General features: G+C 71.2%; 44 protein-coding genes (2 of these 44 only partly in view). 22 read left to right on the top strand and 22 right to left on the bottom strand.

Annotated elements, in window-relative coordinates; genetic code table 11:
- The 5 genes from OO69_RS15110 to OO69_RS15090 form a co-directional block, all read right to left on the bottom strand.
- Positions 1-6,847, bottom strand: partial view of a hypothetical protein gene (locus tag OO69_RS15110; RefSeq protein WP_033281104.1) — the 5' portion only. The gene continues 4,823 nt to the left of window position 1, outside the view; the window shows 6,847 of its 11,670 coding nt (coding positions 1-6,847); the start codon lies at positions 6,845-6,847; its stop codon lies off the left edge, out of view.
- Between the two features lies 1 nt (position 6,848).
- Complete coding sequence (locus tag OO69_RS15105; protein ID WP_033281103.1) at positions 6,849-7,184, bottom strand: hypothetical protein; 336 nt, start codon at positions 7,182-7,184, stop codon at positions 6,849-6,851.
- On the bottom strand, positions 7,181-7,672 hold the full coding sequence (locus OO69_RS51945) for a YbaB/EbfC family nucleoid-associated protein (protein WP_051801024.1): 492 nt from the start codon (positions 7,670-7,672) through the stop codon (positions 7,181-7,183). The genes OO69_RS15105 and OO69_RS51945 overlap by 4 nt, the downstream gene beginning before the upstream one ends.
- A gap of 415 nt (positions 7,673-8,087) precedes the next feature.
- Positions 8,088-9,044, bottom strand: a complete 957-nt coding sequence (locus OO69_RS15095; RefSeq protein WP_033281102.1) for an ornithine cyclodeaminase family protein — start codon at positions 9,042-9,044, stop codon at positions 8,088-8,090.
- A complete protein-coding gene (locus OO69_RS15090; protein ID WP_051801023.1) occupies positions 9,041-9,802 on the bottom strand; it encodes an IclR family transcriptional regulator in 762 nt (253 codons plus the stop codon). Before OO69_RS15090 ends, OO69_RS15095 begins: the two co-directional genes overlap by 4 nt.
- 148 nt (positions 9,803-9,950) lie before the next feature.
- On the opposite strand from OO69_RS15090, the gene OO69_RS15085 reads away from it, so the two are divergent.
- The 3 genes from OO69_RS15085 to OO69_RS15075 all read left to right on the top strand — a co-directional run bounded on the left by OO69_RS15085 (position 9,951) and on the right by OO69_RS15075 (position 13,546).
- Positions 9,951-11,264, top strand: a complete 1,314-nt coding sequence (locus tag OO69_RS15085) for an amidohydrolase family protein (RefSeq protein WP_033281101.1) — start codon at positions 9,951-9,953, stop codon at positions 11,262-11,264.
- Positions 11,261-12,346, top strand: a complete 1,086-nt coding sequence (locus OO69_RS15080; protein WP_033281100.1) for a dipeptidase — start codon at positions 11,261-11,263, stop codon at positions 12,344-12,346. The genes OO69_RS15085 and OO69_RS15080 overlap by 4 nt, the downstream gene beginning before the upstream one ends.
- A 69-nt stretch (positions 12,347-12,415) precedes the next feature.
- A complete protein-coding gene (locus OO69_RS15075; RefSeq protein WP_033281099.1) occupies positions 12,416-13,546 on the top strand; it encodes a carboxylate-amine ligase in 1,131 nt (376 codons plus the stop codon).
- Between the two features lie 177 nt (positions 13,547-13,723).
- Here the strand turns inward: OO69_RS15075 and OO69_RS15070 are convergent, their stop codons facing one another.
- Both OO69_RS15070 and OO69_RS15065 read right to left on the bottom strand, forming a co-directional pair.
- Positions 13,724-14,959, bottom strand: coding sequence for an MFS transporter (locus OO69_RS15070; protein ID WP_033281098.1), 1,236 nt, complete (start codon positions 14,957-14,959; stop codon positions 13,724-13,726).
- Between the two features lie 280 nt (positions 14,960-15,239).
- Positions 15,240-16,121 carry an AraC family transcriptional regulator gene (locus OO69_RS15065; RefSeq protein WP_033281097.1) on the bottom strand — a complete coding sequence of 294 codons (882 nt, stop codon included), beginning with the start codon at positions 16,119-16,121 and terminating at the stop codon, positions 15,240-15,242.
- Positions 16,122-16,240: 119 nt separating this feature from the next.
- Here OO69_RS15065 and OO69_RS15060 point away from each other — a divergent pair, with 119 nt between their 5' ends.
- Positions 16,241-17,356: an EstA family serine hydrolase gene (locus OO69_RS15060; RefSeq protein ID WP_033281096.1), complete on the top strand. Its 1,116-nt coding sequence runs from the start codon at positions 16,241-16,243 to the stop codon at positions 17,354-17,356.
- A gap of 60 nt (positions 17,357-17,416) precedes the next feature.
- On the opposite strand, the gene OO69_RS15055 is transcribed toward OO69_RS15060, so the two are convergent.
- Together OO69_RS15055 and OO69_RS15050 are read right to left on the bottom strand one after the other, a co-directional pair.
- Positions 17,417-18,304 carry a TetR/AcrR family transcriptional regulator gene (locus tag OO69_RS15055; protein WP_051801022.1) on the bottom strand — a complete coding sequence of 296 codons (888 nt, stop codon included), beginning with the start codon at positions 18,302-18,304 and terminating at the stop codon, positions 17,417-17,419.
- 29 nt (positions 18,305-18,333) lie between these two features.
- Positions 18,334-19,728, bottom strand: a complete 1,395-nt coding sequence (locus tag OO69_RS15050; protein WP_033281095.1) for a flavin monoamine oxidase family protein — start codon at positions 19,726-19,728, stop codon at positions 18,334-18,336.
- A gap of 158 nt (positions 19,729-19,886) precedes the next feature.
- Here OO69_RS15050 and OO69_RS15045 point away from each other — a divergent pair, with 158 nt between their 5' ends.
- The 5 genes from OO69_RS15045 (at position 19,887) to OO69_RS15025 (ending at position 27,678) form a co-directional block, all read left to right on the top strand.
- A complete protein-coding gene (locus tag OO69_RS15045) occupies positions 19,887-21,425 on the top strand; it encodes an APC family permease (RefSeq protein ID WP_051801021.1) in 1,539 nt (512 codons plus the stop codon).
- Positions 21,426-21,501: 76 nt separating this feature from the next.
- On the top strand, positions 21,502-23,625 hold the full coding sequence (locus OO69_RS15040) for an acetate--CoA ligase family protein (protein WP_033281094.1): 2,124 nt from the start codon (positions 21,502-21,504) through the stop codon (positions 23,623-23,625).
- Positions 23,609-24,763, top strand: coding sequence for an acyl-CoA dehydrogenase family protein (locus tag OO69_RS15035; protein ID WP_033281093.1), 1,155 nt, complete (start codon positions 23,609-23,611; stop codon positions 24,761-24,763). Before OO69_RS15040 ends, OO69_RS15035 begins: the two co-directional genes overlap by 17 nt.
- Positions 24,764-24,796: 33 nt before the next feature.
- Positions 24,797-25,798 carry an NAD(P)H-dependent flavin oxidoreductase gene (locus OO69_RS15030; protein ID WP_033281092.1) on the top strand — a complete coding sequence of 334 codons (1,002 nt, stop codon included), beginning with the start codon at positions 24,797-24,799 and terminating at the stop codon, positions 25,796-25,798.
- Positions 25,799-26,055: 257 nt separating this feature from the next.
- Positions 26,056-27,678 carry a cellulose binding domain-containing protein gene (locus OO69_RS15025; protein ID WP_033281091.1) on the top strand — a complete coding sequence of 541 codons (1,623 nt, stop codon included), beginning with the start codon at positions 26,056-26,058 and terminating at the stop codon, positions 27,676-27,678.
- A gap of 45 nt (positions 27,679-27,723) precedes the next feature.
- On the opposite strand, the gene OO69_RS15020 is transcribed toward OO69_RS15025, so the two are convergent.
- On the bottom strand, positions 27,724-28,647 hold the full coding sequence (locus OO69_RS15020; RefSeq protein ID WP_033281090.1) for a LysR family transcriptional regulator: 924 nt from the start codon (positions 28,645-28,647) through the stop codon (positions 27,724-27,726).
- A gap of 146 nt (positions 28,648-28,793) precedes the next feature.
- Here OO69_RS15020 and OO69_RS15015 point away from each other — a divergent pair, with 146 nt between their 5' ends.
- A complete protein-coding gene (locus tag OO69_RS15015; protein WP_033281152.1) occupies positions 28,794-29,621 on the top strand; it encodes a 3'(2'),5'-bisphosphate nucleotidase CysQ in 828 nt (275 codons plus the stop codon).
- Between the two features lie 41 nt (positions 29,622-29,662).
- Entirely contained in the window at positions 29,663-30,259 is a 597-nt protein-coding gene (locus OO69_RS15010; RefSeq protein WP_033281089.1) for an NADPH-dependent F420 reductase, read from the top strand.
- A gap of 26 nt (positions 30,260-30,285) precedes the next feature.
- On the opposite strand, the gene OO69_RS15005 is transcribed toward OO69_RS15010, so the two are convergent.
- Positions 30,286-30,783 carry a pyridoxamine 5'-phosphate oxidase family protein gene (locus tag OO69_RS15005; RefSeq protein WP_033281088.1) on the bottom strand — a complete coding sequence of 166 codons (498 nt, stop codon included), beginning with the start codon at positions 30,781-30,783 and terminating at the stop codon, positions 30,286-30,288.
- Positions 30,784-30,878: 95 nt separating this feature from the next.
- Between OO69_RS15005 and OO69_RS15000 the strand changes: the two genes are divergently transcribed.
- Positions 30,879-31,646: a Stf0 family sulfotransferase gene (locus OO69_RS15000; RefSeq protein WP_033281087.1), complete on the top strand. Its 768-nt coding sequence runs from the start codon at positions 30,879-30,881 to the stop codon at positions 31,644-31,646.
- Here the strand turns inward: OO69_RS15000 and OO69_RS14995 are convergent.
- From OO69_RS14995 to OO69_RS51940, 6 genes are all read right to left on the bottom strand, one after another.
- Positions 31,611-32,258 carry a DUF5825 family protein gene (locus OO69_RS14995; protein ID WP_033281086.1) on the bottom strand — a complete coding sequence of 216 codons (648 nt, stop codon included), beginning with the start codon at positions 32,256-32,258 and terminating at the stop codon, positions 31,611-31,613. The two genes, OO69_RS15000 and OO69_RS14995, sit on opposite strands and share 36 nt — an antisense overlap.
- Complete coding sequence (locus OO69_RS14990) at positions 32,255-34,207, bottom strand: RiPP maturation radical SAM C-methyltransferase (RefSeq protein WP_033281085.1); 1,953 nt, start codon at positions 34,205-34,207, stop codon at positions 32,255-32,257. The genes OO69_RS14995 and OO69_RS14990 overlap by 4 nt, the downstream gene beginning before the upstream one ends.
- A 17-nt stretch (positions 34,208-34,224) precedes the next feature.
- Positions 34,225-34,986 (bottom strand): hypothetical protein, encoded by a 762-nt coding sequence (locus OO69_RS14985; RefSeq protein WP_033281084.1) that lies wholly within the window; start codon positions 34,984-34,986, stop codon positions 34,225-34,227.
- Positions 34,983-35,993 (bottom strand): DUF692 family multinuclear iron-containing protein, encoded by a 1,011-nt coding sequence (locus tag OO69_RS14980; RefSeq protein ID WP_033281083.1) that lies wholly within the window; start codon positions 35,991-35,993, stop codon positions 34,983-34,985. The genes OO69_RS14985 and OO69_RS14980 overlap by 4 nt, the downstream gene beginning before the upstream one ends.
- Positions 35,990-37,978, bottom strand: a complete 1,989-nt coding sequence (locus OO69_RS14975) for a B12-binding domain-containing radical SAM protein (protein ID WP_033281082.1) — start codon at positions 37,976-37,978, stop codon at positions 35,990-35,992. Before OO69_RS14975 ends, OO69_RS14980 begins: the two co-directional genes overlap by 4 nt.
- A gap of 61 nt (positions 37,979-38,039) precedes the next feature.
- Positions 38,040-38,192, bottom strand: a complete 153-nt coding sequence (locus OO69_RS51940; RefSeq protein ID WP_158713393.1) for a hypothetical protein — start codon at positions 38,190-38,192, stop codon at positions 38,040-38,042.
- 322 nt (positions 38,193-38,514) lie between these two features.
- On the opposite strand from OO69_RS51940, the gene OO69_RS14970 reads away from it, so the two are divergent.
- Both OO69_RS14970 and OO69_RS14965 read left to right on the top strand, forming a co-directional pair.
- A complete protein-coding gene (locus OO69_RS14970) occupies positions 38,515-41,493 on the top strand; it encodes a lantibiotic dehydratase (RefSeq protein WP_234444444.1) in 2,979 nt (992 codons plus the stop codon).
- A gap of 215 nt (positions 41,494-41,708) precedes the next feature.
- Complete coding sequence (locus OO69_RS14965; protein ID WP_033281080.1) at positions 41,709-43,505, top strand: RecQ family ATP-dependent DNA helicase; 1,797 nt, start codon at positions 41,709-41,711, stop codon at positions 43,503-43,505.
- A 100-nt stretch (positions 43,506-43,605) separates the two neighbouring features.
- On the opposite strand, the gene OO69_RS14960 is transcribed toward OO69_RS14965, so the two are convergent.
- Positions 43,606-44,166 carry an ArsR/SmtB family transcription factor gene (locus OO69_RS14960; RefSeq protein ID WP_051801020.1) on the bottom strand — a complete coding sequence of 187 codons (561 nt, stop codon included), beginning with the start codon at positions 44,164-44,166 and terminating at the stop codon, positions 43,606-43,608.
- 57 nt (positions 44,167-44,223) lie between these two features.
- Between OO69_RS14960 and OO69_RS14955 the strand changes: the two genes are divergently transcribed.
- Complete coding sequence (locus tag OO69_RS14955; protein ID WP_033281079.1) at positions 44,224-45,129, top strand: S41 family peptidase; 906 nt, start codon at positions 44,224-44,226, stop codon at positions 45,127-45,129.
- 20 nt (positions 45,130-45,149) lie between these two features.
- Here OO69_RS14955 and OO69_RS51305 read toward each other — a convergent pair whose 3' ends face one another.
- A complete protein-coding gene (locus OO69_RS51305; RefSeq protein WP_234444443.1) occupies positions 45,150-46,142 on the bottom strand; it encodes a helix-turn-helix domain-containing protein in 993 nt (330 codons plus the stop codon).
- A gap of 243 nt (positions 46,143-46,385) precedes the next feature.
- On the opposite strand from OO69_RS51305, the gene OO69_RS14945 reads away from it, so the two are divergent.
- The 7 genes from OO69_RS14945 (at position 46,386) to OO69_RS14915 (ending at position 54,810) form a co-directional block, all read left to right on the top strand.
- On the top strand, positions 46,386-46,847 hold the full coding sequence (locus OO69_RS14945) for an ester cyclase (RefSeq protein WP_078652433.1): 462 nt from the start codon (positions 46,386-46,388) through the stop codon (positions 46,845-46,847).
- Between the two features lie 57 nt (positions 46,848-46,904).
- Positions 46,905-47,681 carry an SDR family NAD(P)-dependent oxidoreductase gene (locus tag OO69_RS14940; protein ID WP_033281076.1) on the top strand — a complete coding sequence of 259 codons (777 nt, stop codon included), beginning with the start codon at positions 46,905-46,907 and terminating at the stop codon, positions 47,679-47,681.
- A gap of 140 nt (positions 47,682-47,821) precedes the next feature.
- The gene (locus OO69_RS14935) at positions 47,822-48,280 is read left to right on the top strand and encodes a cupin domain-containing protein (protein ID WP_033281075.1); all 459 of its coding nucleotides are present in this window, start codon (positions 47,822-47,824) and stop codon (positions 48,278-48,280) included.
- 65 nt (positions 48,281-48,345) lie between these two features.
- Positions 48,346-49,158 carry an alpha/beta fold hydrolase gene (locus OO69_RS14930; RefSeq protein ID WP_033281074.1) on the top strand — a complete coding sequence of 271 codons (813 nt, stop codon included), beginning with the start codon at positions 48,346-48,348 and terminating at the stop codon, positions 49,156-49,158.
- 25 nt (positions 49,159-49,183) lie between these two features.
- On the top strand, positions 49,184-49,450 hold the full coding sequence (locus tag OO69_RS53855; RefSeq protein ID WP_420707875.1) for a putative quinol monooxygenase: 267 nt from the start codon (positions 49,184-49,186) through the stop codon (positions 49,448-49,450).
- A gap of 287 nt (positions 49,451-49,737) precedes the next feature.
- Entirely contained in the window at positions 49,738-51,225 is a 1,488-nt protein-coding gene (locus OO69_RS14920) for an MFS transporter (RefSeq protein WP_051801019.1), read from the top strand.
- A 375-nt stretch (positions 51,226-51,600) separates the two neighbouring features.
- Positions 51,601-54,810: a TIM-barrel domain-containing protein gene (locus OO69_RS14915; RefSeq protein WP_033281149.1), complete on the top strand. Its 3,210-nt coding sequence runs from the start codon at positions 51,601-51,603 to the stop codon at positions 54,808-54,810.
- A 6-nt stretch (positions 54,811-54,816) separates the two neighbouring features.
- Here the strand turns inward: OO69_RS14915 and OO69_RS14910 are convergent, their stop codons facing one another.
- The 3 genes from OO69_RS14910 to OO69_RS14900 all read right to left on the bottom strand — a co-directional run.
- Complete coding sequence (locus OO69_RS14910; protein WP_234444442.1) at positions 54,817-56,385, bottom strand: flavin-containing monooxygenase; 1,569 nt, start codon at positions 56,383-56,385, stop codon at positions 54,817-54,819.
- Positions 56,386-56,387: 2 nt separating this feature from the next.
- Positions 56,388-56,852, bottom strand: coding sequence for a cupin domain-containing protein (locus OO69_RS14905; protein WP_234444441.1), 465 nt, complete (start codon positions 56,850-56,852; stop codon positions 56,388-56,390).
- Between the two features lie 117 nt (positions 56,853-56,969).
- A protein-coding gene (locus tag OO69_RS14900; protein WP_033281148.1) for an IclR family transcriptional regulator crosses the window boundary here: on the bottom strand, positions 56,970-57,671 show its 3' portion. It continues 84 nt past the right edge of the window; 702 of the gene's 786 nt are visible here — the last part of the coding sequence; its start codon lies off the right edge, out of view; the stop codon is at positions 56,970-56,972.

Genomic DNA, 57,671 nt, shown 5'->3' with positions numbered 1-57,671 from the left:
CGGCGTGCCGGTGCTCCTCGAACTCCACGCTGTGGCCGAGGCCGCCGAAGCCGCTGCCGTCCGGTGCGGGCCTGTCGACGGGCACCTTCACCGGGATCAGCTCGGCGCGCGCCCGCACCTTGCGGCTGCCGATCCACAGGTTGGCGGTGGACGAGCCCCAACGGCCCACGCGGGCGGGCACGGAGGAACTGCCGCCGGTCATCTCCTTGCCGAGGGCGCGCACGACGCGTTCGGACATCAGCCGATGCACCGTGTCCCGGTCGCTGGACGTCAGTCCGAGCGGCCTCAACTGCCGGTCGAAATCGTTGAGTACGGCCGCGGTGTCGAGCGCGGTGAGCGGGAAACTGCCGAACGGGTTGTCCAGGAGCCAGGGTTGGGGCGACCACCGGCGCCGGGTGTAGAGCGGTACGTCGCCCCAGCGGTCCCGGAGCAGGCCCATCCGGTAGGCGCTCTTCTCCGGAACGTGCCCGACCCAGCCGTCGTTGACGAGGACCCGCCGCCCGGACGCGCCGGCGAGCCAGCGGGGCAGGCGCCGTACGCCCGTCGCGCGTTCACCGACGAGGGTGGAGGTCGCGGCGATCTCGTGGTCGACGTCGGCGGTGACGAGTACCTGCCGGCCCTGGTCCTTGCGGTTGATCTCGGCGAGCGCGGTCCGGGAGACGGCCCGGAAGCGGGACTTGTCGAGGCGGTAGGGGCTGGCGACGAGACCGTAGTTGCCAGTGGTCCCGGTGCCGGTGTCGTGCGAGTGGAGGTAGACGAGCTGGCCGCCGAAGAACAGCGTGCTGGTGCTGGTGTGGCGTCCCGAGGCCTGGGTGGCACCGCCGACGGTCGTCTCCGCCTCGATCGGGATGGCGCCCGTCACGGCGGTGAGGCTCCCGGGGCGCAGGCGGCTGCGGTGGGCGAGGACCGAGGAGCGGTCCAGGTAGGGGGCCTTCGCCCACAGCCCGGAGGCGCGCCAGCCGGTCGGGGCGGACGACTGGTCGAAGTTCGCGGTCAGGAACTGGCTCTGGAACACGCGCAGCGCCGCGTCGTGGACGGGGGCTCCCTGGTTCGTCAGCATCCAGGAGTTGCCCGACGACTCCTTGAGGACGTCCTCGGCGGCCCGGCCGAGGGCGGGGTCCGCGACGACCGCGAGGGTCAGGTACGGGTGGCGCCGGTACTCCTCGCGACCCCGGCGGCCGGCCCGCTCGAACAGGCCTCGGGTGGCGAGCGCCAGGTCCCGGGCGGCCTGCCCGGTGGTCGCGAGGGGTACACCGTGCAGGGGGTGGTGCGGGCGTGAGGTGTCCCGGGCGGGCGTGTGCTCGACGGGCACGCCGAGCAGCACCCGTCCGACGGAGGGTCCCTTGGCGGCCGGGCCGGGCGCCGGCGCACCGACCGGGCCGATGAGGTTCTTCTCCCGCTCGGTGAAGACGAACGGCCGCGTTCCCAGCAGGTTGAGGAAGAGGACACCCCGCAGCAGGCCGCGGAACCGGCGGAAGCCGCCGCGCCGCGCGGTCAGGGTGACCTCGTAGCTGTACAGATGGGTGCCCTTGGTGCCGATCGACATGGCCTCGTGCGTGACGGCGGCCCCGTAGCCGCTCTCCGAGTCGCTACGGCCGCCCCAGCGCACGCCGAGCGAACCGGTGCCCGCGTGCAGCGGGCCGCCCGCGCTGTCGGTCGCCGCGTCCCGCAGCGACAGCAGCCCCTCCGCGCCGATGTGCGCGCCGCGCGCGCTGTTCTGCCGCCCGCCGAGGTTCTCGCTGCCGGGTGCGCTGAACCGCAGCCGCAGATCCTTCTGCGTGCCCTCGAAACGGCGGTCGGTGAGGGCGGCGTCCACCCACACGTACCGGTGCGCGCGGGTGGCGCGGCGGGAGTCGACCAGGGAGATCCGCAGCCCCGTGGTCATCATCGTCTCCAGGTTCCCCGCCATGCTGTGGAAGGCGAGGGTGTTGAGCACCTCCAGGGTGTTGGAGACCGCCATCTGGAAGTGGTCGGCGTTGCGCCAGCGGGGATTCGCGGGATCGAGTTCGGACAGGGGCGCGACAAGGTCGGGGTAGGCGCGCGCGACCTCGTCGAGGACCTGGTCGCCGAAGTGGTCGAGGAACGTGCGGTCCTCGCCGTCGATGTCCCGTACGTAGGAGCCGTCGGCGAACGTGAACTCCTCGACCCTGCTCATGCCGAGGGTGGGCGGCGCGTCCTGGGTGAGGTACGGCGGCACCCTGGGCGGGGTGCCGGGCGCGGGGCTCGCCTCCCCCGCGAGGCGGCGTGCCTCGGTGCGGGTGAGTCGTTCCACGGCCCAGGTCTGGAACGTACGGGTGCGCGGTGCCTCGCTCCAGATCCGCGGGGGGTTCTTGCGCAGCTTGCCGGGTGTCGAACTCGCGTCGTCGCGCCTGCGGTCGGGCAGCGGTGCCTTGGTGTCGGGGGGTGCGGTGACGGTGACGGTCTTCTGGACCAGGTAGAGGCCCGTGGGATCGCCCTTGGCCTGCCCGGCCGACTTCACGGCGCCGGTTCCGCCCGTGACGGAGGCGCGGTTGCGGGAAGCGCCGTAGCGGAAGTTGAGACCGGCGAGCAGCCGCAGGTCGAACTTGCCCTGGTCGATGCCGAGGAGTTGGAAGGCCGGTCCGAGGGCACCGCCGATGTCGACGCCCGAGGATCTGCCGGTGGTCCGCTCGTTGCGGACCGTCGTCTGGGAGATGTCCCGGAGTTCGGCGGCGGTGGTCTCGCTGATGAGGACGGCCTCGCCGGGCTGCACCCGGACCGAGAAGACACCGAGCGGTTCGCGCCCCGCGTCGTCCTTGAACAACGGCGGCGACGTGACCGTCCCGGCCGCCATGACCCGGCTCATGCGGTGGAACCCGTCGGTGGAGAAGAACGAGTTGATCTGCTTGCCGGCCATGCTGTCCGTGTCCGTGCCGACCTGTTGGAGCGCCCAGTCCCGGATGTGTGCGACGGGGCCGAAGCTCTCCGTGTTCATCATGCGGTAGTTGGAGCCGCGGTCGAGCCGCATCCGCGGCGGGAGCCGGTCGGCGGGGGGCTTGGGCCGGGTGAGGCTGTCGGCGATGCGCACGAACAGCCCGTCCCTGACGGCGAACCCGAAGGCGACCTGACCACGCGTGCCGGACGTGGGCCTGATCGCCTTGCCGGTCCGGTCCACGGGGCGTCCGGCCGGATCGGTGACCCTGAACTCGTACCAGACGTCGTCGAGATGGGCGTGCGAGCCGTCGGTCGTGCGGGTCTCGTTCTGGTTCACGACGAGGTTCTGCATGTTGTACTCGACCCGCTTGGTCCAGGAGAACTGCGCGAAGACCCGTCCCCAGGGCGCGAACAGCGTCTTCACCGGTCCGAGCGGCGCGGTGGGCGCGAGGGACCCCGCCGTGCTGTTCACCGCGACCCGGCCGGTGAGGGCGGTGTTGCGCTGCATCGTGTCGATCTTCACGGGGTTGGCGTAGCCGAAGGTGAACCTCTCCCACTGCCCGTACGGGCGGGCCGTGACCGTCAGAACCCGCGACTTGCCGTCCACCGTGCGGTAGTTGAACTGCTGCCCGTCGCCGAAGAAGCCGCTCGGGTTGTGCACGAGGGAGTGCCGTACGTCGTCGAGGAGCCCGTCACCGGCGCGGTTGCCGCCGGGGCGCGCGGGACGGGGGCGGACGCCGGGCGGCTGGCGGAGGTTGAGGTCGAGCTGCTCGACGACGCGGTCGGCGCCGCGCAGGACGCGGTCCCCCTGGCCGAGGGCGTAGGACCGGCGCAGCAGGTTGCGCGGCAGGCCGCGTAGCAACTCGCCGATGCCGCCCATGTAGACGGGCAGTCTGGCACCGTCGGTGAACGACGCGGGTCCGCCGCCGCTGTACGGCGCGGGCGGCAGGTCGAGGTCGACGCGCGGCGGCCGACGGGAGTCCAGGTCGTGCACCACCCAGGTCGGCCCCGGCGCGGCGGGCTTCTTGACCGGCGGGGCGGTGAACTTGGCCTCGGTGTCCTCGTCGATGGCTTCGAGCAGGGGGGTACGGCGGTTCGGCGGGGCGCTCTTGCGGGGCGGGCGCTGTCGACGGGGCTTCTCCGGGGAGTCGTCCGGACCGCGAGGAGGTTCTGAAGTCGGCCTGTCGCCCGCGGAGTTGAGCAGCCCGTCGAACGGCACCTCCGTGATCGTGGTCGTCGAATCACTCGTGGTGGATGTCGTCGCGACGAGGGGTGTCCCGCCGCTCACGGTGACCACGGGCTGCGGAACGTCGGAGGTCTCCTCGGGCTTGGGGGCACCGCCCCGCAGCCGCTGCGGCAGCCCGAGGCCCCTGCGGAGACCGTCGGCGCGCGCGATCGCCTCCGCACGCGTCCCGCCCGCGGCCAGCACGTCGGCGACCTGACGTACGGCGCTTCGGTACGACTCGATCGCGTGCCGCGAGTCCGCGAGCACGGGGTGCAGTTCCAGGGGCAGCACGAGCACGGTGGCGGTGTCCCACGACTGCCGTGCGGTGTCCGGAGCCACTCCGGGCGTGGCCAGCGCGAAGTCCGAGAACGCGTCGTTCCACAGACGCCTGCTGGCCGTGGCGGCGGCGGTGTCGAGGTGCCCGGACCACGGACCGGGCTGCAGCATCAGCGCCTTGGCCTGCTGCAAGGGCGTGAGTCCGGTCTCCAGCAGCGACAGTCTGCCGCTCCCCATGACCGCCTGGGTCTGCTGCTCGACGGTGAGGACCGTTCCGGTGGAGGACAGGGCGGCTACGTCCACGTCTGCGTCGCCGGCCGGGAGGCCGGCGGCGGAGAAGTCCTGGGGCAGGTCGTCCTCGGTCAACTGCGAGGCGATCCAGTGCCGTTGGGCGTCGGAGCGGTCCACCACGGGGACAATGGCGGAGGGCTGCGCCGACGAGTCGGAGCCGAGGTCCAGGGCGGCGTCGGCGTGGGAACGCGGCACCTCGCCCAGCTCACGCAGCCGCGTCTCGGTCCGCGAGAGGTCCGCCTGGGCCTGCCGCACCGTGTTGTCCGCGTCGTGCAGCGCGGTGATGTCGCGGCTTGCCCCCTCGCCGGTTTCGACCCGCACGCGGAGCCGTTCGGCGGTGTCGACCGCATGCTGCAGCGACCGAACGGCGTCGGCATGGGCGTCGTGGGCCGCGCCTGCGAGCGGAGCGGGGTGGGTGACGGGGGCGGGGACTGGGTCTGGGGCTGGGTCTGTGGCGTCCGGTGTCGGTGGAGCCACGGCCTTTCCCTTGCCGGTGCCGGTGCCCGTTCCCGTGCCGGTGTCCGTGGTCGGGGTGCGGGTCGGAGTCGGGGCTTGGACAGGGTGCGGGGCTGGACTGCCGCCGCCCGTGTCGTTGCTCGAACTCCCCTGTGCAGGAACGTCGTTGTGGGTGACTGCGGGTGGGACGGTGGTCCCGACGGCGGGGGTCACGGGACTCAGGGCCGGCTCCGCCTCCGGAGAGTCCAAGTCGCCGTTCCGCGCTAGGGGTTCGGTGTCATGGCCTGTGTCGGTGCTGCCGTGCGTCACGACGGGCGGCGCGGGCGCCCCGACCACTGGCGGAATGACGGGCGTTGAAGACACCGCCACCGGCGGAATGACCGGGACGGACGTATGGGGCGGCGGGTCGAGGTCGCTGAGCGGGGGCACCTTCGTCGATGTGTCGGCGTCCGTGCCGAAGTGGGTGTCCGAGTCCGGACCCGCGACCACGGGCGTGTGCGGGCCGCTTCCCGCAACGGACTTGGTGCCGCCGCTCCTGCCCGGGCCGGTGTTCGGACCGACGGTGTCGGCGTCTCCGGTGCCGGTGTCGGGGACCGATGTGGAGATCGTCGGCGGGTTGCCGAAGTTCTTGAGCCAGTCGGCGCTGTTGGTGACCGCGTGCTCGGCCCCCGCCTCGAACCGCTCGCTCAGGCCCGACCCGACGAACGTCTGCCAGCTCGGCGTGAAGTCCCCGAAGAACGCGCCCATCACGAGGGACTCGGCCAGCGTCTCCGACGCGCCGTCCGCGATGAACTCACCGCTCTGGTCAAGCGCCTTGGCGGAGAAGCTCTCGTCACCGTGGGGTGTCGGCGTCACATGCGGGGTGACAGTGGGGGTCGTCTTGGGGACGTGGGTCCCGGGTCCCGGCGTCGGACCGGGCTTCGGCCTGTTCTTCAGGTTCAGGTCGGTGGGGTTCGGCTTCGGTGCCTTCGGCCCGACCAGGTTGATGTCGTCGAACTTCTTCCCCAGGTCACCGATGTTCTTGAGGTTGTTCGTGACGTTCTTCATCGTCTTCGCGAAGATCGGCGCGAGGAACCCCGCGACGGCGCCGAACGCGGCGCTGAGACCGATGTCGCCCCAGTCGATCGACTTCGGCCGTTGCCCCTTGGGGGCGCCCGTCATCATGGCCAGCCGGACCGCGAGCGTCATGAAGGCCTCCTCGGCGGCCTCCAGGAAGCTGGGCAACAGGTGCGTGCGGCGCGAGAGTTCGAGCAGCACCTCCAAGATGAACACACGGCTGCGGGCCCGTGCCACCGCCGCCTCACTCGCGCTGGCGCCGCCGGTGAAGAAGGACATCACCGCGAGGATCGCGAGTTCGATGAACAGGCGGATGAGCTCGGCGATGATGTTCCACTTCGCCTCGCGGATCTGCATGGCGATGTTGACCTGGTTCTTGGTCACCTTGTCCAGGTCGGCCTCGAACTGGTCGAGATAGGGCAGGACTTGGTTGATCGCCCCGATGAACTGGTCGGCGGTGCCCTTGGGGAGGCCCTCTCCCACGGCCAGTACCGCTTGTTTCGCCCGTGACTTGAGCGCGCCGACATGCTGGCGGAGCTGGTCGAACGACTGGCTGGTGTCGTAGGCGTGGTCCTCGTTGGCCTCCAGGAACTTCTCCCCGATGAGGATGAAGAACAGCCAGTTGAGCTTGGGAGGGACGACGATGGCCACGTTACGGTCGGCTCCCGGTGCGCCCTTGTTGTTCGTGGATGGCGTCGAGGATCCCGCCCTGGGTGCCGCGGATCGAGCGCAGGTTGTCGAGGGTGCCGTCGCCCACGGCCGAGATGCCCGCGGCGATGGCGTCGATGGTGGCGAGGACGGAGTCGCGGGTCTGCACGAACTCCTTCCTGAGCTGCTGCCCGTAGCTGTCGTTGCCGGTCCAGTCGGTGTCGGCCAGGGCGGCGTGGGCGGATGCGCCGACCTCGTCGGCGTACCTGCCGAGGTCCTCGATGACACGGCTGCCGCCGATGATGGCCGCCGGGTTCGATGTGTAGGACGGGCCGGTCATCGGATGCCTCCGTCTTCCTCGTCGTCGGCGATCTCGTCGTGCAGGCGGGTGCGGGCGGCGGGCCTGGCGGAGCGGCTCCGGGCGGGGGCGGACGGGCCCGTGAACCGGGCCCAGTCGATGTCGAGTCCGGCGAGTTCGGGCACCTGCGGGCCGGGGGTGTCGAGCGGCCGTAAGTGATGGGCCGCCTCGCGTCGTGCCTGATCGCGGCCCGCTTCGACCGCCTCGATGATCGCCGCGCCGAGTTCCGCGCTCGACATCTCACGGAACTTGTCGCCCAGGAACCGCAGGTCGCTCAGTTCGCCCCGGGGTCCGACGGTGACCTCGACGGAGCCGTCCTTGGAGACGGTGGCCGAGGAGAAGTCGGCCATGCCGGCCTCCGCGCGTGCCGCGTCCCGCTCGGCTGCCGCCAGTTCGGCTCTGGCCCGGGCGAGGCGTCGCTCCAGCTGTTCCTCGTAGCCGTCCGGGCCGGACTCGGGCTCCTGGGTCATCCGGTCTCCATCTTCCTCGTACTCCACTCACCGGAGGCGGCCACCCCGCGGACCGACGCCAGCGCCGGGCCGTCCGTACCGGCGGGGCCCGCGTCGACAGCACTGACACGTACCGGCGGCGGTCACCTCAGCGCGCACCGGAGGTCCCGTCCGTACGCGCCCGGGGGCCCGCATCACTCGCCCTGAGACAGGACGCGCGCGGCTCGGGCCCACAGACATCCGATCATGGCGGGGCTGGTTGACGTCCGCCCCAACGGCACATGACGAGCGATGGATGAAGATCCGCATCCGCATTAACTTCGCCTGAAACAGGGCGACTTGAAGTGGCGGCGCGAGCGCGGAGAGAGACCCGGCGACGGCCCGACACCAAGGGAAGGCGACGGCCCTCCTGTCCCTTGAGCGGGGCCGTCGTCCCTCACAGGTCCACGCGGACGCCCCAGCCCCGTTCGAGCGCCACGTCGTAGGCCACCCGGACCGCCGCGACGTCGAGGGCGGCGTGGCCGGTGGACTTGAAGACGGTGAGGGTGTCGGTGTCCCCGCCCCGGCCCGGATGGGATCCGTCGAGGACGGATCCGAGGAGGGTCACCGGCCGGCCGGGGGCGAGGCCCTGGAGTTCATGGGCGCCCGCCGGTGGTGGTGCCGCGGCCGCGCCGGTCCACTCGGTGAACAGGACCGCGTCGCGGACGGTGTCCGGGTCCAGTTCGGGCCCCTGGGAGCCGCCGACCGACGAGACATGGACGCCGGGAGCGAGCCACTCGCGTCGGATGACGGGTGCGGTGGCGCCGGTGCAGCAGAACACCACGTCGGCGTCGCGTACCGCCTCTTCGACACCGGCGGCGACCCGCGCGCCGGGATACAGCGCCGCCGCCGCGCCGGCCCGTACCGGATCGCGGCCGGCGACCGTCACCTCGGCATCCGGCCGTACCGTCGCGAGCAGGGTCAGCTGGGCGCGGGCCTGCGCGCCTGTCCCCACCACCGTCACCCGGCCGAGACCGGGGCGGACGGCCAGGGCCAGCGCGCTGCGGGTGGCGACCGCCGCCGTGCGGGCCTCGGTCAGCGACTCGCCGTCGACGAGCGCCAGCGCCCGCCCGTCGTGTTCGTCGAACAGTGCCACCAGTCCCCGGTGGAAACCGCGTCCGGGGTGCCGTGGATCGGCGGTCACGGTCACCAGCTTCGCGGCCAGTCCGAGCCCGGGGACGTAGCCGGGCATCGCGCCCAGCAGTCCGGTCGGGGTCAGGGCGGCGATCCGCGGCGGGACGGAGACCTCGTCGCGGGCGATGGAGACCAGGGCCCGGCCCACCGCGTCGAGGACGGCGTCGGGCCGCAGCGCGGCGGCCGTCTGCCGACGGTCCAGCACCAGCAGGCCGCTCACCGGCCGGCCTCCGCCGTGCCGGCGGTCAGGGCCGTCCCCAGCTCGTCCGCCGCCGCGCGCAACTCCCGCTCCACGGAGGCCAGTTCCGGCCCGTCGAACTCCGCGTCCGGCCCAACGACCGTCAGTGCGCACACCGGAGCGCCGGGGTCGGGCACCACCGCCCGGCTGACAGAGGCCACCAGCTTGTCGTTACGACCGCGCTCCACGGCGACGCCGGTCCGTTCCACCTCGCTCAACTCCCGTGCCACGTCGGCGGCTTCATCGCCGAGTCCATCCAACCACCGTGTCCTGGCGTCCGGTTCGAGGGCGGCGACCAGGGCCAGCGGACCGGCGAACCGCCGGACCGGCAGCAGCTCGCCCCTCAAGTGACTGATCATGGCCAGCCGTTCGGGCCTGACCACGTCGATCACCCGGGCGCCGCCCTCCTCCAGCACCTGGAGGTTGACCATCATCGAGGTCGCGGCGGACAGCCGTTCCAGCACCGGACGGGCCAGCGCGGTCAGCGAGTTGCCCGCGGCGGAGGCAGACATCCGGAGCACGGCGGCACCGGGCAGATAACGGTCACCGGCCCGCAGCACCCAGCCCCGCCGGACCAGGTCCAGCAGGATCCGGTAGGCGGTGGCGCGGTGCAGGCCCACCTCGGCGGCCAGATCGGTCAGCCGCACCGGGTGCGGTGCGCGCGAGACGGCCTCGACCAGGTCGAGCGCCTTGTCCACGGCCGACCTGGGCGGCGCCGGGGTAAGGGGGGCGACGGGCATGGCAGCGGCTCTTCCTTCTCGTCCTGTCCGGTTCGGGTCCTTGCGGTGATCCACCGGTCACGGAGTACAGTATCCACGCGTTTTCATCACACGATACAGATGTTACCCAGAGCGCAACAACGTACGACCTCGCGGACTGAAGGTGACCATGACCGATCTGCCCCCGGGTGCCCCGACCCCCTGGGCCGCACCGCCCGCCGGAACCGTCACGGTCTACCGCGGCGCCGCCCTCTTCGACGGCACCGGCGACCGGCCCCGTGCGGACACCACGATCGTCACGGACGGCGAGCGGATCCACGCCGTGATCGGCGATAGCGAACCGTTGCCCCCGCTCGCGGCCGACGCGCCCCGCGTCGACCTCGACGGCAGGTTCGTCGTCCCCGGCCTGATCGACACCCACCAGCACCTGGCCACCCCGCCAAACCGGCCCGTCGCCGAGGCGGTGCTCAGGCGCCTGGTGCACAGCGGGGTCACCGCAATCCGCGACATGGCCGACGACCTGCGGCAGATCGGCGACCTCGCCCGCGCCACCCTGGTCGGCGAGATCCCCGGCCCCGACATCCGCTACGCGGCGCTCATGGCCGGACCCTCCTTCTTCGACGACCCGCGCACCCACGAGGTCTCCCGGGGCGCCACGCCCGGCGCCGTCCCCTGGATGCAGGCCATCACCCCCGACACCGACCTCACCATCGCCGTCGCCCTGGCCCGTGGCACCCACGCCGCCGCGATCAAGGTCTACGCCGACCTGGACGCCGCGACCGTCGCCGCGATCACCGCCGAGGCGCACCGCCAGGGCATCGCCGTCTGGGCGCACGCCACCGTCTTCCCGGCCGCGCCCGGCGAGGTCGTCGCCGCGGGCGTGGACAGCGTCTCGCACGTCACCCTGCTCGCCTTCGAGAACCCCACCGAGCCGCTGAGCAGCTACAAAACCAAACCGCCCGTGGAGCACGACCGCTTCGCCGCCGGCGACGACCCGCAACTGGCCGCGCTCTTCGCCGAGATGCGCCGCCGGGGCACCGTCCTCGACGCCACCGCGTCCATGTGGACCAGCGACGAACTCCGGGGCGACACCGCCGAATCGACCGAACGGGCCCGCCGCAACACCGAGTTGGCCGCCACCGTCACCGCCCAGGCACACCGCGCCGGAGTCGGCGTCTGCACCGGCACGGACTTCGAGACCGACCCCGACGACCCGTTCCCCGCCCTCTACGGCGAACTCGCCTTCCTCGCCGACCAGTGCGGCATGTCCAACGCCGACGTCCTGCGCTCGGCGACCCTCATCGGCGCCAGGGCCGCCGGCACCGAGGCGGACATGGGCAGCGTCGAGGCCGGAAAGCTCGCGAACTTCGCGGTCCTGGACGAGGACCCGCTCCGGGACATCGCCAACCTGCGCACCATCACCCTCACCGTGAAACGCGGCCGCCGCTTCGACCGCGCCGACTTCGAGAAGGACGCCCAGTGACCACCGCCGCGCACCCGATGATCGTCAACGCGCTGGGGCAGCTCGACAACCCCAACACCCCCGCCGCCCGGGCCGCCGCCACGCAGCTCAACCCCGCCAGCGCCCAACTCGCGGTCGACGCCCGGGCGATCGCCGAGGCCCGCGCCTCCGGCCTGACCGCCGTCAACATCACCCTCGGCTACACCATGGGCGACCTCCCGCCGTACGAACACACGCTGGACGAGATCGCGGTCTGGGACGGCATCCTCGACGCACACCCGGCCGACCTGCTCAAGGTCCGCACGGCCGACGACATCCGGCGCGCCCACCGGGAGCGGCGGATCGGCGTCATCTACGGCTTCCAGAACGCCGTCGCCGTCGGCGAGGACCCGGCCCTCGTCGAGAGCCGCGTCGCCGGGTTCGCGGAGGCCGGCGTACGGGTCGTCCAGCTCACCTACAACCAGGCCAACCACCTCGGCGACGGCTCCATGGCCACCGCCAACCGGGGCCTGACCCCCTTCGGCCACCGGGTCGTCGAGGCCCTCAACGACCACCACCTGATGGTCGACCTCTCCCACAGCGGGGAGAACACCTGCCTGGACGCCGCCCGGCACTCCCGGCAGCCCGTGTCGATCAACCACACCGGCTGCCGTGCCCTGGCCGACCTCCCGCGCAACAAGACGGACGAGGAGCTCCGCCTGGTCGCCGACCGGGGCGGGTTCGTCGGCATCTACTTCATGCCCTTCCTCAACCCGACCGGCCACGCCACCGCCGCCGACGTCGTCGACCACATCGCGCACGCGGTCGACGTCTGCGGCGAGGACCACGTCGGCATCGGCACCGACGGCAGCGTCACCGCCGTGGACGACCTCGACGCCTATCGCACCTCGCTCGCCGAACACGTCGCCGCCCGCCGGGCGGCCGGTGTCGGCGCGGCGGGCGAACGGGCCGACACCTACCCCTTCGTCGTGGACCTGCGCGGCGTCGACCAGTTCCGCGACCTGATCCGCCTCCTGGAGAAGCGCGGCTACCGCTCCGGACGCATCGAGAAGATCCTCGGCCGCAACTTCCTCGACTACGCCGACCGCGTCTGGGCGTCCTGAGAGAAGACGAGCGGGCCGCCAGATGCGCGATTCTGTCGTGACGGGGCGGATCGGGGGCACCCCACCCCTATGACGACAGGTGTGACGCTCGGCGTCGAGGAAGAGTTCCTGCTGCTCGACCGTGAGACGGGACTGCCGACGCCGCGCATCGGCGAGGTCCGTGCCGCCGCGGGACGCGAGCCCGGGGTGCGGCGGGAGGACATCGACACCGAACTGCTCCAGGCGCAGCTGGAGGTCGCCACGCCGGTGTGTTCCGACCTCGACGAGGTCGCCGCGCACCTCACCCGCTTCCGGCGCGCGGTGGGGAGCGCCGCTCGCCGCGCGGACTGCCGGCTCGCGGCGACCGGTGGCGCACCGCTGGCCGGCGCACCGCTGGTGCCTGTCACCGCGCAGCAGCGCTACCGGACCATGCGGGCCGAGGCCGCTCGGCTGGTCGACGAGCAGCTGATCTGCGGCATGCACGTCCATGTCGCCGTGCCGGACCGGCAGGCCGGTGCCGCCGCGCTGGGCCGGCTGAGACCCTGGCTGCCGGTGCTGGTGGCCCTGGGCGCCAACTCCCCGTTCTGGGAAGGACGGGACACCGGCTTCGCGAGCTGGCGCACCGTGGTCTTCGGCCGCTGGCCGATCAGCGGCTCGCCGCCGTTCTTCACTGGCGCCGCGCACTACGAAGAGCAGGTGGCCGCGCTACTGGCCACCGGCGTCGTCTCCGACCGGGGCCAGCTGTACTGGCACGCCCGGCTGTCCGACGACTACCCGACCCTCGAAGTACGCGCGCCCGATGTCCAGTTGGACGTCGACAGTGCCGTCACCCTCGCCGGGCTCACCCGCGCGCTGGTGGTGACCGCACTGCACGAGGACCGTCGCGATCTGCTCCCCCTGACCCCCTCGCCCGAGATACTGCAGGCCGCCGGATGGCACGCGGCAAGGCGCGGCCTGAGCGCGGATCTCGTCGACCCCCGTACCGCCACGTCCTCCCCAGCAGCCGTGGTGGTGGGCGCCATGCTCGACCGCCTCACACCCGCGCTCGAGGAACTCGGGGACGTCGACCGGGTGACCTCCGGTGTGCAGCGGCTGCTCGATCAAGGGACGGGAGCCGCACGGCAACGCGCCGCGCTGGCCGCAGGCGGCACGAAGGCGCTCTTGGATCTGATCGCACCCCAGCCCGCGCAACCCGCCGCCGCGGTGGCCGCCGAGAGGTGACAGTCGCCGCGGACCGACACGGCGCCCTCTCGGGCACTGCCCAGCCGGACGTGCCGTCGGGCTGGACTGCGATGTGGTGATCGCCGTCGCGGACGGTTCCCAAGTCCCCGTCTCTATCGACAAGTTGGACGACACCGGACGGCATTCGAGGCCACCGGCGATGGGGCTGCGCACCTGTCAGGCGTCGCCACCGGTCTGCGTGTGGGACGTCGTCGGCACAGTCTCCGCCGGCGTCCGGGCCGGTGAGGACGTGATCAGTGTGGAACTGCCGGTCTCACGGTCCGTGAGGCCTGCGAGGAGGGCGAGGCCGAGGCCCGCCGCGGCGAGCGTCGCGCCCACCAGAGCCGGTGAGGCCCAGCCCCAGCCGGCGGAGATGGCCAGGCCGCCGAGCCAGGCGCCGCCGGCGTTGGCCAGGTTGAAGGCGGAGTGGTTGGAGGCCGCGGCCATCGTCGGGGCGTTCTTCGCCTTGGCCATGAGCAGCATCTGGACGGGGGTGGTGACCAGGGCGCCCATCGCGCCCATGAACACGAGGGTCACCAGGGCGGGAACGGTGCTGTGCACGGTGAAGTAGAACGCCACGAGCGCCGAGCCGAGCAGGAAGAGACCCCCGTACAAGGTCGGGCGCAGGGCCCGGTCGGTGAGCGGGCCCGCGATCAGTGTGCCCAGGGTCATTCCGATGCCGTAGAGCGCGAGGACCCAGGTGGTGGAGGAGTCGGTGAGGCCGGTCACGTGGGTCAGGATCGGCACCAGGTAGCTGTAGACGGCGAAGAAGCCGCCGAATCCGACGACGGCGGTGGCCAGGCCGAGGGCGACCTGCCGGTTGCCCATCGCCCGCAGTTCGTGCCGGATCCCGGACTGGTTGCCGCGGGGCTGATGGGGGACGAAGGCTGCCAGCGCGGCCAGTGCGACGAGGCCGATGACGGCGACGGCGCAGTAGGCGTACCGCCAGCCGAGATGCTGCCCGAGGGCGGTGCCGGCCGGGACGCCGACGATGTTGGCGACGGTGAGTCCGAGGAACATCCTCGACACGGCACGCCCGGCGCGTTCGGGGGCGACCAGCCGGGAGGCCACGACGGCGCCCACGCCGAACAGTGCTCCGTGGGGCAGGCCCGCCAGGAACCGTGCGGCGAACAGCAGGCCGAAGTTCGGGGCGAGGGCGGACGCGACGTTGCCGATCACGAACAGCGCGGACAGCAGGAGCAGGAGCCGTTTGTGGGCGATGCGCGCGCCGATCCCTGTCAGGATGGGCGCCCCGACGACGACACCGAGGGCGTAGGCGGAGACGAGGTTGCCGGCGTGCGGCACGGACACGCCGACGCCGTCGGCGATCTGGGGCAGCAGTCCCATCGTGGCGAACTCGGTCGTACCGATTCCGAACGCGACGAGGGCAAGGGCCAGCAGGGCCAGTGGCATGGAGCGTAAGTACCTTTCGCGGGCGGCGGTTTGCGTACGGATGCGGGGGAAGCGGGCAGGACCGTGGTGCGTCCCGTTCGCCCTGTTTCTGTAGCCTGTCGCGCCGGCCACCGTTGCCCGATGCGCCCCTCAGGGCAGGAAAAGTCTACGGGCGCTACAGCCGCGGCACGCACTCCCGCATTCCAAGACCGGACGACGGGAATCATGGCCTGCGTCACAGTCGGCCGGCCTTCCGAAGGTGAACGAACTGGAGCATCCCCGCCCGTCGGCCGACCGGTGTTCACACGGCGGCGTTCCCGCCGCTCCGCTCGACCGGGATCCACAGCTGGGAGTGGGTCTCCTCGCCGATCGCCACCGGCCGCGTCCGCAGGAGTTCGGGACCTGGCCGGCTCGTGTACGGATTCGAGGGGAACCACTGGGTGAACACGTCCCGCCACAGTTCCTGGAGCGCACTCGGATAGGGCCCGTCGTTGTCGAAGACCGCCCAGGTCCCGGCCGGCACGTCGAGGGTGTCGAGGTCCCCGACGACCGGCTCCGGGCCGGTGGCCACGCCGATCCAGTAGTCCGCCTCGGCCCCCTCCTCCCGACTGTCGGTCAGGTACACGGCCGCCGACAGAATCCCCTCCGGCTCCAGGTCGGACAGCTCCTTCATCCGTACGATCGCCCGCTCGTCCAGGGTTTCCAGGTGCGCGGCGGCGTCCGCGTTGACGCCCTCGTGCACCAGCGGGACCCGAGCCTTCCGGCCGACGATCCGGAACGCCTCCCTCTCCACGATCCGGTACCGCATCGTCGTACTGCCTTCGACGACGACCCGGAAGGACATACGCGGCTGTGCCGTGAGCAGCGCGCCCTCGCGCCGGGCCTCCCCCGGGCCGATGCCGTGCACCGACCGGAACGCCCGGGCGAACGCCTCGCCCGAGCCGTAGCCGTACCGCACCGCGACATCGAGCAGCGTGCGTTCCCCGGCCAGCACCTCGGCGGCGGCGAGGGTCATCCTGCGGCGCCGGACGTAGACCGGGAGCGGCATCCCGGCGAGGGCGGAGAACAGCCGCCGGAAGTGGTACTCGGACACCGCGGCGATCCGGGCCGCCTCGGCCACGTCGACCTCCCGGTCGAGGCTGGCCTCCAAGTGGTCCAGTGCCTGATTCAGCCGCTCCAGCACGCGTGTCCGTCCCTAGGTGTGGAAGTGATTGTGCAGGTGATTCATCCGCGCCCTGCCCGACAGAAGCCGTACGGGAATTGTCGGGCCGCGAGCCTCGGCCCTGCCTGAGGCTTGCGCACATGACTGATCTCAAGGGGCTGTGCGAGCCCCAGTTCGCCGAGGTCGAGGCGGCCCTCGCGGCTTCGCTCGGCAAGGACGACGTGGGTGCCTCGGTCGCCGTCCACCTCGACGGCGAACCGGTGGTGGACCTCTGGGGCGGGTCCGCCGACGCGGACCGCACCGTCAGCTGGGAGCGGGACACCCTCACGTGCGTGAACTCGACGACCAAGAACATGACCGCCTTGTGCGCGCTCGTTCTGGCCGACCAGGGCCGGCTCGACCTGTCCGCGCCGGTCGCCGCCTACTGGCCCGAGTTCGCAGCGGCGGGCAAGGAACGTCTGCTGGTACGCCACGTGTTGTCCCACACCGCGGGGCTGCCGGACCTGCCCGGGCCGACGGCGGTCGACGACCTCTACGACTGGCAGGGCGTGACGGCGGGGCTGGCCGCGCAGGCCCCCGAATGGGAACCGGGCACGGCCGCCGGGTACCACGCGCTCACCTTCGGGTTCCTGATCGGTGAGGTCGTCCGCCGCATCACCGGCCGCAGCCTCGGCGCCTTCTTCGCCGAGGAGGTGGCCAAGCCGCTGGGCGCGGATTTCCACATCGGGCTCTCCCCCGACGACGACCACCGCGTCGCACCGCTCATCGCGCCGCCGTCGACGACCGACGAGTTCACCGCCGGCGCACCACTCGGACCGGACGGCACACGCCGGGAGCACACCGGTGTCACGGTCCGGGTCAGGGATGCCAACTCCGTTGCCTGGCGTCGTGCGCAGATCCCCGCGGTGAACGGCTTCGGCAACGCCCGGTCCGTCGCCCTCGTCCAGTCGGTCCTGGCGAACCGGGGTTCGGCCGGTGGCGTGCGGCTGTTGTCCTCTCAGGGCTGCGAGCCCGCGTGGCAGGAGGTGTTCCGCGGTGAGGACCGGGTGCTGCGGAGCCCGATGTCCTGGACCGTGGGCTTCGGCAAGTTCGGCAACATGTTCGGCTGGGGCGGATGGGGCGGCTCGCTGGTCGCGAGTGATCCCGACGCACGGATGACGGTTGCCTACGTCATGAACCAGATGCTCGACCGGGAGCGGCACGAGGACAACCGCGGCATGGAGATCATCATGGCCGCCTACAGCGGACTGCGCTGACGATCCGCGGAAAGGCGCGCACGCGCTCACGGAGTGACGGTCTCAAGCCCCTCCCGCCCCTCAGCCCAGCACGCCCGGGTGGTCGGTCAGGTCGAGGTGGGGTTCGAAGGCCCGCAGCAGGAGCGAGCGCATGCGGTCCGGCCGCATCTCGGTCGAGCTGGCGAGGATCTGGATCGCCAGGCCGTCGACCATCGCGGTGAACCGGTCGGCGAGGGCTTCGACGTCCGCCTCCGGTGCCAGGCCCTCGGACCGGCACTCGTGCAGTACGTCCACGACGACCCGGTACCAGCCCGAGTAGATCCGCCGCTGTGCGGGCCGCAGGCGGGGTTCGAGCATCGCCTGGTTCCAGAACTGGATCCACACCGACCATTCGTCGATGTCCTCGGCGGCGAGCGGGAGTTGGACCTCGATCAGGCGGCGCAGTTTGTCACGGGCGGACGTGGCCCGGCCGAACTCCTCGTCGAGGCGGGTGCGGAACCGTTGGGCGTAGTACTCGAGCGCCGCGTGCAGCGTGGCTTCCTTGCTGGGGAAGTGGTAGTGCACCGTCGCCGTGCTGGTCCCGCAGTAGCGGGCGATGTCCGAGACCCGCACGTTGTGGTAGCCGCGGCGGGCGATGAGGACGGTCGCCGCCTCCAGGATCTGGTCCCGGCGTTCCTGTGCCGTCACGGGCTGCGCCCGGTCGCGTCCGGTCTCGGGCGGGAGCACGGGCTCGGGACCGACGCCCTCGACGAGATACGCCGTGGACACCCCGCAGGCCTTCGCGATGGCGGCGATCTCCTCGTCGCGCAGCCGCCGGTTTCCGCGGAGTGCCTTGGACAGGGCGGTCGGGTCCATTCCGATCCGGTGGGCGAGCTCGCGCTGGGAGACGGCGGCCGCGCGGATCGCCGTACGGACGCGCTCCGGCAGAGTGTCGGCGGTCCCGGCCGGCCGCTCTTCGATGCTGGTCATAACCCGATCAGTATGTCAGGCAAGGCGGTTCACCCCGGGTGGACGACGGCCGCCAGGGCGCTGATCACCTCGGCGGCGGCACGCTCGCCCGACGAGATCGCCCCGTCGATGTAGCCGTTCCACACCGAGGCGGTCTCGGTCCCCGCCCAGTAAACGAGCCCGGTCGGCTCGCGCCATCCGTCCCTGCCGTGCCGGGTCCAGCCGCCCGGGGTCAGGAAGCACTCGTAGCCTCCGACGGTCCAGCCGGTCCGCGGCCAGATCTTCTCGACGTAGTCGACGGGCTGTCCGGCCCGGGGTCCGACGACCGCCGACAGTGCGGCCAGCACTCCGTGGCGGCGCTCGGTGTCGGTGCCGGCGGACCAGCGGTCGAGTCTGTCGCCGTAGACGAACGCGACGAGTACGCCGCGCGAGGCGTCCTCGGGTGAGTTGTCGAAGACGACGCCGGCCGGGCTGTCGCCGTAGAGCGTCGCGATCCCGGAGCGTCCCGCCGCGCGCCAGAAGGGTTCCTCGTAGACGGCGTGCACCTTGGCGACGCGTCCCATCGGGGAGTGGCGTACCCAGCCGCGCCGTGCGGAGGGCAGCGGCGGGTCGAAGGCGATGCGTTCGATCACCGCCGGGGGTACGGCGACCACGGCCCGCCGCGCGCGGACGACCGTGCGGCCGGTGTACGCCTCCACCGCGTGCGCGGTCTGCCGCAGGGAGAGCACCGGCTCGCCCAGCCGGACCTTGTCGCCCAGCGATTTCGCGAGCGCGTAGGCCACCGCGTCGGCCCCGTCGGCGAACCGGGCGTCCTGGGCGCATCCGCGGGTTTCCATCAGCTGCTCGTAGCCGCCGCCCGAGGCCAGGTAGAACAGCACGTGGAAGAAGGAGATCTCGCGCGGTTCGGCGCACCAGACGCCCTGGATCGCGAGCGCCAGCCGCGCCAACGCGTCCTCGTCGTCGGTCTGCGCGCGGAAGAAGTCCTCGGCCGACAGAGCGTCGAACTCCGTGAACCGCGGGGTAGACCACGGCAGTTCGAGGTCGACGGTACGGGCGAGCTCGTCCAGCAGGGCGGTGACGCGTTCGTACTCCTCGATGCCCGGTCCGGCGTCCGGTGCGCCGCCCGCGTAGTCCACGCGCGTGCCGTCGGCGCGGATCTCGGCGTGCCGGCCGGCCTCCCAGGTCGGGAACGTCCGGCAGCCGAACCGGGCCGCCAGCGCCTGGAACCGTCGCTGGCTCGGCCCGATCCACTGTCCTCCGTGGTCGACGCGCACCCCGGACGGGGTCACCTGGCTGAACACACGGCCGCCCACGCGCTCGGCGGCCTCCAGTACGACCACGTCGACGCCGGCCTCGGCCAGCCGCCACGCGGTGGTCAGTCCCGCGTATCCGGCGCCCACGACCACGACGTCGGTGTCCACGGCAGAAGTTTCGAGTGGTGTCACGCCGGTTACCGTGCCGCAACATTGACTCACCAGTCAAGACACTCCACATAATTGCGATCGAGGCCTTGACAGCATCTCCCGCCACAGCCAGTCTGACTCGCCAATCAGTCATTGCGTTTGTTCGTCGGTACCCGTAGACCAATAGATCGGGAGTGGCAATGACCTCGGATTCGCAACTCCAAGTGCGCGAGGCCCAGGCGGACAAGGGGCTGCGCTCCGGCGCGCTCTCCATGGCCACCAGCCTGATCCTCGCCGTGGCGTCCGCGGCGCCCGCCTACAGCCTCACCGCGACGCTGGCATTCGTCGTCGGCTACGTCGGCTTCCAGGCCCCGGCCGTGGTGGTGCTCGCCTTCGTCCCGATCCTGTTCGTCTCCTTCGGCTACGCGGCGCTCAACCGGCGCGACCCGGACTGCGGCACGATCTTCACCTGGGCCACCCGCGCGCTGAACCCGAACCTCGGCTTCCTCGGCGGCTGGGCGATCATCGCCTCGTTCGTCCTCGTGATCGGCAGTCTCGCCCAGGTCGCCGGGCAGTACGTGTTCCTGCTGTTCGGCGCGGAGAACATCGGTTCCGATCCGGCGGACTGGCGGGTCCTGCTGGCCGGCCTCGGCTGGCTCGCGCTGATGACCCTGATCTGCTACCGCGGTATCGAGATCGCGGCCGCGGTCCAACGAGCCCTGCTGTTCCTGGAGTTCAGCATGCTCGTGGCCCTCTCGGCCGTCGCACTCGTCAAGGCCTACGGCGGCTCCGCGCCGGCCGGGGCCCGGCGGCCGAGCCTGTCCTGGCTCAACCCGTTCGAGGGCGCCTCTCTGAGCGCGTTCGTCAGCGCGCTGGTGCTGATGCTGTTCATCTACTGGGGATGGGAGACGGCACTCACCGTCAACGAGGAGACCACCGACCGGCACCGTGTCCCCGGCCGGGCCGCGACCTGGTCCACGGTGCTGCTGGTGGCGCTGTACCTCCTCGCCACGTTCGCCGCGCTCTCCTTCGCCGGCATCGGCGCCACCGGGATCGGCCTGAACAACCCGGACAACTCCGGGGACGTCCTGTACGGCTTCGGCACCGCGGTGTTCGGGTCGAGCGGTTTCGGCTCGGTGCTGTGGCACCTGCTGATCCTCATGGTCCTCACCTCGGCCGCCGCCTCGACGGAGACGACCGTGCTGACCCTGAGCCGCACGATGCTGTCGATGGGCGACCAGGGCGCGCTCCCCCGCGCACTGGCCCGGGTGCACCCGCGCTTCCGCATCCCGCACGTGGGCACGATCGCGGTCGGCGTCGTCGGCGCGGTGGTGTACGTCGCGCTGAACTTCCTCGGCCACGGTCTCGTCCTCGGCGACGCGGTGTCCGCCTGCGGGGTGCTGATCGCGTTCTACTACGGGCTCACCGGACTCACCTCCGCCTGGGTGCACCGCGCCGGGCCGCGCGCCAAGGCCTCGGACCTCTGGCTGGCCGTGGTGCTCCCCGCGATCGGCGGGGTCGTCCTGCTCGGCGCGGGCGCCTGGAGCCTGGTGCAGGCATGGGATCCGATCAACAGCGGTACGAGTTGGACCCTGCCGTTCTCCTCGGGATCCCGCGTCGGCGGCACGTTCGTGATCGGCACCGGGACGGTCGTGCTGGGACTGCTCGCCCTCCTGGTCTGCCGACGCCTGTATCCCGCGTTCTTCGCACGTCGGCCGAGCCTCGCGGCCCGCACCTGAGTCCGGGCCAGCTGCCCCAACTTCCGCCGTCCGCCCGGGAATTCCTCACCCGCGCCCCGCATCCGGGAGATCGTCCGTGTCCTTTCCCCAGGCCTTCGTCGACCCCTCGTCCGTCGCCGTCGTCGGTGCCACCGAGGACCGCGCCAAATGGGGCTACTGGCTCGCCACCGGCGCCCTCGCGGGGGCCGGTCGGCGACAGGTGTGGCTGGTCAACCGCCGTGCCGCACAGGTTCTCGGCCAGGCCTGCCGTCCGACGGTGGACGACCTGCCACAGGCCCCCGACCTCGTCGCCCTGTGCGTGCCGCCGCGACACGTCCTGCCCGTCGTCCGGGACGCGCTCGCCAAGGGGTGCCGCGCTTTCCTCTCGATCACGGCGGGACTCGGCGCCGACGAGGCCGAACTCGCCGCGCTGCTGCGCGAGTCGGGCGCGCGGATCATCGGACCGAACAGCCTCGGGTTGTTCAACGCCGCCGCGGAACTCCGGCTCGCCTGGGGGCACTTCACACCCGGCAGGCTGGCGATCGTCTCGCAGAGCGGTCAGCTCGGTTCCGAGATCGCCGGCCTCGGCGCACGGGCCGGGCTGGGTGTGTCGCGCTTCTACTCGGTCGGCAACCAGCTCGACGTGGGAGCCGTCGACGTACTCGAATCGCTCGTCTCCGACGAACACACCGGCACCGTGGCGCTCTATCTGGAGAGCTTCGCCGACGGAGCACGGATCGTCACCGCCCTCCAAGCCCTCCGCCGCGCCGGCAAACACGCGCTGCTGCTCACCACCGGCGCCAGCGAGGGCAGCCGGCTTCTCGCGCGGTCCCATACGGGTTCGATGACCTCGGCCCTCGACGTCGTCGACGCCGCGTGCCGCGCGGCCGGAGCCCTCCGGGTGGCGACGCCGCGCGAACTCGTCGACGCCGCGCGGTTGTTGGACGCGACCGCGCCACCGGGCGGACGCCGGGTCGCGATCATCAGCGACAGCGGCGGACAGGGCGGGATCGCCGCCGACCTCGCCGCCGACCGGGGTCTGCGGGCACCGGTCTTCACCGAACCGCTCCAGGCGCGCCTGCGTGATCTGCTCCCCGCCGCAGCGGCGGTGTCCAATCCGGTGGACCTCGCGGGCGCGGGAGAGGCGGACCTGCAGGTGTACGCACGGGTCACCGAACTGGTGGCCGCCTCCGGCGAGGTCGACTCGATCGTCCTGTCGGGATATCTCGGCCGCTACGGCGAGGACTCACCGAGCCTCGTGGACGCCGAGTCCGCCGTGATCGACCGCCTCGGCCGACGTCCGCGGACGGACGTGGCACACGTGCCCCTGATCGTGCACAGCATGAGCGCCGCCTCGCCCGCGGTCGCCCGGCTGCGGGGGCACCGCGTCCCGGTCTTCGACACCGTCGACGCGGCCCTGGGCGCGCTCGGCCACGTGACCCGGCTGGGCGCGCGGCCCCGCCCCGCTCCGGCGGCCGGGCGGATCGAGGCGGCCGTGCCGGCGCCCGGCTACTGGGCGGCCCGGACGTTCCTCACGGACCTCGGCATCGCGATGCCCGAGGCGAGACGGGTCACCGACGCGGCCGGGTTCGCGGAGGCCTGCGCGTCCCTGCGGCCGCCGCTGGTGCTCAAGGCCGGCTGGATCGAGCACAAGAGCGAACACCGGGCCGTCAGCACCGGCTTGGACCCGGCCACCGCCGGCGCGGTGTTCCGCGAGATGTACGACCGGCTCGGACCGGGCGAGTACGTCGTGGAGGAGCAGGACACCCGGCCGGGCGTCGTCGAGCTGCTGATCGGCGCCCGCCGGGACCGCGACTTCGGTCCGACCGTGACCGTGGGGCACGGCGGAGTCCTCGCCGAGCTCTGGCACGACGTGTCCGTGGAACTGGCACCGGTCGACCGGCGGACGGCGGCCGGGATGCTCGACCGCCTGCGCTCGCGCCGGCTGCTGGACGGCTGGCGTGGACAGCCCGCGGTCGACCTCGACGCGCTGATCGACGCCGTCGTCGCCGTGTCCGAGGCGATCGCGGCCACCCCCGGCCTGGCGGACATCGAGGTCAACCCGATCCGGGTCGGGCCCGAGGGCGCCCTGGCCGTGGACGCGCTCGTCGTCCCGCGCGCCGAGGACGTCGTACCGCAAGCCGTATGTGAGGCAACCGGGGCGCACCGCCACCGGGAAACCACCGAGGAGCAGGAGACATCACGTGAGCACGTCCACTGAGCCCTGGCCGCTGACCGATGAGCAGCGGGCGATCGTCGGCCTGTGCCGGGAGTTCGCCGCGAACGAGATCCGGCCGCGCGGACGCGAGGTCGACGAGCGGGACATCGAGTCGCCGCTGGACATCTTCCGGGCCGCGGCCAAGGTCGGCATCACCGACTTCATGCTGCCCGAGGAGTACGGCGGGGGCGGATTCACCGATGTCGTGACCCAGTGCCTGGTCCAGGAGCAGATGTGCTGGGGCGACCCGGGCATCGGCAACTTCGTCTGCTCCAACGGGTTCTTCGCCGACCCGCTGCTCGCGCTCGGCACCGAGGAACAGAAGGCCGAGTGGCTTCGTCCCCTCGCCGGTCCGACCCCCCTCTACACCGCGCTGGCGACGACCGAGCCGGAGGCGGGTTCCGACGCCGCGTCCATCGCCACCACCGCCGTCCGGGTCGAGGGCGGCTACGCGATCAGCGGGCAGAAGGTGTGGATCTCCAACGCGGGCCTGGCCGACCAGTACGTGGTCTTCGCCAAGACCGACCCCACCCGCGGTTCCTCCGGGGTCACCGCCTTCCTCCTGCGCAAGGGGGCCGAGGGGATGACGTTCGGCGAGCCGATGCGGAAGATGGGCCAGCGCGCGATCGTCTGCCGCGAGATCTTCTTCGACGAGGTCTTCGTGCCCGAGTCCGACCGTCTCGGGGACGAGGGACAGGGCTTCCGCGGTCTGATGAGGACCTTCGACATCTCCCGGATCGTGCTGGCCGCCGCGGCGACCGGAGCGGCCCGCGCGGCCTACGAGTACGCGCTCAACTACGCCCGCGAGCGCAAGCAGTTCGGCAAGCCGGTCATCGAGCACCAGGCGGTCGCGTTCCGGCTGGCCGACATGGCGACCCGGATCGAGTCCGCGTGGCTGCTCACCCTGCACGCGGCGCGGCAGATGGACGCCGGAGCGGACGCCACGAAGGTCGCCGCCATGGCCAAGCTCCAGGCCTCGGAGACCGCGATGGCGGTGACCTGGGGCGCCGTCCAGACCCTCGGCGGCTGGGGTTATTCGCGCGAGTTCCCGGTCGAGCAGTGGATGCGCGACGCCAAGTTGGAGGAGATCGAGGAGGGCACCTCGGACATCATGCGGCTGATCATCTCGCGGCGCCTGTGACACCTCTGTCTCTGCTATGCCAACAGGAGTGACATGACCTTTCGGAACGAGTTCACGGAGCTGTTCGGCGTCGAACATCCCATCGTGTGCGGCGGAATGCTCGCGGTGGGCACCGCCGAGCTGATCTCGGCCGTCGCGAACGCCGGCGCGCTGGGGTTCCTCAGCGCGCTGACCCAGCCCACCCCGGAGGCGCTCGCGAAGGAGATCGCGCGCTGCCGTGACCTGACCGACAGGCCGTTCGGCGTCAACCTCACCATCCTGCCCACCATCGAGCCGGTGCCCTACGACGACTACCGGGCCGCCATCATCGACTCGGGCGTGCGGGTCGTCGAGACGGCGGGCAGCAACCCCGCACCGCATCTGCCCGCGTTCCGGCGGGCCGGTGTGAAGGTCGTGCACAAGGCCGTCGCCGTCCGGCACGCGCTCAAGGCGGAGGCACTGGGCGTCGACGCCGTCAGCATCGACGGGTTCGAGTGTGCCGGGCACCCGGGTCAGGACGACGTCCCCGGCCTCGTCCTGATCCCGGCCGCCGCCCGCAGGCTGCGCATCCCGATCATCGCGTCCGGAGGTTTCGCCACCGGCTCCGGCCTCGTCGCGGCCCTGGCGCTCGGGGCGTGCGCGATCAACATGGGGACCCGGTTCGAGGCGACCGAGGAGGCGCCGGTCCACCCGAACGTGAAGGCCCGGATCGTCGCGAACGACGAGCGCGGCACCCAGATCGTCTTCCGGGAGTTCGGCAACACCGCCCGGGTGGCGCGCAATGCGGTCTCGCAGGACATCGCCCGCATCGGCGCGCGCCCCGGGGCCGCCTTCTCCGACGTCGCCGAACTCGCCTCCGGGAAACGCGGCAGGCAGCGGGTGCTGGGTGAGGGCGACGTCGAGGGCGGCATGTGGTGGGCCGGTCAGGCGCAGGGTCTCATCGACAGCGTGGAGAGCTGCGAGACGGTGGTCCGCACCATCGTGGCGGAAGCCGAGGACATCGTCCGCGACCGCCTGCGGCGGCAACTCGCGCCCACGGAACCGGAATTGGTCTAGACGAATCTTGCCCGGATCCCTTGACGCCGCCCGACGCGGCCAGCCACCCTTCGTAGCGCACGCAGAAGTAAGGAAAGTTTCCGATTAACTTCACGACTCGCCGTTCGACGGTTTCCCCCTGCCACATCCCGCCCTGATCACGTCGCACGGCTCCTCCCCACCCGCACCTCTCCACCGTGCGACGGGCGTGCAGGGCACCGCAATCCGCGTACCGGCGCGACGCCGTGCGCGGCCTCGCCCCACGGAGGAGCATCCGCATGAGACGTGCGTCGCTGCGCGCCGCCCTGACCGCCGCCCTGATGGTCGGCGGCATGGCCACGACCGCCACCCCGGCCGCCCACGCGGCCGACAACACCGGTCTGATCGCGTCCTTCGGCATCACCTCCACCTGGGGTGCCGGCTTCGAGGGCGGCTACACGGTCACCAACAGGTCGACCCACACGGTCAGTTCATGGACCATCACCTTCACCCTGCCCGCCACCGAGGCCGTCACCAGTTCGTGGAACGGCACGCTCACCCACAGCGGGACGCAGTACACGATCACCTCCCCCACCTGGGAGGCCCCACTCGCCCCCGGTGACTCCGCGCCCGTGGTCGGCATGGACTTCAGTTACAGCGGCTCAGTGGTCGCGCCGAGCGCCTGCCTGATCAACAACGGCCCCTGCGCCGGCGTCCCCGCCGACACGGTCGCGCCCTCGGTCCCCTCCGGCCTCGCCGTCCGGGCCACCGGCCCCGGCAGCGTCACGCTGGGCTGGAACGCCTCGACCGACAACGTCGGTGTGGTCGGCTACCGCGTCTACGAGGGCAGCACCGTCATCGCCACCACCTCCGGTACCGGCACCACCTTCACGGTGAGCGGCCTGCTCGCCGGCAGCAGCCACAGCTTCACGGTGACCGCGCTCGACGACTCCAACAACGAGTCGGCACACTCCGCGACGCTCACCGCGACCGCGGGCAGCGGCACGACTCCCGGCGTCGCGGCACCCTTCATCGACCTCGGCGCCTACCCGACGCCGAACCTCACGCAGATCGCCACGAACACCGGGCTGCGGCAGTTCTCGCTCGGCTTCATCACCGCCGGGTCGACCGGCTGCAACGCCAGCTGGTTCAACTCCTTCGACCCCGGCGCCGCTTGGGACCGGGCGGACTTCGACTCACTGCGCGCGATGGGCCGTGACGTACGACCGTCCTTCGGCGGCGAGGCGGGCACCGAACTCGCCCTCGCCTGCACCAGCACGACCGCGCTCCAGGCGCAGTACCAGAAGGTCGTGGACGCCTACGCCCTGGACCGCGTGGACTTCGACATCGAGGGCGCCGCCACGGTCGACCACGCCTCGATCGACCGGCGCTCGACAGCCGTCGCCGCCGTCCAGGCCGCACAGCGCGCCAAGGGCCGCGACCTCAAGGTCACGCTCACCCTCCCGGTCCTGCCCAGCGGCCTGACCGCGGACGGCCTCTACGTCCTCGACTCCGCCAAGTCGCACAACCTGAACGTCGACACCGTCAACCTGATGGCCATGGACTACGGCGACAGCGCCGCGCCCAACCCGTCCGGAAAGATGGGCACTTACGCCATCCAGGCCGCGACCTCGACCCGCGCCCAGATCGCCTCGGTGTGGCCGAACCTCACCACCGCCCAGACCTGGGCGATGGTCGGACTCACCCCGATGCTCGGCCAGAACGACACCGCCAGCGAGGTGTTCACCGTCGCCGACGCCCAGCAGGTGCTCACCTTCGCCCGCCAGAACCACCTGGGCGAGCTGGGCTTCTGGGACGTCACCCGCGACGGGAACGCGTGCACCGGCGCCCTGAGCGAGTGCACGAACATCCCGCAGACCCCGTACCAGTTCTCCAAACTGTTCGCGGCCTACGCGGGCTGAGCCCACGAGGTCACCGGCGTTCCGATCGGTGAGGCCGCCGGGGTCTCACCGTCCCGTCCGACCCTCCCCGCTCATCGCACCGGTCAACGCGGTCCGCGCCAGGTCTCGTAGCCAGATGTGTGCGGGGTCGGTGTCGTAGCGCTGATGCCACGACAGGTAGACCGTGGCCGGTGGAAGGTCGAACGGGAGCGGGAGTTGGACCATGCCGAGGTCTACGGCGGCCGAACGCGCCGTGGACTCGGGGGCGGTGACGACGAGATCGGAACCCCGCGCGAACTCGAACGCGGCGCTCTCCGTGGGGGCGGTGACCACCACGCGTCGCGTGAGACCGAGGCTCGCGAGACCGTCGTCGAGGCGGTTTGCGAGCCTGCCGCGCCGCGAGACGCTGACGTGGTCCGCCGCGGCGTACCGCACGGCGGTGACGGTCTTGACGCGGGTGAGCGGATGCCCTCGCCGTACGACGACGACCTGCTGGGTCTCGGCCACCCGGTCGGCGTGGATCTCGGGTGCGGTCGGGCGGTCGGCGTTCGCGGCGAGGTCGACCTCGCCGCGGCGCAACTCGGGTGTGTCGATGCTCGATTCCGCGATGAAGCGCAGCCGCACGCCGGGAGCCTGCTCGCGCACGGCGGTCAGCAGCGCGGGCCCGCTGAGGGCGACCAGCGCGTCGTGCCAGCGGAGCGTGAAGGTGCGTTCGAGCGTCGCCAGGTCGAGTTCACGGCTCGGCGCCAGCACACCCCGGACCTGCTGGAGCAGGTCGTGCACCTGTTCCCGCACGGCGATCGCGTACGGCGTCGGGGTCATCGTGCGTCCGGTGCGCACCAGGATCTGATCCCCCGTCGTACGCCGGATCCGGCCGAGGCTGCGGCTCATCGCGGGGGCGGTGACATGCAGGCGGTCGGCGGCGCCGGCCACGCTGCCCTCCTCCAGCAGGGCGTCGAGCGCGGCGAGCAGATTCAGGTCCAGTTGCATGGGAGTCATCCTAGCCGTGCTTCACATGCACTTGCTGTTAACGATGGCCTCTCCTACCTTCGAACTGCGGGCAAGGACGGACTCGGTTCTCGCCCGGTCGACCTCAAACCCCCTGCTCAGATGGGAGTACCGCCATGCCCGAATCGATGCGGAACACCGGCACCACCACAGCCTCCGTCGCCTCCGACGCCGACCTGCTCGCCCAGACCGAGATCGCCGTACGTACGGCGGGTGCGGCTCTGCGGGACCGCTTCGGGGACGTGGTCCCCTACCGGAGCCGCGAAGAGCTGATGCGCGCGCTCGCCGGGAACGACGACACGGTCCTCGACATCCTGCGCCCCCGCCTCACGTCCCTGCGCCCCAACGCCCGCTGGGTGGAGGAGGAGTTGGCGGGCGGCGCCCTCCCGGCCGGCGAATGGTGGGTGGTGGATCCGGCCGAAGGCAACGTCAACCATCTGCACGGCCTGCCGGAGTGGGCGGTGACCGCGACCCTCGTGCGTGACAACCGGCCGGTGCTCACCGTGGTCCACCTGCCGCTGACCGGCGAGACGTACACCGCGCTCGCGGGCGCCGGCGCTCACCTCGACGGCCGGCCGCTGCGCGTGTCCCGGACCCCGGAACTCGGTCTGAGCATCGTCGCCACGAGCCAGGCAAGGCCGGACGAGGACGAGAAGGTCGTGCGGCGCGTCGGCGCGTCGATCACCGAGATGCTCGTCGGCGCGCTCGTGGTGCGGACGTCCGTACCCGCCACCCTGCACCTGGTGAATGTCGCCGCCGGCCGGATCGAGGCCTTCTGGCAGTTCGCCGGAGCCCGCGCGGACCTGCTGCCCGGGGCCCTGCTCGTCACCGAGGCCGGCGGACGGGTCACCGACGTCGAGGGCCGCCCCTGGACTCCGGAGAGCGAGAGTTTCCTGGCCGCCGCACCCGATGTGCACGCCGACGCGGTCGCCACGCTCTCCCCCGCCGCGCACTGAACGCTTTCGAGAGACACAACGACCAGGAGGACCGGATCAGCATGAGTGACATCACCGTTCTTGGCGGCGGCCGCGTCGGTGGCGGACTGGCCACCGCCCTCACCCGGGCCGGGCACGAGGTGACCGTGGCGACCCGCTCGCCGGGCGCAGCCGCCGACGCCGTACGGACAGCGAGCATCGTCATCAACGCCACACCGGGCGCCGGCTCGCTGGAGAGACTCGCCGCACTGCGCGCGGAGTTGCGGGGCAAGATCCTCGTGGACGTCTCGAACGCCACCGTCGACGGACCGGACGGACTGCCCGCCGATCTGCTCTACCCCGGGTCAAGTCTCGCGGAGCGGCTCCAGGAGGCGCTGCCCGAGACGCTCGTCGTCAAGACGCTCAACACGATGCTTCATTCCGTGATGACCGCGCCCACCACGCTCGCGCAGCCGCCCACCGCGTTTCTCTCCGGCACGGACCCGGAGGCCAAGCAGATCGTGCGCGGACTTCTCCTGGACCTCGGCTGGCAGCAGGAGTGGATCACGGACCTCGGCGGGATCGAGACCGCCCGCGCCGTCGAGGCCGCGATCCTCTTCGTACCGCACGTGATCCGGGCCGGCGGATTCGCGCCCTTCGCGATCTCGATCGCCCGCTGATCCGCGCACGGCGCCGCCCGCGATGATCAGGCGTGCTGGCGCTCGGCCCGTCGCCTGACCAGTTCCTCGACCGCGCTCGGCAGGGTCGTCTCGAAGTCGATCAGCTTCACCCACGTCGGCGTCACCACGATCCGGACCATGCCGTCGTAGAGCGAGCGGACCTCGGCCTCCCACGCGACCCGCTGCTCGGGCGTCATCTCGTAGGAGCCGTTCATCCGCAGGTACTCCTCCGGGATGCCGTCCACGACATCCAGCTCCGCCCGACCTCGGATCAGCAGGATCCTGGGCGGATGCACCTCGGTGTCGATCGTCAGCGCGACCATGGGGTTTTCCCGCAGGGCCGGGAGCTTCGGGGCGTTCTTCGTCGTACACATGACGATCTCCGAGCCGTTCCAGGTGAACGCGATCGGGATGTTCCGGGGCGTGCCGTCCTTGGCGATGTACGCCAGCCGGGTCACGTCACGCGCCAGCAGCTCCCGGCTGACCGGCCGGTCCAGGATCTCGGTGATCTCACTCGCTCGCATAGCCGTCCTCCAGGGAAGTCGTCGCCATCTGCCCCGGGGACGGAGCCATCGCGACGATCTCGACATCCACCGGCCCCCGACACGAAGCTGTTCTCATGGTGCTGCGCTATCGGACCAACGGTCCGGAGTTCGACTTCCCGCCCTTCACCGGTCTGCCGCCGGTGCGTTACGTGCTCGCGTCGACACCCCGGTGCGGCAGCAACATGCTCGCCCGCGCCCTGTGGCACACCGGGCTGGCCGGCTTCGCCGAGGACTACTTCGCCGACGCCTTCGTGCTGGACTACTTCGAGCGGTGGGGATTCGACTCCGATGATCCGCAGGAGTTGGCGGCGGGCTATGTGCGGCGGCTGATGACGTACCGGACCAGTCCCAACGGCGTGTTCGGGCTGCGGATCCACGCGGGGCACCTCGCCGGCCTGGAGGTCGACCCGTACGACATCCTCCAGGCACCCCGGTACATCTGGATCCAGCGCGGGGACCGGTTGCGGCAGGCCGTGTCGTACACCATGGCCGAGCAGACCGGTGTGTGGATCCTCGACGGGACCTTCCTGCCGGAGGGCACCGCACGCACCGCTCCCCGATACCGGTACGAGGAGGTCCTCCGGCATCTGCGGATGCTCGACCGCGACGCGTCCGTCTGGGAGGACTACTTCGAGCGCCACGAGGTCGTCCCGCACACCGTCGTCTACGAGGACATGGTCACGAACTACGAGGCAGGCCTGCTGAGTTGTCTCGACTTCCTCGGTGTCGGCGCGCCCTCCTCGGTGCCCGCTCCGGGGATCAGGCGTCAGGCCGACGAGTTGACGGAGGAGTGGGTCGAGCGGTTCCTACGGGATCGTCGTGCTGAGCGGCCAGCGTCGTAGGCGGTACGGCGTCCACCAGAGGTGGCGCCCGGCGCGATGGACCAGGTTCTCGCGCAGGTGACGCTCCAGGACCCGCTCCGTCGACGCCGACGCGACCACCGGAACGCCGTCCAACAGCCCCTGGAACGCCGTGCTCCGGGGTGCCTGGACGACCAGCCGCCGGAAGGATCCCCAGCGGTGGTCGCGGATCTCCAGGAAACCGGGACCCCGGCGGTAGCCGCACTTCGCGATGTGGAAGGAGCTGCGCCACGCGGCGACCACGTGTTCCTCGTTCTCCGCTCCCGTGGAGCCGCGGTGGATGCCCGCCGGTGGATGCAGATGACTCAGCGCCCGCCACTGGGCCGGGTCGGCCATGCGCAGGGTCCAGTCCACCGCGATGCCGTGGCTGGTGAGTTCCCGGACGAGGAGGAGGACCGCGACCGCGGACGAGCCGTCCGGATCGGTGAGGTCCACGGGCTCGTGCACCTGGGCGAACTGGACGCCGGCGGACGCGAGTTGCGCGACGGCGGCCACCGGGTCGTCCGGCGGTCCGTCGAGGGTGCCGCAGCGCATGCCCGGCAGGAGCATGGCCGCCGGATCGCGGTCCTTCCACAGCGTCAGCTCCGGCCTCATCGGGTGTCTCCCCCGGCCGGGACCGCCAGAGCGGGGACGAGCGACGCGCCGGTGCCGTGCAGGCCCGTGCCGTCGAGCCGCAGCAGGTCCTGGTTGGCGACCGCGGGGGCGACCTGCACGTACTGGCCGCCCTCGGCGAAGACCAGGCCGAGGGTGCGCCAGCGTGCCAGCAGCTCGGCGAGGTGCTCCTCCGTCACCTCCCCGGCCGGCTCCCCCGCGTCCGCGCACCGGGCAGCGGTCTTGCGCAGCAGCGCCGCCGGGCTGTGCGGTGTGTCGAGCAGCCGGAACACCGTGACCTCGACCGGGTCGGTGAGGTCGAGAAGCCGCCAGGAGAAGCCCGGCCGCGTGTCGACCAGGACGATGTGGCCGCCGAGGTCGCAGTGGGTCAGGCGGCTGCGCGGGTACGCCAGCGTCCAGTCGGCGACGGCCGTGCGCAGCCGGTCCAGGCAGGCGCCGGCGATGCCCTGGTTCGGTGAGTCGAAGATGTAGACCAGGTCGGCGAGTTCGTGCTCCGGCAGGTCGTAGATGTGGTGGTAGTGCGAGGCGGGGCGCAGGTCGCCGAAGCCCAGTTCCGGCCGGTCGAAGTAGGGGCTGAACCGCTCGACCTTCAGGCGGGTCGAGTTGGCGGGCGGTGCGAGGTGGTGCAGCGCGGGGAGCTGGTCGACGATCTCGTCGTAGTCCGGTTCGGTCTCGCCGGGGAAGCCGTAGAGGTAGTTCCAGCTGAGGTTGATCCCGGTGGTCTCCGCGTCCCGCAGCAGCCGTACGTTCTGACAGCCGGTCACTCCCTTGTCCATCAGCTTCAGCACCCGGCTGCTGAGGCTCTCCACGCCGGGCTGGACGTAGCTGACTCCCGCCGCGAACAGCGTCGCCAGCTGGTCGCGGCGCAGGTTCGACTTGATCTCGTAGCACAGCCGCAGGTCGTAGTCGGCCTCCTGGAGGAGCGGGGCCATGGAGGTGAGGTAGGCCATGTCGAGGATGTTGTCGGTGACCCATACGTCGAGCACGCGGTGGCGCTCGACCAGGCCGAGGATCTCGTCCACGAACCGCCGCGGGTCCTTGCTGCGGAACTCCATGAACGACCCGTTGAGGCCGCAGAAGGTGCAGTGGTGCTTCTCGCCCCACCAGCAGCCGCGTGAGGCTTCCACCACCAGCCGGGGCTCCACCCAGCCGCCCGCGGTGGACCGCGCGTGCCGCTCGAAGTAGTCGCCGTAGTCCGGGGTGACCAGTGCTCCCGGGGGCAGCGGGGCGGCGTCCATGGGACGGGCAACGGAACGGCCGTGCCCGTCGCGGCGGCACAGGCCGGGGATGGTGGCCAGGCCGTCGGCGTCGCCGTCGCGGAGTGCGGCGAGCAGACGCGGGAACGCGATCTCGCCCTCACCGCGCACCACGAAGTCGACCTGGGGGAAGTTGCGGTGCAGCGCGGCGCCCTGCGGGCCGTCGCAGTTCGCGCCGCCGAAGACGGTGACGGTGTCCGGGGTCAGTTCCTTGACCTTGCGGGCCGCCGCGAGGGCCGCCGCGTTCTGCGCGAACGTGGTGGTGAAGCCGACCACGTCCGGTGCCGTGGCGGCGATCTTGGCGACCGTCTCGTGCACGAACAGCGGCGCCAGTTCGTGCAGTTCCAGCGCCTTGGCCAGCATGTGCTCCGGCATCTTCCCGCCGAAGTGCTCGGTGAACTCGGCCACCCGCCACCGGGGTTGACCATTGAGCGCGGCCGAGAAGATCCACTCGCTGTGTCCGGAGAAGTACGAGGTCGAGCAGAACTCGTACTCCGCGAAGCCGTACTCCGTGCGTGCGGCCACCCAGTCGGCGAAGCCGAGGTTGGCGTGCACCACCTCGACGTCGGCCGCGCCGTCGGGGAAGACGTCGAGGATCCGGCGTTTGAGAATGCCGAGTGCGAGGGACGGCGCATCGAGCGACGACCACGGCATGTCCACCAACACGATGTGCACGGCGGTTCCTCTCCCCGTCACCACAGTCCGCGACGGGCCAGCGCCCGCCGCGCGGTCTCGCGCCGGTCCGATGGTTCGGCCTCGAAGGCCGCCGCCACCCGCCCGGACACCACGCCGTGAGCCAGCCCGGCGGACGTGGTGAAGTACGCGTAGTGCACGGCTTCCGCGTCCGCGGAGTGCTCCACCGAGGCGGCCGCCCAGGTGGCCGCGGATGCCGCCGCGTACGCGCGTACGGCGGCGTGGCCCCGGTCGGTGCGGACGATTCCCTCCGCCTCGATCACGAACGACAGCGGCTGCTCGCAGGTCAGCGCGGTGAACAGGGCGATCATCAGCTCGTGGGTCACGGTGTTGCGCAGCGCCCCTGACCCGGCGGCGGCATCGAGCAGATACGACGCGAACGCCTCCTCCACCGACAACCCGGGGGCGGTGTACGGGATCAGCCGGAACCGGGCGAAGTGCGGCGAGCCGAGGAAGCCGGTGAGCAGGTCCGACTCCGTGGCACCGGCGTCCCGCAGCAGACGCAGGCTGCGGGGGAACGTGGTCGCGAGGCCGCCGCCGCTGCCCGGCCGCCACACCTGGGAGCGCAACCGGCGTGCGGTGGTGTCCAGTTCGGCCAGGTCGACGGAGGCCAGGCACTCCAGCTCGCCCTGATTCGCCGCCACGGCCTCGGCGCCCTCGTCGGCGAGCCGGGCCCGCAGGTCCGCGTCCAGCAGCAACCGCATGAGCAGGTCGGTGAGTTGCTCGCCGTCCAGGGACGCGCCCGGCTTCACCGTGGTCACCCGGCCTCCCCGCGCTGCCAGGCGGCGACCAGGTCCCGCAGCCGCGCGTAGTTGGGCCGGGACTTCTCGACGAGGTGTCCGTCCTCGCGGTACATCGGGTCCTCGTAGGACACTCCGCGGAGGTTCGGGCAGCGGGGCAGCAGGTACGCGGTGAGCTCCAACTGCTCGTCCAGCAGGACCCCGTGGTGCAGGTCGCGGAACTTGCCGCCCACGATCTGGCAGCCCGACAGGTGCAGTTCACGGCACCGGGTGAGGGGCAGGGCCTCGATCCCGTCGTACATGCTGCTTCCGGTACGTCCTCTCAGCCACTGGTAGCTGAGGAGATGACCGACGTCGAGCGTCACGGACACATCGGCGTCCTCGGCCAGCCGGGCGAAGTAGTCGAAGGCGTCCATGTGCCCCAGCACGAACGAACCGCCCTCGGTGAAACCGGGGAACTCCACATGCAGCGGCGGATCGAGCAGCCGGGCCGCCTCCGCGACGTTCCGGGTGGCGATCTCCAGGCCGGGTCCGGTCAGCGGCGGCGGGAGCGGATAGGGCATCGGTATGCCGCGCAGGCTCCAGATGCCCAGGTCCTCGACCACCCAGGAGAAGCCGTAGCGGGCGGCCAGTTCGTTGGTGAACTCGGCGGCCGGGCGGCGGTCGTAGCGCTCGGGGGTGCCCATGTTCAGCTCGGTCTGGTGGAAGGCGTGGGCCGATCCGGCGGGCAGCTCCTCGAAGAAGCGGTCGTACGCGCGCACGTAGTCGGCCGTTTGTACGCGGGCGCGTGAGCGCGGCTGGAAGGCGAGGGCCGAGTAGGCGAAGTCGCCGCCGTGGCGGTGCAGGAAGGCGCGGACCCGGTCGGTGATGTCTCCGCCGCCGTCGTCGCTCTCCACGAAGCCGATGCCGCGTCTGCCGAGGCGTCCGCCGCCCCACGGCATGTCCATCAGGACGCCCAGGCCCATCCGGGTCGGAGCCTGGGTGACGGCAGGGGCGCCGCCGGGTGCGGTGCGCGGCGGTCGCGTCATGACGTGCTCCTGGCTGAGGGGGCCGGGTCTGCCGGATGTGCCGGGTCGGGGGTGCCCGCCGCCGCGTCGGCAAGGCGGGCCAGCAGTCGGCGGCCACGGTCGGTGCGGGCCGTGAGCAGGCCGTCGGCGCGCTGTTCGATGTCGTCGACGGGCAGGGCGTAGAACCGCTCCTTGACGAGGTCGGCGAGGGTGACGCGGTCTTCCGAAAGGTCGTCGGCGTACGCGGGGACAGTGCGTACCCAGGTGTGCGGGCGCAGGGCCGCAACGGCGGGTGCGCGCGAGGGTGCCGAGCCGTTCGCACGGCCGGGTCTGACGGTGTGGAAGATCCGGAGCAGCCGGTCCAGCGCCTCGGTGCGCGTGGGGCCGCCGCGGACCGCCAGCGGGTGGCCTACCCGGCCGGCCAGGTAGCTCAGCTCGGGGTTGCCCGCGAGGCGGTCCGAGGTGTCGAGGGCGAGTCCGTAGTCGTCCGGGCTGCCCGTGAGTCTGCTGCCGGGCTCCGCCACCATCAGCTCCAGCGCGTCGATGCCGATCCGCCGCTCGTTGTCGACGAGGAAGCGCAGGGACGCCTCGAACTCGTCCGGTGTCTCGTCCAGGACCTGGCCCATCACGGTGAACCGGACGGTGATGCCCGCCGCGTCGAGGTTGTCGAGGATCCGCTGGTAGTCGGCCGCGCGCACGCCCCGGTCGACCCGGTCCAACAGGCGCTGCGAGGTGCCTTCGTAGCCCACCGCGATCATCGCGCAGCCGACCGCGGCGAGGTCGTGGCAGAACCCCGGGTCGGTCAGGGCGGGCTCCAGACGGCTGCGGACGCCGAAGCGGACCCGTATGCCGCGTTCGCGGGCCGCGCGCATCGCCTTGAGGATCAGCCGCAGGTTGGTGTTCTCGTCCGCGACCGACACGTACCGGGTGCCCGTGGCGCGGACCACGGCCTCCACGGCGTCGGCGATCTGGGGCGCGGTGCCCTGCTGGTAACTCCCTTGCGGGAGCGACCGGTTGCCGTACGAGCAGAACGCGCACCGCCCCCAGTAGCAGCCGACGCACGAGACGATCGCGAGTTCCAGGGCGTCGTTGAGATAGGAGCGGAAGGGCAGTCCGGTGAAGTCGGGTGGTCCGAGGTCACGGAAGCGCAGGGTCACCGCGGGCCCCGTGCGCGGCCCGCCCTCGGCGCGTCGCAGCCAGGTCATGCCGGGCACGGCGGCGAGTGGGACCGTTCCGTCCAGGGCGTCCAGCCAGCGTTCGAGCGGCTCCTCGCCGGCGGTCGGGCAGAGTGCGTCGACCGTCTCCCGGACTCCGGGCAGCCGCGCGAGGCTGTCGTGGCGGAGCATCACCTGCTGGCCGCCCAGGCAGATCCGGGTGTCCGGCGCCAACTGCCGGACCCAGGAGGCGATCAGCAGCGCGGGCGCGAGCTGGCTGAAGAACGCCACGGACAGGCCGACCACCCGGGGGCGATGGCGGCCGAGCAGCCCGGTCACCAGGTGGTGCAGCGATGCGACCGGTACGCCCGACGCGACGGGCGGCCGGTCGGCGGCCCCGCGTACGGCGTCGTCGAGCCGGTCGAGGTTGTCCCAGGTCCGCACCAGGAAGGTGTCGCGGACCAGCAGTTCGAGGGCCAGGGTGGCGAGCCGGACCGCGCGGTCGGGGCCCAGCTCGCCGGCCGGCGCCTTGTCCAGGACATGGGCACGCAGCTCGCCGATGTGCGCGGCGAAGACGTCGGCCATCTCATGGCGGTACCAGTCGCTCACGGCCTTGCCGTCGGCGCCCGTGTCCTGCGCGCGGACCGCGTCGGCCAGCAGTGCGGGGCACCGCAGCAGTTCGTGGAGCACCGCGATGTTCAGGTCGGCCTGGTGAACCCGCCGGCCCCGGCGGCGCAGATGGCCCGTCAGGTACGGCAGACTCAGATACGGGAAGAACCTGGCCTCGGTCTGCGGCGGGAAGATCAACAGGACGTCGGTGCGGGTACCGTCCGTCGACTGGCTGGACGGCACGACCCACCTCCTCGTCTCACCGGTCCCGTCCGTCGGAGCGCTGCCCGGGCTCCCGGGCGTGCTACTCGGGGATGTCCTCCGTGCTCTCCGCCGCGATGTAGGTGTACGTGTGGTACGCCGCGCCGAGCTTCAGCTCGCTGGAGTCGATCACCTGGAGTTCTTCGAGCTCACCGAATTCCTCTTCGGCGAGTGCCTCGGGAGTTGCAGCAGTCATGGTTTTCTTCCCTCCGCGGATGTGATGGGAATGTGCCGCTTGCCGTGTATGGCGCCCACGCTAGCCAGCCCGGACGCGCGTCAACAGCCCATACGTCGTCGTTCGGGCTGGACGACATTCAGCCAGGTCAGCGGCTGGTGCAGACTCTTCGGCACCGGGGTGGCGCAGCAGCGGCCGTAATGACCATGACTGGTAATCGCCCTTGGTGCCGGGCGGTTCGGGAAAATGGGCGACAACGCCGTTGTGCTGCTGGAGGGCCCGTTTGTACCGCCATGTCGATGCGGCCGTGGTTCGGGCGGCGGTCCGGTCTCCGGACCACCCGGTGGCCTGGCCGGACCTGACCAGCCCTTCCGCGCACGGGGAGTCGTGGCGGGCATGGCTCCAACAGGCATGGCAGGCAACCGATTTCGCCACCGCGGTCGAGTTCTCCAGCCCGGATCTGGCGGCACGGGTGCGTCAGATCCTCGTCGGCGAGCCGGTGCCGGACCCCGCCGTGCGGCGCGCGGTGCTGTCGGTGGTGCGCTACCTGCTGCGCGCCCGTTCACGTGCCACTCCGTTCGGCCTGTTCGCCGGTGTCGCGGCCGCCCGCACAGGGCCAACTCCCTTGCTGCGCACGGGCACCGGACACCGGGCGGTCACCAGACCGGACGCTGCTTGGACCGCGGCTCTCGTCGACCGGCTGGAGGAACTCCGTGCGCTGCGGCCCGGTTTGACCCTGCTCGCGTCCAGCCTCGCGTTCGAGCGCGACGGACGCCTGATGATCGAGCACCGCGCGAGCAGCACGCGCGACGGCGACCCCGTGCACGTCGGGATACGCGCCACCAGGCCGGTCCGCACCGTCATGGACGGCGCCCGGCGGCCGGTGCTGTGGGCAGATCTCACCGGAACGCTCTCCGCCGCTTTTCCGGCCGCCTCCCCCACCGCGATCGAGAACCTGCTCGCGAACCTCATACGACAGAGATTCCTGATCACGAGCCTGCGTCCCGCGGTGACGGCGTCCGACCCGATCGCCGCCCTGCTCGGACACGCACGGCACCTGCCCGAGCCGGAAGCCACCGAGTTGCACGAGGTCGCGGCGGAACTGGCACGGCACGACGGCGCGACCGCCGCCCCTGCGGGCGCCCGCGCCGAACGCGCACGGGTGACGGCCACGATGAAACGACTCTGCCCCACCGCGAAACCCACGCTCGCCCTCGACCTACGACTGGACTGGGACCTGGTGATCCCGGACGCGGTGGCCGAGGAGGCGGCGGCCGCCGCCGAGGTGCTCACGCGCCTGGCACCGAGGGCGGCGCTGAGCCCCGGGTGGACCGCCTGGCACCACCGCTTCCTTGAGCGCTACGGCCCGGGAGCGGTCGTCCCCGTCCTGGACGCCATCGAGTTCCTCGGCTACCCGTCCGGCTACCTCGGGTCCACCGCCGCATCGACGGACCCGACGCTGACCGCCAGGGACAGAAGACTGCTGCGGCTCGCGTACACCGCCGCGACGCGACGCCGACACGAGGTCCGACTCGACGAGGCCGCGATCGACGAACTGGCGGTGGCACATCCCGCCGGGCCCGTGCAGCCGAGCACCGAGGTGACCGTACGGATCCACGCCGCGAGCGTATCCGCCCTGGAACAAGGGGAGTTCACGCTGCACGTCCTCGGAGTGGCCCGCGCGGCCGGAACGTCCACCGGACGCTTTCTCCACCTGTTCGACGCCGACGACCGCCGCCGGATGACCGAGGTCTACGCAGGCCTGCCCGGCGTGCATCAGGGCGCGCTGATCGCCCAGATCGGCAGCACCCCGCTGTACATGCGCTCGGTGAACGTCGCGCACGCCCCGCGGGTGGCGGAGTGGGTGATCCCCCTCGGCGACCAACACAGCCCGGACATGGGCCAGTTGCCCGTGACGGACCTGGCGGTGACCGCCGACGCCGAGCAGGTGCACCTGGTCTCGGTCTCCCGGCGGCGCCCGGTGCACACGCTGCTGCTGAACGCGGTGGATCTGACCCACCACACCCATCCGCTGGCGAGGTTCCTGATCGAGGCACCGGTGGCGCTGGCCGTCCCGTGCACCGGGTTCTCGTGGGGAGCCGCCGTCTCCGGCCTGCCGTTCCTCCCGGCACTGCGCCACGGGCGCACCGTACTGACCCCGGCCCGCTGGACACTCGGCAACGACGACCTGCCGGACGCGCGGACGCCGTGGCCGCGGTGGGACGAGGCCCTGGCCGAGTGGCGTCGCGAGGTCGGCCTGCCCGAGCACGTGTACCTGGGCGACGGAGACCGGCGCATGAACCTGGACCTGGCGGAACCCTCGCACCGGGTCCTGCTCCGTACCCACGTGGAGCGCGACGGCAAGGTGCTGCTCCGCGCCGCACCGGAGCCCGGGGACCTGGGCTGGACCGGCGGGCGCGCCCACGAGATCGTCATCCCCCTGGCTGCGGTGGATCGGCCCCGCGCACCGGTCCGTGGCTCAGGCGACGTCGTCACCCGCGAACACGGACACCTGCCGGGCTGCGGGAACCCGCTCTCCCTGAGGTTGTACGGGCACAGGGACCGGCAGGATCCACTCCTGACCCGGCATCTGCCGTACCTGCTCGGGGAGTTGGGAGAGTCCCGCTGGTGGTTCGTCCGCCACGACGATCCCGAGGACCACCTACGTCTCCGTCTGATCTGCGCGCCCGGTTCGCTCGGCACCGCTGTCGGGCAGACCGGCGAGTGGACCCGGCGGCTTCGGCATGCGGGCCTGATCACCCACGCGAGTCTGGAGACCTACTACCCGCAGACCGCGCGCTTCGGCGGCCCCGCCGCGATGGAAGCGGCCGAGGAGTATTTCGCCGCCGACTCGGCCGCCGTCCTCGCCCAGTTGACCGCGCAGCCCGGCCGGGGCGCCCCCGACGCCCGTGCGGTGACCGCAGCGAGCACGGTGGACATCGCCGTCGGCCTGCTCGGGGACGACGAGGAGGCGATGCGCTGGCTGGTCGGACACACCCACACGGACACGAGTGCACCACCCCGAGCGGTCTACGACCAGACCATCGCCCTGACGACCGCCTCCCACACGCCCCAGGCCCCCGGCACCCCGGTGCTGGACGCCCACGTCACCGCGAGCTGGTCCGCACGCCGCACCGCGCTGGCCGTGTACCGCAGCGCGCTCGAGAAGGCGGGAACGCTCGCCCCGGAAGACGTACTCCCGGACCTGCTGCATCTCCACCATGTCCGTATGCGCGGGCCGGGACTCCCCGAGGAACGCGCACACCTGCACCTGGCCAGAGCCGCCGCGCTGAGCTGGACGGCACGAGCGAGGAGAACATGAACGCCTCGCCATGAGTCCACGAGCACCTTCAACACCCCTCATTCCCAACGGAGTTGAGAGACAGGGCCCCGTCAAGTAAACGGTCGGACACTGGGCACCGCGAACAGACCGAGGGATCTCGACACGGGCGATCGAATCGCGCGACGCGATATCCCGGCGAACCGGGGTAGCCGCCAGACACACGGCGGTTGGACGCCCACCCTTCAAGGAGACCAATGTTCACACTCACGTCCCGTCGTCTGCGCGGCACCGCCCGTCGGGTCTTCGGCTGGCAGCACTTGCGCCCGGCCCAACTGAGCGCGATGAAGGCCGTGATGAAGGGTCGTGACGTACTCGCCGTCATGCCGACCGGCGCGGGCAAGTCCGCCGTGTACCAGGTGCCCGCGGTCCTGCTCGGCGGTCCGGTCGTGGTCGTCTCGCCGCTGATCGCGCTTCAGCGGGACCAGATGCAGAGCCTGCTCGGATCCGGCGCGCTGCGCACCGCCGCCATCAACTCCGCGCAGCGGAAGAGCGACAACGAGACGTCATGGGCCCGCATCAGCGCCTCCTCGGTCGACGTGATCTTCCTCGCCCCTGAGCAGCTCGCCAAGCCGGAGGTCACGGACCGGCTCGCCGCCGTCCGTCCCCGGCTGCTGGTGGTGGACGAGGCGCACTGCGTGTCGTCCTGGGGGCACGACTTCCGGCCCGACTATCTACGGCTGCGCCACGCGCGCGAGCGGCTCGGCAACCCGCCGGTGCTCGCCCTGACCGCCAACGCGGCGGCCCCGGTACGGCGGGACATCGCCGAACGTCTCGGCATGACCGACCCGGTGGAGATAGTGGCCGGCTTCGACCGCCCCAACATCCGCCTGGAGGTGTCGGCCTTCCAGGACGCGGCCGCCAAGGAGCGGTTCGTCGTGGAGCGGACGGCCGTCGAGGAGAAGCCGGGAATCCTGTACGCGGGGACGCGGAAGGCGGCGGACAGCTACGCCGAGCAGTTGAGCGACCTCGGACTGGCCGCCGCGAGCTATCACGCGGGCCTCTCCGCCGCCGAACGCCGCCAGGCCCAGGACCGGTTCAGCTCCGGTGAGCTCGACGTGGTCGTGGCCACCTCGGCATTCGGGATGGGCATCGACAAGGCGAACGTACGGTTCGTGCTGCACGCGTCCGTCCCCGGCTCGCTCGACGCCTACTACCAGGAGATCGGCCGGGCCGGCCGCGACGGCGCACCGGCCAGGGCGATCCTCGCCTACCGCACTCAGGACCTCGGCATGCAACGCTTCTTCGCCGCCGGCGCTCCCGACGCCGACGCGCTGCGCCGCGTCATCGAGCGCCTGCGCGGCGACGCGGGCGCCGTGAGCGCGACCCGGCTCCGGGCCGACTGCGAACTCGGCGCGACCGCCCTGTCCGCCGTACTGAACCTGCTGGAGGAGGCCGGTGCCGTCCGCACCGGACGGGACGGCAGCCGCTTCACCGGCACCGACGGCGCCTCCGCGGATGACGATGTCGACGCCGTCGTGCAGAGCGCCCTGGCCGTCCACGCCACGCACCGCAAGCTCGAACAGTCCCGGATCGACATGATGCGCGGCTACTCCGAGACGACCGACTGCCGGCGGCAGTTCCTCCTCGGCTACTTCGGCGACTCCGCCCCCGTCCCGTGCGGGGCATGCGACAACTGCGCGGACCCGGCGACCAAGCCCGCGAGCGGTCCGAGGCGCGAGCGGTCCGGAGACGCCGGACGGCCGCGCAAGGCCACCGCGCGCCGACGCCCGTGGACCCGGACCGGTGCACGCGCGGACGTCGCCGCGGGTACCGCCGGCACGACGGAGACCGTCGTACGCCCCACGGCGGAGAACCACACCTACCTGCCGGGCGTCCGCGTGAGCCATGACCAGTGGGGCGAGGGCGAGGTCATGAGTGAGGGCGACGGCAAGATCACGATCCTGTTCGAGTCGGTCGGCTATCGCACCCTGTCGCTGGCCGTGGTGACGGACAAGCAATTGCTCGTCGCCCTGCCCGACACACCGCGCTGACGCTCGACCCACGCCTCTCTCCAGCCGGTACGGCGTTCCCCGTGAGGGCTGACAGCCCTCCGGGTCGCCAGCAAGTGGATCCTGCGAGCCGGCCTCTCCCCTACTTTCGTCGCGCGCCCTGGACGGAACTGGTGGTACCGGTTGACAGAGCCTGCTGATAGACCGTCACCAACACACCGTGCACGGGGTCGCCCTCCGCGTCCTCCTCGGCCTCGTCGACCAGTTTGGCGAGCGCCTCGCCGAGTTCCTCTGCCTTCGCGGGGCTGAGACGCAGGTGGCGCAGCGTCAGTTGGGGCTCGGTGGGAGAGAGGTCCAGCTCCTGGGCGATGGCGGCGAGCATCGCGGCGGTGCCTGCCGCCTGGGGTTCGGCGACGACCATGTGGCGGGCCGTGCGCTGGTAGTACTGCTCGGTGCCGCCGCGCACCTGGCGGGTCTCGGCGACGTGGATCAGCCCGGCCTCGCGGAGCACTTTGACGTGGTGGGCCACGTTGCCCTTCTTCGCGTCGAGCTGCGCCGCGAGCTGGCTGATGGTGGCGGGCCGGTGGCCCAGGGCGAAGAGCAGCCGCTGACGCAACGGGTGGGCGAGCGCCGCGAATTGGTCGGGCGCACCGATCTCCAGAACGTCCTCGGGGGGCGGCGGGTGGGAAGGCTGATCACGCATACCGAAAGTGTCTAATCTCGTTGACGCTTTCGCAAGGGCGGTGCTCTACTCCCAGCCATGACAACTCTGACGCAGCTTCAGCCCGCCCCCGTCATCGACGAGACAGCCCGGCTCCTGACCGAGCACTACGTCTTCCCCGAAACAGCCGAGCAGCTCGCCGGCCTGCTGCACCGCCGCCTCTCCGAGGGTGCCTACGACGTCGACGACGCCGAGGAACTCGCCCGGCTGGTCACCGCGGACCTCCAGTCCGTCAACGGCGACCGGCACCTGAGACTCAAGCACCACGCCGACCCCGTTCCTCCCAAGCAGGGGGCGGCCACCCTGGCCGCCATCCGCCGGGACTTCGACACCTCCCTGGGCGGTGCACCCCGCGTGGAGCTGCTCGACGGAGGGGTCGCCGTGGTGGAGCTGGCGCCGATGCTCTTTCCGCTGGAGTGGGCCGCCGAGCCGCTGAGCGCCGCGCTCACCCTGGCCTCCCGCGCCCAGGCGCTCATCGTGGACCTCCGCGCCAACCGGGGCGGCGACCCGGACACGGTCGCCTTCGTCTGCAGTTACCTACTGGACGAGCGCACCCACCTCAACACCATGTACTGGCGCGCCGACGAGCGCACCGAGCAGTCCTGGAGCCTGCCGCACGTCCCCGGCACGCGCTTCGGCGGCACCAAGCCCTTGTACGTGCTGTCCAGCGACAGCACCTTCTCCGCCGCCGAGGAACTGGCCTACGACCTCCAGCAGCTCGGCCGCGCGGTAGTCGTCGGCGAGCACAGCCGCGGCGGCGCGCATCCCTGCGAGGGCTGGACCGTCCACCCCCACCTGGAAGCCACCGTCCCCGTCGGCCGCGCAGTCAACCCCGTCTCCGGCACGAACTGGGAGGGCACCGGCGTACAGCCGGACGTCCCGTGCGCCGCTGCCGACTCCCTCAGCCGGGCACACGCCCTGGCCCTCGCCCGACTGGCAGGCTGACGGCAGGCGCCCTGTGCGGGTCAGTTCCGCGTCGCAGTGATCGAGCGGGCGTAGTCGGTCGGCGTCCGGCCGTAGTGCTTCTTGAAGGCCCTAATGAAGTGGCTGCTGTCCGCGAACTGCCAGTGGGCGGCGAGTTCGGAGACGCTCAGGCGGCCGGAGGGCGCGGTGAGGACGAGTCGGGCTTCTTCCAGGCGGCGTTGGCGGATGTAGGCGGTCACCGATTCCCCCGCCGCGGCGAACGCCCGTTGCAGGCTGCGCACGGAGACATTGAGTTCACGGGCCAGCATCGTACCGGAGAGTTCGGGATCGGTCAGGTGGTTGTCCGCGAGGTCCTTCGCCGCCTGGGCGAGCGCCAGGGCCAGTTGGGGTTCCGCGTCGTCGACCCGGCGCCTGGCCACCGCCTTGGCCAGCTCGATGAGCGCGCTGTGCGCGGCCTGCATTCCAACCGGACCGAGATCGGCAGCCGTCTCGTAGATCATGTTCGAGTGGGCCACCAGCAGGCGCACCTCGGCGGAGTCCGCCGGTCCGCTGACGCTCTGCCGCTCCCCGAGCAGTGGTCGTAGCGTGGCCGCGGGCAGGACGAGGACCTTCGCCCTCGTGTCGGGCACCGTCTCGAAATGCAGGGGCCGTCCGATGTGACGGATGAGGAACTGCCCTGCCGGCACGGTCTGTTCGTCGCGGGCGAGCGGGGCGCCCAGGGACCAGGAGCCACTCCGTACGACGTACATCCGCACCTGGTCCTCGACCCCGTTGAGCGGGCCCTCGGTCCGGATGGCCGACGCGCCGTGGAGGTCGGTGACCGCCACGTCACCCACCTTGGTGGCGCGGCTCCTGACCCGGAAGTCACGCGTCGTGGCCGGGCTGAACGTCGGCAACGGAAACCCGTCGCCGATCTCCGTCTCCCAGCCGTCGCGGAAGGCGTCGAACGCTCCCGGCCCTGCGCCCGAGGAGCCGGAGTCCCCGGAGGGCGCACGAACCGAACCGTCGGCCTCCACTCCAGTGCGGTCCGTCACCAGTCGTCCCCAGCTTTCGTCGCTCCGGCGTCATCTGGCGCGGATGTTCTGCCGGGATGGCGCTCTGGTTCAAGCCTGTGCTGCAGCGATCTTCCTAGGCTTGATCGGCAGGGACAACCCCCGGCCCGAGCCCGGCAGTTGCGCAGGAGGAGGTTCTCGTGAGCGGCGGAACGCGTCGCCAACTGCCTTCGATGGCTTGCGAGTTGCGTCCGCCGGGGCCTCGCAGAGAAAGGTAGTGGCGTGATGGCGCAGGAATCCCACCAAAAGCCCGACCAGGCAACCGACTTGGCACCCGACCAGCGATCCCAGGCAGCCCGTATGCGGTACTTCGTCGAGCAGGTGCAGGAGAAAGGGCGGCTCGACCTGATCGACGAACTCGTCCATCCCGAGTTCCGGAACCACACCGCCGAACCGGGACAGCGCGACGATCGGGAGGGGGTGCGCGAGACCATGGCGGCTCTGCACGGGGCGTTCTCCGACCTGCGGGTCGAGGTCCTGCACTGCGTCGGGGACGGAGATCTCGTGGCCACCCACAAGCTGTTCCGCGGCCGTCACACCGGCGCCTGGTTCGGCGTCCCGCCGTCCGGCAACCGGGTCGAGTTCAGGGTGATGGACCTGGTCCGGTACCGGGACGGTCAGCTCTTCGAGCACTGGGCCGTCGCCGACGGGGTGAGTCTGCTGCGCCAGACCGGCGCCCTGCCGTAACCACACGCCACGCAAGTATTCAACACATCTCGACACATGAGGAGTTGACGTTCCGTGATGACTGAGAACACGTTCACCGGCAAGGTCGTCATCGTCACCGGCGGCGGATCGGGCATCGGCGCGGCCACCGCTCACCGGTTCGCCGCCGGGGGCGCCACGGTGGTGATCATCGGCCGTACGAAGGCGAAGCTGGACCAGGCGGTGTCGCAGGCGCCGACGGGCTCGACGCTGATCGCCCGGGTCGGTGACGTCTCCGACGAGGAGGGGATCACCAGGCTGGTGAACGCCGTGGCCCACGACCACGGCCGACTGGACACCTTGGTGAACAATGCCGCGACCGTAGAGCCGTTGGGCACCGTGTCCGACCTCGACGCGGCGGGCTGGCGACGCGTCATGTCCACCGATGTCGACGGGGTCTTCTACGCCTCCAGGGCCGCGCTCCCCCATCTCCGCGCGGTGGGCGGCAGCATCGTCAACGTCGGTTCGGCCTCCGGGCTCGGCGGTGACTGGGGCCTGGCCGCCTACGACGCCGCCAAGGGCGCGGTGACCAACCTGACCAACGCGATGGCGCTCGACCACGGCGCGGAGGGCGTGCGCGTCAACGCCGTACATCCCAGCATGATCTCCACCGACATGACCGCGGGATTCCTGCAGAGCGACGAGATCGTCGCCGCCGCGCTCAACCGCGTACCGATGCGACGCTTCGGCGAACCGGCCGAGGCGGCTTCCGTCATCACGTTTCTGGCCAGTTCGGCGGCGAGTTACGTGAACGGGGCCCATATCCGCGTCGACGGCGGACTCGGCGCGTCGAACGGCAATCCGCACCTCGCCTGACGCAAGGACACACCCTGAGGAATCGCACCCGAACACCAACTCTCATCATGAGAGTTAACTTGCACGAACGGGTCGACTCGCCTACATTAATGAGAGTCAACCCCAACGAGCACAGCACACTCTCTTACACGGAGGCTCAGATGACAGACGTCTCAGTCGTAGGTCCGGACGCCGGTGAGTCGATCCAGCTCGGCCCGACCCGCATGCGGATCCTGGAGGACGGCACCACGACCGATCACCGCCTCGGCATCGGGGAGATCACGCTCGCTCCGCACACCGACGGCCCGCCGCAGCACCGGCACGCCCGGCACGACGAGGGCTTCTACGTCGTGTCCGGCGCGGCCCGGTTCACCGTCGGCGAGACCGTGTACGACGCGCCCGCCGGAACGCTGGTCATGATCCCGCCCGGCGCCCCGCACACCTTCGCCAACCCGACCGACGGCACAACGGTCCTGCTCAACACGTTCACCCCGGACCTGTACGTCGACTACTTCCGGGAACTGCGCGACATGATCGCCGCCGGCCGACCTCTGACACCCGAGGCGACGATCGAGGCGATGAGCCACTACGCCACCGAGCCGTCCACCGACTTCGCCTGAACACCCGCACCCACACTGACCAGTTGACCCGCCCAGCCCCCGAACCAATCAAGGAGAAGCAGCCCATGGCAACCACCACTCGATACACCGTCAGCCTCGACGGAGTCGGCCCGGTCGAGGTGTCCGTGGCCGGATACGGGGACGAGGACGGTCAGCCGTTCCTGCTGCTGCACGGCGGGGCCGGCCCGCAGTCGGTGACGGGGTTCGCGGAGAAGTTCGCCGCCGCTCACGGCGTGCACGTGCTGGTCCCGACCCACCCGGGTTTCGGCGGCACCGAGCGCCCCGAGGCACTGACCAGCGTCTCCGGCCTGGCCACGCTCTACGGCGCGCTCCTGGACCAGTTGGCGCTCACCGACGTCACCGTCATCGGCAACTCGATCGGCGGCTGGATCACCGCCGAGATCGCGCTGCTGAAGTCGCCGCGCGTCAGCGGCATCGTCCTGATCGACGCGGTCGGGATCGAGGTGCCGGGACACCCGGTCGCCGACTTCTTCTCCCTGACCATGGATGAGGTCTTCGGGCTCACCTTCCACAACCCCGAGCCGTTCCGCATCGACCCGACGACCCTGCCCCCGGCGGCGCAGGCGATCGCCGCGAGCAACCGGACCGCCATCGCCGTCTACGCGGGCTCCGCCATGGCCGACCCCACCCTCGTCGGACGTCTCCGCTCCCTGGAGATCCCCACCCTCGTGCTCTGGGGCGAGAGCGACGGAATCGTCGACACCGACTACGGACGCGCCTACGCCGCCGCGATCCCCCTGGCCCAGTTCCAACTGCTCCCCGAAACCGGCCACTCCCCGCAGCTGGAGACCCCCGACCAGGTCATCAACGCGATCTGGGACAGCGCCGACACGGACTTCTCCACCTTCGCCCGCTGAACCTCGACCGCCTGTCTCCCCCGACCTGGCCCCGAAGACCAGCGTCCGCATCGTCGAACTCGTCCGCGAGGTACGCAGCGAACCGAGCTGCGTCACCTTCACCGCCTACGAGGCAGGCGACGTCCCCGGACGTTTCTACCTCTACGAGGTCTACACGGAGGCCGCCACCTTCGCCGCCCGCCCCCGCGCCAAGCACGTCCACCGCTTCATCTCCGCCATCCCCACACTCAGCACCGGCGCCCGAGCAGCCTCTTCCAGCTCGACGAACTCCCCATCGCCTAGCAGCAGTTGATCCACCCGCCCCCTGACATCGCACCGCCACCTCAGGAACCGGCGAAGACACACAGGATCCGGCTCAGGCAACCCGCCCACCGCTACGGCGTCACCCCGCCGAAGTACGAGCGAGCGCCAGTCACCCCGTTTCCCGGCGCCGCCTTCCGGCCCACTCCGCAGCCCGGCGACCAGCACGAAGCCGCAACCCAACCTCCGTGCCACACCGCGCCGTTGGCGACTCCCACCGCCGGACACCCCGCATGCAAGGGCCGCGGACCGCACCACCCCTGACCGAGGAGAACGAACATGCCGTCGCACACGCCCCTCCCCAACGGCACCCGTCAGCGGGCGGGGCTCATCCTCGCGGTGTGCTGCCTGAGCCTCCTGATCACCGCCCTGGACACCACCGCGGTGAACGTCGCCCTGCCGGCCATAGGCCACGACCTGCACGCCCCGGTGACCGGCCTGCAGTGGACCGTAGACGGCTACACCCTCGCCGTCGCCGCCTTCATGATGCTCGCCGGATCCACCGCCGACCGGATCGGTCGACGCAAGGTGTTCCAGGCCGGCCTGGCCCTCTTCACCGCCGGCTCGCTGGCCTGCTCCCTCGCTCCGAGCCTCGGCTGGCTGATCGCCTTCCGTGTCACCCAGGGACTCGGCGCCAGCATGCTCAACCCGGTCGCGCTGTCGATCATCACGCACGCCTTCCCCGACCCCCGCGAACGCGCCCGCGCGATCGGCCTGTGGGGCACCACGGTCGGCCTGTCCCTGGCCGCAGGACCGGTGGTGGGCGGCCTGCTCGTCGCCTCGGCCGGCTGGCGCTCGATCTTCTGGATCAACATCCCGATCGGGGTGGCCGCCCTGGCGCTCGCCGCAATCCTCATCCCCGAATCCAGGGCCGCCGCGCCCCGGCGCCCCGACCCGGTCGGTCAGATACTCGTCGTCACCATCCTCACCTCCCTGATCTTCGCGATCATCGAAGGCTCCCACCAGGGTTACGGCAGCACCCCCATCATCGCCCTGTTCACCCTGGCCGCAGCAGCTGCCGCAGCACTGCCCGCCTACGAACGCCGGCGCCAACAACCGCTGGTGGACCCGGTGTTCTTCCGCTCGGTCCCGTTCACCGGCTCCTTCGTCGCCGCCGTCACGGCGTTCGTCGTACTGTCCGGCTTCCTGTTCCTCAACACCCTCTATCTGCAGGACGTACGCGGCTGCAGCGCACTGCAGGCCGGCCTGCTGACCATGCCGATGGCCGCCGGCACCGCGCTCGCCTCACCGCTGTCCGGACGCCTCACCGCCACGCGTGGCCCCCGCCCGCCACTGGTCGCCGCCGGCCTGCTGATCGCCGTCGCCGCACTGACGCTGACCACACTCACCCCGACCACGCCATGGGCGACCCTGCTCACCGCCTACATCCTCCTCGGCATCGGATTCGGCCTGGTCAACGCCCCGATCACCACCACCGCCGTAGCCGGTATGCCGCGCGCCCAGGCCGGGGTCTCCGCCGCGATCACCACCACCGGCCGCCAGATCGGCAACAACCTCGGCGTCGCGATCCTCGGTTCGATCGTCACCGCCCGCACCCGCACCCCGGGCGGCCCCGGACTCGCCGCCGCCAGCCACCCGGGCTGGTGGATCCTCGCCACCGGCGGCCTCGTGATCACGGTGATAGGCCTGGCGACCACCACGGCCCGCGCCACCGCGACCGCGACCCGGGTCGCCGCTCATTTCCCGTCCGATCCGGCGACAGCACCGACCCCGGCGCCCGCAGTACACGGCGCCGCCCAGACCTGACCACATCAAAGCGCTACGGCGTCCAGGGCGCCCGACTGATGCCAGACAGGCCCCCGTCACAAGCAGACCGAGGCCCAACACCCCTACTCCGGCCCGGCGTTCGACCCCAGGAAGTCCGCACCGGGCCCTTCCCCCGCACAACCCCACCCGGACAAACCAACACGCACAGAAACCCTCAGCCGCAAGGGTTGACAACGATGTCGGCCAGGAGCAGATTCCACCAGGCGCGAACGGGAACCGGCACACCTCCACCACAGGCCCAAGTGGCCCCACTCCAGGACGGAGCCGTCCGTGAGAAGACGATCGGCGTCACGCACCACACGCATGCCGCGAAGACGCGTCACGGTCCTCGCCCTCATCAGCACCCTCGCCGCCATGCTCGTGACCGGCACCGGAGCGGCCTCGGCGAACGTGGCGGCCAACCACCGTGCCGCGTCGGTGACTTCGGGCAACGCACGCTTCCAAGTCCTGTCCCCGACCCTGATCCGCACGGAGTACGCGCAGGACGGGAAGTTCACCGACAGCGCGACGTTCAACGCGATCGGCCGCACCGCGTTCACGCCTCCCCCGTACACATCGAGTACGTCGAACGGCTGGCTGACCATCACCACGAGCGCGCTCACCCTCAAGTACCAGGTGGATTCGGGGCCGTTCGACGCGCAGAACCTCTCCGTGCACCTGTCGGCCGGCGGGTCGGCGGTCGACGCCACCCCGTGGCACCGGCTCACCTGCGGCCTGGGTGCCCTGTGCGAGGCCGAGCAACTGCCCCACAGCGGGGCCGGTGTCGCCACGGACCACACCGGCTACACCGGGTCCGGGTTCCTCGCCGGTTTCGAGGGGACGGGCGACTCCGTGTCGGCGGACGTCACCGTCGGCGCGGCGGGGACGTACACGTTCGACGCGCGCTACGCCAACTACGTCGGCGGGGACGGCCAGAACACCACCCGCACCCTCACGCTGTCGGTGGACGGCGGCCCGAGCCGTACGGTGAGTCTGCCGAGCACCGGCAACTGGGACACCTGGGGTCTCGCGAGCAGCGCGGTCCAACTCGGCGCAGGACAGCACACGTTGACGCTGACGAGGACCGCCGCCGACTCCGGGGACGTCAATCTCGACAGCGTCGCCGTGGTGAACCAGGGCAGCGGATTCCCGTCCACCTCCACCACCGCCATCACGAGTTGCGGATACGGCGTCACCTGCGAGGCCGAGGCCGGTCGCGTCTCGGGTACGGCGATCACCGCCACCGACCACACCGGGTACTCCGGCAGCGGCTTCCTCGCCGAACTCAACCAAGGCTCAAGCGCGTTGACCCACATGGTCGGCGTACCGGCCGACGGCACGTACGCGTTGCAGGTGCGCTATGCCAACGCCACCGGCAGCGACGGGCTGTACCAGACCCGTACGGCGACGGTGTCGTCCAACGGCACCACGCGGACCCTGTCGCTGCCGGTCACCGGCAACTGGGACACCTGGAGCACCGCCTCCGTCCCCGTCACCCTCAAGGCCGGGGCGAACGACATCACCGTCGGCTGCCCGGACACCGCGAGCTGTCACGTCAACCTCGACACGGTCTCCGTCACGGCGGCCAACTCCCCCGCCCCGCAACCCCACTTGGCGCTCGGCGGCTACCGGCGCAGCCTCGACGGCGTCGACGGCAACAACGGGGCGCCGGCCACCACACCCGGCCTGCTCTACAAGGACGGCTGGTACCTCCTCGACGACACCACCTCCGCCCTGTACGACACCGGCACCCACCAGGTGACCCAACGCCCGTCCCACGGGGGCGCGCCGTACCAGGACGGCTATGTCTTCGGCTACGGACACGACTACCAACAAGGTCTGACCGATCTCGCCACCCTCACCGGTCCGCCCGAGCTGCTTCCCCAATGGGCGTACGGCGTCTGGTACTCGGAGTACATCGACCGCACCGCCGCCGACTACGAGAACCGAATCCTGCCCGCCTTCCGCGCCGAGGGCGTGCCCCTCGACGTCCTGGTGACCGACACGGACTTCAAGTCGCCGAACACGTGGAGCGGTTGGGAGATCGACCAGTCCAAGTTCCCTGATCCGAAGGGGTTCTTCGACTGGGCCGCGTCCCAGGGGCTGCACAACACGCTCAACATCCACCCGAGCATCCTCAGCAGCGACCCGCAGTTCGCGCAGGCCCAGGCGACCGCCAAGGGCAAGCTGCACAAGGGTGGTTGTGCGCCCGCCGCGAGCAGTGGTGCCGGTGACTGCTACACGTTCGACTGGGGCGACCCCGACCAGCTCAAGGCGTACATGGATCTGCACCAGACCATGGACCAGCAGGGCAACGACTTCTGGTGGCTCGACTGGTGCTGCGACAACTCCCAGTCCTCGCTGCCCGGCGTCACCCCCGACGCGTGGATCAACCAGCAGTACGCGACGGACGCCGACAAGACCATCGGCCGGGGTTTCGCCGTCTCCCGCGCCTACGGCTCGCTCCAGGCGGGCGGTTACAGCGGCCAGCAGGGGCTGCCCACCGGGCCGTGGGCCGACAAGCGCACGACCGTCCACTTCACCGGTGACACCTCCTCCACCTGGGGCACCCTGAAGGCCGAGGTCGGCTACACGCCCGGTGAGGCGGCCGCCACCGGCATGTCGGCGATCAGCCATGACATCGGCGGCCACAACGACACGACGAAACTGACCGGTTCGGAGACCTACACCGCCGACGGCACGACCCACACCACCTTCAAGCTCCCCGACGACATGTACGCCCGCTGGGTCCAGCTCGGCACCTTCCAGCCCATCGACCGCCTGCACAGCAACCACAGCGACCGCCTGCCCTGGCAGTACGGCACGGCGGCCCGCGCATCGGCCGACAAGTTCCTCAACCTCCGCGAGAACCTGGTGCCTTACACCTACTCCCTCGCGCAGCAGGCCAACACGACCGGCGTCCCGGTCACCCGCCCGATGTACCTCCAGTACCCCAACGAGCCGCAGGCGTACGCCACTTCGAACAACGAGTACTTCTACGGCCCCGACCTGCTCGTCGCCCCCGTCACCACGCCCGGCACCACGGCGACGACCTCGGTGTGGTTCCCGCCGGGCAGCCAGTGGACCGACTACTTCACCGGGCAGACCTACGCCGGCGGCACCACCCAGAACATCACCAACGGCCTCGACACCATGCCGGTTTTCGTCCGGGCGGGCGCCGTCATCCCGACGCGGACGAGCAATGTCACCAGCAACGACAAGGCCCCGCTGAACAAGGTCACGCTCAACGTGGCCGCGGGCGCCTCCGGCACCTCCACCCTCTACGAGGACGACGGGACCGCCCGCACCGGGCGCGGCCACAGCGCCGTCACGAAGATCCGGTACCGGGAGAACGGCACCCGGCACACGGTGACGATCGACCCGCCGACCGGGACCTTCCGCGGCCAGATCAAAAACCGGCAGTGGACCGTCTCGCTCCTCGGGGTCACCACCCCGGGTACCGTCCGAGTGGGTGGGGCCCAACTCCCCGCCCACGCCTACCACTTCGACAGCAAGACCCACACCCTGACCGTCCCGCTCCCAGCGCGGAGCGCGCGCACTCCGGTGACCGTGACGTACGGCTGACCGGTCTCAGCCCTGCGAAGGAGACTTCGTCAGGCTCTCCCGTCCCGGGCTCCCCGGGACGGGAAGCGTGCGGGGCAGGTCCCGGTCTCCGGGCCCGACCGACGCGAGGCGCTTGAGCAGCACCGGCGTCAGGCGTCGGTACGCGGCCGGGTCGACCGGGCCGAGCCAATGGGCGGCGCGGACAAGCGGGTTGATGTTGAGGTCCAGGTCGCTGAGCACTTCGTCGGCGTTGTGCATGGAGAACGGGATGATCTTGGTGCCGCGGCAGTGGTGGGTGTCGGTGGCGAGGTCCATGAAGGCCAGTTGGTCCACGACCGCGTCCCGCATGGTCTCGGTGTCGGGAGTCGTCAGCGCACCGGCGAGGCCGGCCGCGATCCACAGCGCGGCGAGCTCGGCGTTGAGCGGGCTGAAGAAGGAGGAGTTGTAGCCGTTGAAGTACAGGCCGGGGATCCCGAGGGGCAGGATCTGGCGGTAGAGCATGAAGTTGCCGCGCTCGTCTAGGAGTTGCTCCTGCACCTTCTCGGGCAGGAACGGGACGCCCTGGGTGAAGCCGGTCGCGCAGACCACCAGGTCCGCGGGCAGCACGGTGCCGTCGGAGAGACGGGCGGAGGGCTTGCCGTCCACGACGAGGAGTTGCTCGATGGTGCGGTCGCGGCGGACGGTGATGGCGCCCGCGGTGACGGCCTCGAAGAAGCCCTCGGTCGCGAGGCCGATGGCGCCGCGCACGATGTCCTCCATCGTCCCGCGGGGCACCAAATCGAGTCGCTTGAGGCCGAGTTGGCGTATCGACACCGTGCCGATGGAGTTGATCATCCGGCGGCGCAGGCCGTTGCCGGGGCCGTGCAGGAAGCGTTCGAAGCCGCGCGGGCGGATGTAGCGGAAGAGCCCCTCGCCGAGGCGGGTGAGCAGCAGCATCTTGAAGTTGAGTCTGCCGCCGATCTTGCGCGGGACCTTCCACAGCAGTTGGCGCGCGATCACGTCGGTGCGGGCGGCTACGACGCTGATCGGAACGGCCACGTCGCAGGCCGACTTGCCGTAGCCGACGACCAGGACGCTGCGGTCGCGGGCCTGTTCGGCGTCGTGGAACTCGGTGCCCGCGCACACCTGGCCCCCGGCCGCGGTGAACTCCGCCAGGCCGTCGAACTTCGGCACCGCCGGTTCGCAGAACACCCCATTGGCGACGACGAGCCGGTCGTAGGTCTCCGTGCTGTGGGTGCCCGCGGAGTCGCGGTACTCGACGCTCCACGCGCCGTCGGCGGTCGGGCGGGCCGAGAGCACCTCAGTGCTCAGGCGCAGGACGGGTTCGAGGCCGAAGTGCGCGGTGTAGTCGGCGAGGTAGGACTGGATCTGGGCGCCGTCGGGCCACTCGGGGAAGTCCGCGGGCATGGGGAAGTCGGAGAAGGAGTACTGCGCCTTCGGGCTCTGGGTGGTGACGCCCGGGTAGCGGCGGGTGCGGCTCCACACGCCGCCGACGTCGGGGGTCTTGTCGAACACGTCCGTCCGGTGTCCGGCCTGGGTGAGCACTTTGGCGGTGACCAGGCCCGCGACACCGGCACCGATGATGGCGATCCTCATGATCAGGCGACCTCGGGCGGCAGTTGGAGCTCGATGCCGAAGTCGCCCATGATCTTCTTCATGAGCCCGATGTCCTTCGGGCCGGGCGGCATGTCCGCGAGCGTCTGGTAGTAGGCCTCCAGTCCGGCCGGCGAGACGACGGAGATGACGCGCGACTCCTCCTGGTAGGGGTTGCGGAAGGCGTGGATCACGTCGCGCGGCAGGTAGAGGTAGTCGCCGTGTTCGAGGACGAAGTCCTTGCCGCCGAGGTGCACGTCGAGCCGTCCGGACAGGCAGATGAAGGACTCGTCCTCACGGGTGTGCAGGTGGGGCGGCGGTCCGTCGGTCTCCGGCGGGACCGTGTACTCGAACAGCGAGTACGCGTCGTGTGTCGCGGCACCGTCCGCCTTGAGGGTGATGCCCAGCCCGATCGCCGCGATCTTGTGTCCGTCGCGGGAGGGCAGCATGTAGCCACCGCCTAGAGTCACCGTCGTCTCCTTCCGGTCGCCACCGTGGCCGACCGGCCACGGCGCTGGTCTGCTGCGCCCAGCGTGGGTTCGGAGCGGTCGATGCGCAATGATCCAGTCCCACGCGCTGGGACTTTTTCACCGGCGGGTGCTGTAGGCCCGGGAGGCGGCCGCGGCGGCGAGCCGTACCGCGGGCCCTGCCCGGTCGGCGCGGACCAGGGCGGTGGGCCCGGTGACGGACAGCGCCGCGGCGACGTGGCCGGACGGGCCGAAGATCGGGGCGGCGACGCAGCTCACGCCGATGTTGCCCTCCTCGCGCTCCACCGCCCAGCCCCTGGCCGGCACGGCGGTCAGCTCCCGGATCACGGCTTCCTTGGTGGTCAGGGTGCGCGGGTTGCGCGGCGGCGTTCCGGCATCGAGTACGGCGTCGATGGTCTCGGTCTCGCTGTAGGCGAGGATGGCCCGGCCCAGCGCCGAGCAGTACGCCGGGATGATTCCGCCGACCTGGGAGAGCATCGGCATGGGGCGGTGGCCGGTGATCTTCTCGACGACCAGGATCTGCGCGCCCTCCAGGACGCCGAGCTGCACGGTGGTCCTGGTCGCGCTGTGCAGGTCCTGCAGGCAGGGCAGCACGGCCTCGCGCAGTTCGAGCCGGATCGGCGCCAGGCTGGCGATCTCGAAGAGCCGGTTGCCGATGCGGTAGTGGCCGTGGGGCTTGTCCAGCCAGCCGAGCCGGATCATCCGGTCAGCGGTGCGGTGCGTGGTCGAGCGGGGCAGCCCGCAGCGGGCCACGAGCGCGGAGAGGGTCAGCTCGCGGTGCGCCGCGTCGAAGGCGCCGAG

The sequence above is a fragment of the Streptomyces sp. NRRL F-525 genome, from assembly GCF_000716605.1.
Lineage (GTDB): Bacteria > Actinomycetota > Actinomycetes > Streptomycetales > Streptomycetaceae > Streptomyces.
This window is presented reverse-complemented; position numbering and strand designations above follow the sequence as displayed.

What these genes read in the sequence shown, in the direction of transcription:
- OO69_RS15105 (WP_033281103.1), bottom strand. Translation starts at nt 7,184, where the DNA reads ATGACCGGCCCGTCCTACACATCGAACCCGGCGGCCATCATCGGCGGC.
- OO69_RS51945 (WP_051801024.1), bottom strand. Translation starts at nt 7,672, where the DNA reads ATGACCCAGGAGCCCGAGTCCGGCCCGGACGGCTACGAGGAACAGCTG.
- OO69_RS15090 (WP_051801023.1), bottom strand. Translation starts at nt 9,802, where the DNA reads ATGCCCGTCGCCCCCCTTACCCCGGCGCCGCCCAGGTCGGCCGTGGAC.
- OO69_RS15085 (WP_033281101.1), top strand. Translation starts at nt 9,951, where the DNA reads ATGACCGATCTGCCCCCGGGTGCCCCGACCCCCTGGGCCGCACCGCCC.
- OO69_RS15075 (WP_033281099.1), top strand. Translation starts at nt 12,416, where the DNA reads ATGACGACAGGTGTGACGCTCGGCGTCGAGGAAGAGTTCCTGCTGCTC.
- OO69_RS15070 (WP_033281098.1), bottom strand. Translation starts at nt 14,959, where the DNA reads ATGCCACTGGCCCTGCTGGCCCTTGCCCTCGTCGCGTTCGGAATCGGT.
- OO69_RS15060 (WP_033281096.1), top strand. Translation starts at nt 16,241, where the DNA reads ATGACTGATCTCAAGGGGCTGTGCGAGCCCCAGTTCGCCGAGGTCGAG.
- OO69_RS15055 (WP_051801022.1), bottom strand. Translation starts at nt 18,304, where the DNA reads ATGACCAGCATCGAAGAGCGGCCGGCCGGGACCGCCGACACTCTGCCG.
- OO69_RS15045 (WP_051801021.1), top strand. Translation starts at nt 19,887, where the DNA reads ATGACCTCGGATTCGCAACTCCAAGTGCGCGAGGCCCAGGCGGACAAG.
- OO69_RS15030 (WP_033281092.1), top strand. Translation starts at nt 24,797, where the DNA reads ATGACCTTTCGGAACGAGTTCACGGAGCTGTTCGGCGTCGAACATCCC.
- OO69_RS15025 (WP_033281091.1), top strand. Translation starts at nt 26,056, where the DNA reads ATGAGACGTGCGTCGCTGCGCGCCGCCCTGACCGCCGCCCTGATGGTC.
- OO69_RS15020 (WP_033281090.1), bottom strand. Translation starts at nt 28,647, where the DNA reads ATGCAACTGGACCTGAATCTGCTCGCCGCGCTCGACGCCCTGCTGGAG.
- OO69_RS15015 (WP_033281152.1), top strand. Translation starts at nt 28,794, where the DNA reads ATGCGGAACACCGGCACCACCACAGCCTCCGTCGCCTCCGACGCCGAC.
- OO69_RS15010 (WP_033281089.1), top strand. Translation starts at nt 29,663, where the DNA reads ATGAGTGACATCACCGTTCTTGGCGGCGGCCGCGTCGGTGGCGGACTG.
- OO69_RS15005 (WP_033281088.1), bottom strand. Translation starts at nt 30,783, where the DNA reads ATGCGAGCGAGTGAGATCACCGAGATCCTGGACCGGCCGGTCAGCCGG.
- OO69_RS15000 (WP_033281087.1), top strand. Translation starts at nt 30,879, where the DNA reads ATGGTGCTGCGCTATCGGACCAACGGTCCGGAGTTCGACTTCCCGCCC.
- OO69_RS14995 (WP_033281086.1), bottom strand. Translation starts at nt 32,258, where the DNA reads ATGAGGCCGGAGCTGACGCTGTGGAAGGACCGCGATCCGGCGGCCATG.
- OO69_RS14980 (WP_033281083.1), bottom strand. Translation starts at nt 35,993, where the DNA reads ATGACGCGACCGCCGCGCACCGCACCCGGCGGCGCCCCTGCCGTCACC.
- OO69_RS51940 (WP_158713393.1), bottom strand. Translation starts at nt 38,192, where the DNA reads ATGACTGCTGCAACTCCCGAGGCACTCGCCGAAGAGGAATTCGGTGAG.
- OO69_RS14965 (WP_033281080.1), top strand. Translation starts at nt 41,709, where the DNA reads ATGTTCACACTCACGTCCCGTCGTCTGCGCGGCACCGCCCGTCGGGTC.
- OO69_RS14960 (WP_051801020.1), bottom strand. Translation starts at nt 44,166, where the DNA reads ATGCGTGATCAGCCTTCCCACCCGCCGCCCCCCGAGGACGTTCTGGAG.
- OO69_RS14955 (WP_033281079.1), top strand. Translation starts at nt 44,224, where the DNA reads ATGACAACTCTGACGCAGCTTCAGCCCGCCCCCGTCATCGACGAGACA.
- OO69_RS14945 (WP_078652433.1), top strand. Translation starts at nt 46,386, where the DNA reads ATGGCGCAGGAATCCCACCAAAAGCCCGACCAGGCAACCGACTTGGCA.
- OO69_RS14940 (WP_033281076.1), top strand. Translation starts at nt 46,905, where the DNA reads ATGACTGAGAACACGTTCACCGGCAAGGTCGTCATCGTCACCGGCGGC.
- OO69_RS14935 (WP_033281075.1), top strand. Translation starts at nt 47,822, where the DNA reads ATGACAGACGTCTCAGTCGTAGGTCCGGACGCCGGTGAGTCGATCCAG.
- OO69_RS14930 (WP_033281074.1), top strand. Translation starts at nt 48,346, where the DNA reads ATGGCAACCACCACTCGATACACCGTCAGCCTCGACGGAGTCGGCCCG.
- OO69_RS14920 (WP_051801019.1), top strand. Translation starts at nt 49,738, where the DNA reads ATGCCGTCGCACACGCCCCTCCCCAACGGCACCCGTCAGCGGGCGGGG.
- OO69_RS14915 (WP_033281149.1), top strand. Translation starts at nt 51,601, where the DNA reads ATGCTCGTGACCGGCACCGGAGCGGCCTCGGCGAACGTGGCGGCCAAC.
- OO69_RS14910 (WP_234444442.1), bottom strand. Translation starts at nt 56,385, where the DNA reads ATGAGGATCGCCATCATCGGTGCCGGTGTCGCGGGCCTGGTCACCGCC.